This window comes from Burkholderia sp. AU33423, assembly GCF_002223135.1.
GTDB lineage: Bacteria > Pseudomonadota > Gammaproteobacteria > Burkholderiales > Burkholderiaceae > Burkholderia > Burkholderia lata_D.
In genome coordinates, this window is sequence record NZ_NKFH01000010.1 from 401372 (window position 1) to 459042 (window position 57671).

Sequence of the window (57671 nt, forward strand, 5' to 3'; positions counted from 1 at the left end):
GGCGGGGCGCAGCATTGCGCTTGGCTTCGGTCATGCGTCGGCTCCTGAATGCGGCCATTCTGCCCATGTCGATCGAAAGATGGCAACGCACGCCCCGGCGCGGCCGGCGACGCAGGCGGGCGCGGTGCCGAGCCGTGTGCCGTTCGGCGTTTTCAGGAAAATTCAGGTCGCCGCCATGACTTTCAGGCCGGCATTCCCTAGTCTTGCTCCAGAACCGCCGCACGGGCCGGGCGCCATCCTGTCGGCCGCGGCCCGCGGCGCAACCGGAACGGACCATGCCTTATCTGATCTCGCCGGGAGCCGCCGTCGCAGTCGGCTTCCTGTACCACCGCGTGCGCGTGCAATCGCCCGCGGCGCCGCTGATCGCGCTAGCGCGCCTGATCGGCCTCGTCGTCCGCGAGCACGCGATCCCGCTCGTGCACGCGCAATTGCGCGCGCTCGCCGCGCAGGTCCGCGATGCGGGCACCGCCGACACAACCACGGAAGCCACGACATGCAGCCCGCGCAAGTAACGCCAGCGGCCGCGGCGGCCCCCGATCACCTGCGCGGCGAGGATGTGTTTCTCGCATCGATCGCCGGCTACGTCGACACGCTCGGCTTCGTCGCGCTGTTCGGGCTCTTTACCGCGCACGTCACCGGCAACTTCATCCTGATCGGCTCGGGCCTCGCCGGTGTCGGCCAGGGCCTCATGATCAAGTGGCTCGCGTTTCCGGCATTCATCGCGGGCATCGTGGCCGCCCGCCTGCTCGACCACCGGATGCGCGTGCGCGGGCATGGCCCGCGGGCGTGCTCGCTGTACGCGCTGCAGACGATCCTGCTGGCCGGATTCATGCTCGCGGGCGTCGCGGCGTCGCCGATCGGCAGCGCCGATGCGCCCGCGACGATCGTCTGCGGGCTGCTCGGCGCGGCGGCAATGGGCGTGCAGAATGCGCACGGCCGGCTGACCGCACGCACCGTCGTCGCGAACACCGTGATGACCGGCAACGTTACGCAGGCGGTCATCGATGCATTCGACTGGCTCGTGCCGATCGCTGCGGCCGCCGAACGGGAGGCCGCGCGCGCGCGGCTGCGACGCACGCTGCCGCCGGTTGTCGGTTTCGCGATCGGCGCGGGCGCCGGCGCGACCGCCTACCTGTACGCCGGGTTCTGGGCACTGGCGCTGCCGCTCGCGGCGCTCGCCTTCCTCACCTGGCGCTCCGGCCGGACCGGCGAGCCGTCCGCATCGCGCTGAACGCCGATTCCGCACGTGACGTTAGCTACGTGCGTGACCGGGGCGGCGGCGAAGCCGCCCCGCGTTTCTTCATGCCTTCAACGCTGATTTCGAGAACCGCTTGATGCAGGTCGGTAAGCGCGAGACCGCTCGATCGTTCGCAGAAAGCGCAGCGTCACGCGCGCGCGGTGAACCGGTCGACGAGGTCGTGGTGACCGAGCTGTTCGACCCACCAGCGTAGCGCGCGCCCGGCTTCGTCGGCACGCCACGCGATATAGCAATGGGTCGTGTCGCGCATGCCGGTGACTTCCCGCGCGACAAGCCTGCCTTGCGCGATCGCGGGCGCCGCGATGCAGTCCGGGAGCGTACCCACCGCGAGTCCTTCGCATTGCGCGGCCAGTTTCGCAGCGAGCGTCGGCACCGCGAGATACGGTTGGCCAGCGTCAACCGCGACCGACTGCGGCTGAAGTTCGCGGGACGTGTCGGAGATCACCGCGCCGCGATACTCGACGATCGATGTCATCGACAGCGGTTCAGGCAGCGCCGCGAGCGGATGGGTCGGGGCGACCGCGAACACGTGCCGGAGCGTGCCAATTGGCTGCGCCACGATGTCCGGCAGTTCGGGCGGCTCGCCCGCCGCGCCGACGATTAGATCCGCCCGCCGCGAGATCAGCGCATCCCAGGTGCCGCCGAGCACTTCGGTGGAGAGTCGCAGTCGCGTGTCCATTTCAAGTGCGTAGAAAGCATGGACGTATGGCCACATCAAGTCGAAGGGCAGTATCTCGGCGATACAGACGCGGACCTCGGTTTCCCAACCTTGCTGCGCGCGCTGCGCCTTCCGTTCAAGCTGTTCGGCGGCATGAAGAAGACGGCGACCTTCCTCGACGACGACGCGGCCCGCGCGCGTGAGCTTCGCGCGACGGCCGCTGCGATCGAACAACGCGACGCCGAGGTCGCTTTCGAGCTTCTGTACGACGTATGTCAGTGCAGACGGCACGCGGTGCACCAGCTCTGCCGCGTCGGCAAACGTACCGGTGCGGTCGATCGCGTCCAGGGCCTCGAGTGCTTCGAAAGACAGCTTCATGGCGAATTTCGCTACGGCAAGGGCATCAGGCGGTGTCGGACCGTCGAGCGACGCTGAATCCAATCCCGTTCACAACGGTTCGTCGTCCGACGTACAAGGCACGCACGCATGCGTGCCGATGGTCAGGTCGCCGCCGTATGCGCTCGACGTCTGCCTGTCACGTCGGCGTCGATTCGCGGCGCTTCGCGGCAGCGTCGGCGTGTGCGCCGGGCAGCGCGCCGAACATGTGCTGACTGCACTTCGCTTCGCGCCATGCGGTTCCCAGTCGGATGCCGTCGAACAGCCGTCGCACCACGGGAAGAATCTGTTCACCGGCCAGAATGCCAAGCAGGCCGACCAGGGCGATGGCGGGCGGCGCCGGCGATTGCACGCCGATCAGCGCGTAAACGACGCCGGCGAGGATGCCGGCGAAAAGCGAAGCAATGTACGGTTTCATAGGTCTGGAATGGAATGACGGCCGTTGAAAATACGGATAAATACCGGGCTGGCGTCGATCCGAAAGTCTTGGGCCAGCCTATCAGGTCTGCGCGTTCGTCGTTAGCGCATTCAACGAAATTCAGATCTTTTCAGCTTGAATTTCAAGAGAGGTGAGAATCAGAACAATTAATTGGTGTGGTCGCCCATTCGCGTATTGAATGATGCAGGCCGGTTGCCGACGCTTCCGACAAGCGCATTGGACGCATCGCGGATTCGTCGGCCGGGCGAGTCTCATTTTTCTCCGCGTCAAAGGACATCACACCATGAGCAATCCGAAGCTTGAAGTACTTACCCCGCACAACAGCCAGCTGATCTTCATCGACCAGCAGCCGCAGATGGCCTTCGGCGTGCAGTCGATCGATCGCCAAGCGCTGAAGAACAACGTCGTCGGGCTCGCGAAGGCCGCGAAGGTCTTCAACATCCCGACGACGATCACGACGGTCGAAAGCGAGAGCTTCTCGGGCCACACCTATCCCGAGCTGCTCGACGTGTTCCCGAACCAGAAGACGCTCGAACGCACGTCGATGAACTCGTGGGACGACCAGAAGGTGCGCGACGCGCTGGCCGCGAACGGCCGCAAGAAGGTCGTCGTGTCGGGCCTGTGGACCGAAGTCTGCAATACGACGTTCGCGCTGTGCGCGATGCTGGAAGGCGACTACGAAATCTACATGGTCGCCGACGCATCGGGCGGCACGACGCAGGCTGCGCACGACTTCGCGATGCAGCGCATGGTGCAGGCTGGCGTGGTGCCGGTCACGTGGCAGCAGGTCCTGCTCGAATGGCAGCGCGACTGGGCGCACCGCGAGACGTACGACGCGGTGATGGCGATCGCGAAGGAGCATTCGGGCGCCTACGGGATGGGCGTGGACTACGCGTACACGATGCTCCACAAGGCGCCGCAGCGCACCGCGACGCCGCACGAGTCGATTGCGCCCGTTCCGGCGAAGTAAGCGCAGACGGCCGGCAACCGCTGATGCCGGTGCGGCGGGTTCGATGCGAACGCGTCGCATTGGCGCCATTGCCGCGGGCGGCGGACGTGACCGAAACACGCATGCCGCCCGCGGCATGCGGGTCGGAACGCTGCCGCTGCATTTGAAATTGTCCGGGAGATTTATTGCATGGAACCTTATCTGGTTTCCCTTGGTGCGGGCGTGCTGATCGGTGTGATTTACAGCGCCATCAAGGTTCGCTCTCCCGCACCGCCGTTGATTGCACTGGTCGGGTTGCTCGGCATGCTGATCGGCGTGCAAGCCTTACCTACCGTCAAACAACTCTTTGGCTTCTGATCAACAAGAGGTGATGCATATGACCGCAACCGTGACCCAACCGGATCTGATCCTGCATAACGGACGATTCACGACGCTCGACCGCGCGAACCCCGTCGCGACAGCGGTCGCGATTGCCGCCGGACGCTTCGTTGCCGTCGGCAGCGAAGCGGACGTGATGCCGCTCGCGGGCCGCGCGACGAAGGTGGTCGATCTCGGCGGCCGCGGCGTGCTGCCGGGCCTGATCGACAACCACTGCCACGTGATTCGTGGCGGCCTGAACTACAACATGGAATTGCGCTGGGACGGCGTGCCGTCGCTCGCGGTCGCGATGGAGATGCTCAAGCAGCAGGTCGCGATCACGCCGGCGCCACAGTGGGTGCGCGTGGTCGGCGGCTTCACCGAACACCAGTTCGTCGAGAAACGGCTGCCGACGATCGACGAACTCAACGCGGTCGCGCCGGACACGCCGGTGTTCATCCTGCATCTGTACGATCGCGCGCTGCTGAATGCAGCAGCGCTGCGTGTCGTCGGCTATACGAAGGACACGCCGGAGCCGCCGGGCGGCACCATCCTTCGCGATGCCGCAGGCAACCCGACGGGCCTGCTGCTCGCGAACCCGAATGCGACGATCCTCTACGCGACGCTCGCGAAGGGGCCGAAGCTGCCGTTCGAGTATCAGTACAACTCGACGCGCCATTTCATGCGCGAGCTGAACCGGCTGGGCGTGACGGGCGTGATCGACGCGGGCGGCGGTTCGCAGAATTATCCGGACGATTACGAAGTGATCCGCAAGCTGCACGACGCGGGCGAGATGACGATCCGGATCGCGTACAACCTGTTCACGCAGAAGCCGAACGCGGAGAAGGAAGACTTCGTGAACTGGACGAAGAGCGTCAAGTACCACGATGGAACCGACTACTTCCGCAACAACGGCGCCGGCGAGATGCTGGCGTTTTCCGCGGCCGACTTCGAGGACTTCCGCGTCGCGCGTCCGGACCTGCCCGCGCAGATGGAGGACGATCTCGAAGGCGTCGTACGCGTGCTCGCGGAAAACCGTTGGCCGTGGCGCATGCACGCGACCTATGACGAAACCATCAGCCGCGCGCTGGACGTGTTCGAGAAGGTCAACGAAGACATCCCGCTCGCAGGGCTGAACTGGTTCTTCGATCACGCGGAAACGATCACCGAGAAATCGATGGACCGGATCGCCGCGCTCGGCGGCGGTATCGCGGTGCAGCACCGGATGGCGTACCAGGGCGAATACTTCGTCGAGCGTTACGGTGCGCAAGCCGCCGAGGCGACGCCGCCTGTCGCGAAGATGCTCGCCAAGGGGCTCAAGGTGTCGGCCGGCACCGACGCGACGCGCGTCGCGTCGTACAACCCGTGGGTGTCGCTCGCGTGGCTCGTGGCCGGCAAGACGGTCGGCGGCATGCGCCTGTATCCGCAGCGCAACCTGCTCGATCGCGAAACCGCGCTGCGGATGTGGACCGAGTACGTGACGTGGTTCTCGAACGAGGAAGGCAAGAAAGGACGCATCGCGGTGGGGCAGCTTGCCGACCTGGTGGTCCCGGATCGCGATTTCTTCGCGTGCGCGGAGGACGATATCGCCGGCACGACCGCGTTGCTGACGGTGGTCGACGGGAAGATCGTGTGGGGCGCGGGGCCGTTCACGTCGCACGACGCGCCGATCCCGCCGGCGATGCCGGACTGGTCGCCCGTGCGCGAGTTCGGCGGCTATGGCGGCTGGGGCGCGACGCAGCGCAGCGGCGCGCCGTTGCAACGCGCGGCGGCCGCTGCGATGTGCGCCTGCGCGAATGAATGCAACGTTCACCAGCATGCGCACGCGAGCGCATGGGGAAGCACGTTGCCGACGTCCGACGCGAAGGGCTTCTGGGGCGCGTTCGGGTGCTCGTGCTGGGCGGTCTGAGATGGCGATGCATACGACTTACGACTCCCCGGCGTGGGTCCGTGCGCTGCTGTCGCAGCCATGGGTGCTGCCGGTCGCGCGTCTGATCCTGGTGTCCGCGTATCTGATCGCGGGCGTGTACAAGCTGCTGGATTTCAATGCGGCCGCCGCGGAGCAGGCGCACTTCGGCCTGCACCCCGGGTCGGTATGGGCGGCGATGGCGATCGTGGTCGAGATCGGCGGGCCACTGTGCGTGCTGTCGCGGCGTTTCACGTGGCTCGGCGCAGGCGGCCTCGGTGTGCTGACACTCGTCGCGATGCTGGTGGCCGCCGACTTCTGGAACATGACGGGCGCTGCGCGCTTCATGGCGCTTAACGCGTTTTTCGAACATCTGGGGCTGATCGGTGGGCTTGTCCTCGTCACCGTGCTCAACGATAGGCGAGACCAGGCTCGCAGCGTTCCCGCAATTGGGTGACGTTGCGACGACCGCGCTGAAACGATGCGTCTGCTCCGTCTCTCGCCGAGCGGGAAGCCGCGCGCGCCCGGTTGCGGCGCACGCTGCCGCTCGCGGTGCGCGTGTTTCTCGCGTGTCGTCCGGGCCGCCCGGACGAGTGGCCTGCATCCCGCTGAATCCGAATCCGCGCGCGGCGCCGAGCCGCGCGCATCATCATCAAGGAGAAAACCAATGAGTTCACTGAATCTGCGCAACATGCTGCGCATCACCGCCGCGTCGTCGGCCGTGCTCGCCGCGCTGCTGGTCGGCGCGCCGGCATTCGCCGACGAAACCCACCTCGACGACATCGCGTCGCCGGCCGCCGCGGCGCGCTTCCCCGCCGTTGCGGTGGGCCCGCAATACGACACGACCCACGTGTGCGTCGCACCCGAAGACTTCGACCGCTTCACCGACAGCTTCGTCGCGACGTTCGGCGGCAAGAAGTCGAAGCAGGGCGTGTTCCAGGTCACGCCGACGCCGAGCCAGACGATGTCGCAGCTCGTGCTGACGCCGGTCGGCACGATCTCGGTATTCGGTTTCAAGACGCCGATCCCGTATCCGTTCTGCGAGGAACGCACCGGCTATCTCGTCACCGACATGGACGTCGCGGTGAAGTCGGCGCGCGCGCATGGCGCGGACATCGTCGTGACGACGTTCCCCGACCCGATCGGCCGCGATGCGATCGTCCGCTGGCCGGGCGGCGTGAACATGCAGCTGTACTGGCACACGCAGGCGCCGAATTACGACCCGCTGCAGACGGTGCCGGAGAACCGCGTGTACGTGTCGCCGGAAAGCGCGAGCAAGCTGGCGCGCAACTTCGTCGCGTTCTCGCACGGCAAGATCGTGTCCGACGTGCGCCATGCGCCGGGCATCGAGATCGGCCGGCCGAACGACACGTACCGCCGCATTCGGATCGAATCGGGCTTCGGCAAGATGACCGTGCTCGCGACGGACGGCCAGCTGCCTTACCCGTTCGGGCGTGAAATGACGGGCTACGAAGTGGCCGATCTCGGCGCGACGCTGAAGCAGGCCGAAGTCGCGGGCGTGACGGTGCTCGTGCCGCCGTTCAAGTCGGACGGCCGCGACGCGGCGCTCGTGCAATTCCCGGGCGGCTACGTCGCCGAAATCCACGCGCGGTCGAAATGACGGTGCGCCGGCCGATGAAACGATCGTGGCGCGGCGCGCTGCCGTGCGTCGTGCTGGCGGGCGGCGCCGCGTTGCATGCGGGGGCGGCCGTCGGCGCCGATGCCGCTGCCGATGCCGATGCCAATGTAGCGGCGGCCGGCGCGGCCGCGTCGCCGGCTGCCGCCGCCACGGCGTCGTGCACCGCGAAACGTCCGACGGTGTCGTTCAACCGCTGGCAGGAAGACTGGTCGGTGCTCGCGAATCCGTGCGTGCCGCGCAAGCCGTTCGACGCGCTGAAATACATACGGCTCGGCGACGATCCGTCGACCTACCTGTCGCTCGGCGCGAACCTGCGCGAGCGCTTCGAACTGAACAACGCGCCGCTGTTCGGCCTCGGCTCCGCGCACGACGACAACTACGTGATCCAGCGCACGAACGTGCACGCGGACCTGCGGTATCGCGGGCACTTCCAGGCGTTCGTGCAGTTCGTCGATGCGCGGCCGTTCGGCAAGGACACCGTCGGCCCGGTCGACAAGGACCAGCTCGACCTCGAGCAGGCGTTCGTCGCGTACGTCGATCAACTGGGGGCCGGCACGTTCAAGACGCGGATCGGCCGGCAGGAGATGGCGTTCGATTTGCAGCGTTTCGTGTCGGTACGCGACGGCCCGAACGTGCGGCAGGCATACGATGGACTGTGGACCGATTACGAAATCGGCAAATGGCGCTTGATCGGCTATGTGACGCGCCCGGTGCAGTATCGCAATGCGGCCGTGTTCGACGACGTGTCGAACCGGCACCTGCGATTCGACGGCGTGCGCGTCGAGCGCAACGGCACGGGGCCCGGCGATCTGTCCGCGTACTGGTCGCGCTATACGCGCGACAACGCGCGCTATCCGGATGCGTCCGGCACCGAACGGCGCGACGTGTTCGACATGCGCTATGCGGGCAAGACTGACGGGCTCGACTGGGACGTCGAGGCGATGCTGCAGACGGGCCACGTCGGGCAGGACACGATCGGCGCGTGGGCGTTCGGCGCGCTGGGCGGCTACACGTTCGCGAAGACGGCCGGCACGCCGCGCATCGGCATCCAGGTCGACGGCGCATCGGGCGACGCGCATCCGGGCGACCGGCGCGTCGGCACGTTCAACCCGATGTTTCCGAACGGCTATTACTTCACGCTCGCCGGCTATACCGGGTACAGCAACCTGATCCACGTGAAGCCGTCGCTGACCTTCAAGCCGGCCAGCTCGGTGACGGTGCTCACCGCCGTCGGCTTCCAGTGGCGGCAGACGACGGCCGATGCGATCTACGGGCAGGGGATGTCGGCGGTGCCGGGCACGGCGGGCAAGGGTGGTGCGTGGACGGGGATGTACGCACAGGCGCGCGTCGACTGGCTCGTGAACGCGAACGTCGCACTCGCGCTCGAAGCCGTGCACTTCCAGCTCGGCTCGTCGATTCGCGCACTCGGCGCGCGCAACGCCGACTATGTCGGGATGGAAGCGAAGTTCGGCTGGTGATGTGTCGTGCCGCGCGCCGGCCGGTGCGGCGGCCGCGCTCGCGTGCCGGGTCTTCAGGACAATTCAGGCGCCGCGCAGGATTTTCGCCACCGTGCCCGATACGCTGGGCAACATCGCGTGTCGCGCGGGTCGTCCCGTTCGTGGCCGGGCGCGCGCACGGTTCATCGCGGAGAACACATGAAGAACCTGTCCCGGCACGCGTGCGTTGTGCATGCGGCCCGTTTGCTCGTCGTGGCCGGATGTGCGGGCCTGCTCGCGTCCGCGGCGTTCGCGCAGGCCGGCGTGCAGCCCGACGCCCACGCCAATGCGCAATCCGAAGCGCAATCCACAGCGCCAGCCCCTGCCGCGGGCCAGCAGCCCCCCGGCTTCTATCGGCAGAAGATCGGTGACTTCACGGTGATCGCGCTGTCCGACGGCACCCATCCGTTTCCGGTCGACACGGTGTTTCGCGACATCTCGAAGAACGAGATCCGGCGCGACCTCGACCGCGCGTTCCTGGAGCCGCCCGTGCAGGGGTCGATCAACGCGTTTCTGGTCGATACCGGATCGAAGCGGATCCTCGTCGATGCGGGTGCCGGCACGCTGTACGGTGACTGCTGCGGCAAGCTGCTCGACGACCTGCGCGCGGCCGGCTACGCGCCCGCGCAGATCGACGAAGTGCTGCTCACGCACCTGCACAAGGACCATGTCGGCGGCATTGTGTCGAACGGCGCGATGACGTTTCCGAATGCGATCGTGCGGGTGAACGAAGTGGAAGCCGCTTACTGGCTCGATCCCGCGAACAAGGCGCAAGCGCCTGCGTTCCTCTCATCGTTTTTCGATGCGGCCGCCGCCGCGGTCGCGCCTTACGTCGCGACCGGCCGCTTCAAGACGTTTCGCGGCGAAGCGACGCTCGCGCCCGGCATTCGCGCGGTGCCGATGCCCGGCCATACGCCGGGGCATACGGCTTATCTGATCGAGAGCGGCAACGCGGGCCTGCTCGCGTGGGGCGACATCGTGCACGTGGCGGCGATCCAGTTGCGCGACGTGAACGCGACGGTCCAGTACGACAGCGATGCCGGCGCCGCCCGCCGCACGCGGCGGGACACGCTGAAGCGCGTCGCCGATCGGCGCTATCTCGTCGGCGCCGCGCATATCGCGTTTCCCGGGCTCGGCCACCTGCGCCGGGACGGTGCGCAATACGACTGGGTGCCGGTCAACTACGACGCAACGCCGGTGCGGTGACGACCGTGAGGCCCATCGAACGATAGTCCTTCACAATCTCGCGCCCTCGGCTGCGGTCGAATGCACCGCAGCCTTCCGGGACCGGATGTCGACGCCTCGACCGGCGTCCTTCGTCACCGCACGCGAAGTGCCGTCACATCGCTCCTCCGAGGGACCGGCTACATCGGCGAGGCCACATCCGTGGCAGCATGCGCCTGCTGCGGCATTCTGGAGGACGACGCGCCACGATGTGAATCGCTCACGCGCGTTGCATGTCCCGGTCCGGCGTCGACGTAAGCCACGACCGTCCGGTTCCTGGTCGCGAGTCCGAGATACCGCGACGACACGTCCAGCACACATCCAGCAAAATCAACCATCATTTCGTTGTTTCCCCTGCATTCGTATAAGCACAATCTTCATCAAGCTGCGCACGGCGTGAGCGTCGCCTGCGTCGCTGCCATCCGGGCAATGTTCGGTACGGCCGCCATTGCGCCCACCTCGTCGCGCTGCTCGCCGAAGGCATCGAGCAAATACTCGGTCAATTTGCGCACCCGCGCGGGGAGATTGCGTCTGGACCGGTAAACGAGACAGGCTTCCAGTGGCGCCACCTGCCACGCATCGAGCACACGCACGAGTTCGCCGCGATCGAGCGCCGCTTGGGCGAGCTGGTTGGGCAGGATGGCTACCCCCTCGCCGTCGACGGCCGCCGCGAGAAGCGCATGAGGACAATTCGTGCGCAGCGCCGCGCGCGCGCCAAGCGAAACACACTCCCCGGATGCTTGATGGCTGACCGTCCATGCCGAATGCTGCGCGCCCGTTGCCAGGCAAGCTTCGGCAGGCACATCGAGCGGGTGAGCGAGACCGTTGGTCCGTTCGAGCCAGGCAGGACTCGCATAAAGCCCGAGCGGCACGGCCGCGAGTGATCGCGCGATGCACGACGACGGCGCCGAGCGACCGACGACGATTGCGAGGTCGGCAAGATCGCCGAGTGTGTCGGCCTGGTGATCGACGCGCCGCACGTCGACCCGTACTTTCGGCCAGGCGCGCATGAAGCGGACAAGGACGGAAGTGAGGCGGGCGGTATCGAAGATGGCCGGCACCTCGATGCGGACGTTACCCGCGCAATCGCCGGCTTCGTCGCTGCCGGTACGCGCGAGGTTTTCATAGGAGGACAGGACGCCCGTGACGCGCTCGAGCACCGCATGGCCCGCCGTGGTCAACGCGACGCGGCGCGTGGTCCGGTTGAAGAGCTGCACACCGAGCATCGTTTCAAGATCCTGCACCGCGCGGCTCACCGACGGTACGCCAATATTGGTCGCGTCCGCCGCCCGCGTGAAACTGCCGTGGTCCGCCACTGCCTTGAATACTTCCAGCGCTTTCAGACGCTCCATCTCGACCTCCGATCATTGATTGGCTTGCATGGAGCAATGTTGGCGGGCAGACGCGCATCGGGCCAGTTACGACTTGTTAAGCGTTGCTAAGTCGGCGCGCGGAGCCGTGCCAATCGTCGTCGGCTGCAGCAAAGCAGGTTTTTTTAAGATCTTTTAAGGGCGCGTACTGCGCTTTTGAGCAATGATTGGCTGTTTTTGCGTCAGTGTGCACTCCCGGCACACCGTATTGGCTGGCACTTAACCCGCGCGATGACGCTCTCGATGACCGCTCCTTACAGCCTCGCGTTCGGCCCTTTTACGCTGCAATTCCCGCAACGAATCCTGCTCAAGGACGGTGCGCCGCTGAAAATCGGCAGCCGCGCGCTCGACATTCTCGTCGTCCTTGTCGAGCATGCGGGCGCGCTGGTCTCGACGCGCAATCTGTGCGACAGCGTCTGGGTGGACAACGTCGTCGAGGAAGGCGCGCTGCGCGTGCATCTGTCGGCGCTGCGCAAGGTGCTCGGTGACGGACCGGACGGTGCGCGTTACATCGTCAACGAGACCGGACGCGGCTATCGTTTCGCGGCGCCCGTTACCCGTGTCGAAGCAGCGGACCCTGCCGCACCACGGCCTCATACGCACGCCGCCCAGCCTTCCACCGGGTCCGAAAGCGGTTCACGCGGTCTGCCGGTCACGCTCGCCCGCGTGATAGGTCGCGAGGACGTCATCGCAGGTCTGACCGACCACTTGCCCGAGCGACGCTTGCTCACGATCGCTGGCCCGGGCGGCATGGGGAAGACGACTGTGGCCGTCGCTGTCGCGCATCGCTTCACACAGCGCACCGGCATGCGCGCCGTGTTCGTCAATTTCGCGCCGGTTTCCGCGGCCGCGAGCGCGGCCAGTACGATCGCCTCGGCGCTCGGCGTTGCCGTCTCCAGCGGCGATCCGGTGCCCGACCTTATCCAGGCGCTCGAGGCGTCGCCGGCGCTGCTGGTGCTGGACAACTGCGAGCATCTGATCGATGCCGTTGCCGTGCTCGCCGAGCAACTGCTGCAAGGCGCGTCCGGCGTGCATCTGCTGGTCACGAGCCGCGAGCCGCTGCGCGCGGAAGGCGAATCCGTCCATCGCCTCGCCGCGTTGCCGTCGCCCGAAACCGACGCAGTCGTGAGCCTCGACGACGCCGTGCAGTTCCCGGCGATCGCGCTGTTTCAGGACCGCGCGCGCGCCGCCAATGACCGCTTTGCGTTGAGCGCCGCGAATCTGGGCCCCGTGATCGATATTTGCCGACGGCTCGACGGTATCCCGCTCGCGATCGAGTTTGCGGCGGCGCGCGTCGGCTTGATGGACGTGCATTCGATTGCAGCGCGGCTCGACGATCGCTTCGCGCTGCTCACGCAGGGCCGCCGCACGGCGCTCCCGCGCCAGCAGACGCTGCGCGCAACGCTCGACTGGAGCTATGAATTGCTCCGGCCGGAGGAGCGCCAGGTGCTGCGCCGCCTCTCGGTCATGCGGGCCGCCTTCGGCATGGATGCCGCCGCGGCTGTCGCGGCCGGTGGCGACGTCGATGACCTCGCCGCCTTCGACGCCGTCACTGGCCTGATCGCCAAGTCGCTGATCGCCTGCGCAATCGACGATTCGGACCATCCGTATCGACTGCTCGACACGACGCGCCACTACGCACACATGCGACTTGAAGAGACGAACGAACTCGAGGACGCGCGCCGCCGCCATGCGTTGTACTGCTGTGCGATCTTTGCCGACCCCGTGGCGGCGTGGGAAGGCAAGGCGCCGCGTCAGTGGCTCGCGATTCACAGCCAGCGAATCAACGACGTGCGAGCCGCGTTCGATTGGGCGGCCGCGCAGGATGGCGAACCGAAGCTCGCGATCGATCTGCTGATCGCGACGGCGCCGCTGTGGTTTCATCTTTCGCTCCCTCACGAGTTCCTCGGGATGGCCGAGCGCGCGATCGCCGCCGCGGAAAACTCGGATCTGGCGGGCAAGGAGCAGCATATCGAGCTGCTCGCCGCGTACGGTCACGCGCTGTGGCACACGCGTGGGCCGACGGCGGAGATGGCCCACGCGTTCGACGCCGCACAGGCCGCCGCGCAGCGCCTCGGCGACGACCGGCTCGCATTGCGCACGCTGTGGGGCGTGTGGGCGCATCGGACGCTCGCGGGCGTATACGCGGAAAGCCTCGAACATGCGCGTGCGTTTCGCGCTACCGCCGCACGGACGGGCGACTTTGCGACGACGCAAACCGGCGAGCGGATGTGCGCGCTGTCACATCACTTCCTCGGGGACCACGCTATCGCGCGCGCGTTGATCGAAGCGGTGATGGCGCGCGACAAGGACCCGGTGCGCGCGACCCACGCGAATCACGCGCAGGTCGATGCGCATATCGCTGCGCTTTCCATTCTGATGCGCATTATGTGGCTGCAGGGCGAGACCGACGCGGCGATGGCGCTCGCGCGCGACTGCGCGACGGAGGCGCTCGCGATCGATCACGATCTGACCGTCTGTTATGGGCTCGCGATCGGCTCGATCGCCGTCGCGACATGGGAAGGGGAAGTGGCGCTCGCGCGCGAATGGACCGCACGGCTTCGCGAGCGCACGCGCCGGCGCGGTCTCGCGTATTGGGACAAATGGGGAGAGGGCTTCGAGGCCATTCACGAAGGCAGACCTGTCACGCCGGCAGGCGCAACCCCGATGCAACTCGAAGTGTTCGCGTGCGCTGGCGACGCAGGGAGCGCAAACGCATTGATCGAAGCGGGACGGGCAGACACGCCGTCGTGGTTGCAGGGGCATTTGCAGGAGGCCGCGGCAACGCGCGGTGTGCAGACATGAAGCGACGGTAAATCGGCTCGACGCGCGCGTCACTCGCCGGAACGCTTTGCTGGACACGGGCTTAACGCCTCTTAGCAACGCTTAACTGTGGCTCGTGCGGGAATCCGATGAAAATTTGTTCTGTCGACGGCCAACGGTGCCGGATCGACAAGCAAGCCTCACTCATCGGAAACTGCCCCATGAACGATTTCACGTCTGCCCGTCTGCCTGAAGACGCCGCACCGGGCCTGATCAGATCCGCAAACTCGTATCCGGTCCTCGACGCGGAAACGCAATCGTTCGTCGACCATGCCACTGAGGCAGGGGTTCCGGCAGAGCGATTGCGCGAATGGGCAAACGGCGAGGCTACCGACGCGATCCACACCGAAGAAATCGCGCTGAAAGCGGGCGCCGCGGATCCGGGCTTCACGATACGGATCGTACGACCGCCGCAGGCGGCGCCGACTCCGCTGCCCGCCGTGCTCTTCCTGCCGGACGGCGCGAGTTTCGCGGGTGCCCAAAGCGATAACCGGCTCGCGCGCAGGATTGCCACCGACGCCGAGGCGGTCGTCGTACTGGTCGATTACACGCCCGCGCCCGCCGCGTGCTTTCAGACCCAAAACGAGCAGGCGTTCACCGCGCTCGTCCATCTGCACGAGCATGCACGTGCATTGAATCTCGACGGAGGCGCCCTTATCGTCGCAGGCGAAGGCACGGGCGGTCATCTCGCCGCCACCCTCGCGCCGCTCGTCAAGGCGCGCCGCGGCCCCCGTATCGCGCTTCAGATCATGCTGTGTCCGACTTTTTCTACAAGCACGGCGGGCGCCTCGGCAGCGACATACGCCGACGGTCCGAGCTTGACCACACACACCGAGCGCATGCACGCATGGACGCGCTTTCCGTCAGAAAACCGCGGCGAAATAATCGCGATGCCGCTAAACGCGAGTTACACGGATCTCGAAGACCTGCCTCCAGCGCTGATCGTCACAGCTGAAAACGATGCCGCACGTGACGACGGCGAAACCTACGCCCGCAAGCTGATGCTCGCCGGGGTGCGCGTCAGCGCGGTTCGCTGCCTCGGCACGATTCACGATTTCACGGTGCTCGACGGCCTCGCCGACACGCCGCCCACCGAGGCGGCATTGCGATTGGCATGCGGCGCGATCCGCGCGACGCTACGCGGACACTGAATATGGGATCGATATGTCAGTCGACTGCATCGACGAACGCCACAGATCAACCTTCCCATCCCGTCAGGAAATCGAGCGGCAGCGCGTTTCCGTCATAACGATTAAGTTGCCTTCGGTTGGGGCGCGTCCTCTCAGTCAGGCGTGACCGACCCGACGAGGGCTGGCTGTATCTTGCCGGGCTGAGGGATCTGTACAGCGGCGAAATTGTCTGTTACGCGATGAGCGAACGGATCTGCCAATCGCCTGTCGCGTTCACGCAGCGCTTCCATCTGAATCGGATCACTGCTTGACCCGTTGGCCTCCACGAACTCCGTCCGACCTCAACTGGATGGCCCATCCATGAACCAGGAGCGATCGAGTGTCCACAACTGTCACCGCTGCTCGAGCGGGTCGGCATCGAGCGCCGCTTCGTGCTCGCCGGTTATGCACGTCGACGCGCGTCTGCGCTACCCATGATGCGCGCGCCGAGCATCGTGCCGAGCTGTGCCAGTTGCTGGCCGATGCGCAATTCCACGGCTTCCCACTCGGACAACGCGCTGTCGATCGAGTGGCCGTGCGCCTGCAGACTGCGGGCGAGCGATACCGCGTTGGCGGCTGCCTTACCCGAGCCGGCGCCAGTATGCGGCCGCGCGACGAAGGCGGCGTCGCCAATCAAGACAACGCGTCCATAGACGAGCTGCGGCGCCTGGTAATCCTGGATGATCTGCATGAACGGTGCATCGGTTGCCTGCACGAGCGCTGCGAGCGAGGGCGCGAGTCGGCGCGATGCGTCGTCGCGCAGTCGCACGCGATACGTATCCTGCAGCGCGCCGGGGGGGATTGAATGCGTCCGCTGCCCGCCGTCACGATCCGTCAGCGCCGCGTCCAGTTCGGCGCCGGCCGGCAGCGGCCGATACCAGACCCAGTTCCAGCGTCGCTCGCCGGGCCGTGTCGAGCCGTCGTCGCCTGGAATCAGATAGGTGAGCAGCTGATGGCCGACACCATCCTGAAACGTAAACGCATCCGCCAGCTGCGCAGTAGATTGCGGGTCGAGCGTTGCTTCCGGTACGAGTCCGCGCCACGCGACATAGCCGGCATATGCGGGCTGCGCGCCGGATAGCAGAAGGGATCGGACTGTCGACTGGGGGCCATCGGCGCCTATCAATAGATCGGCTCGAATTCGGTCCCCGTTCGATAACGTCGCCTCGACGTAGTCGCCGTCCTGCGCGACGTCGGTCAGCGCGACGCCTGCATGCACCACGCCCTCCGGCAGGCTGCGCCTGAGCGTGTGGTAGAGCATGCTCCACGCGGTCTGGGTCTGCGGCATCCGCTGCCGCGCGATGACCGTGCCGCTTGCGTCGAGAAACTGCCGGTCGCGAGAAGGCACGCCGAGCGCGCCCGGATGTGCAATTCCGGCGAAGCGGAATGCATCGAGAACATCGGGTTGCAGTACGAGTCCGCCGCCACGGCTGTCGAGTTCACTCGCCGACCGCTCGAACACATCGACGTGCCAGCCGATCGCCCGCAAGGTTGTCGCGGCGAATAGACCGCCGAGCGAGCCGCCGATTACGATCGCACGACAGGAGACTGTCTGGTTCATGATCACACTCTTTCAGGTAATTGGGATTGAGGTGCGGTCAGCGCGGCGCCGCGCAGCGCGCGAGCGAAGATGCCGGGGGGTTGCGCACCGGGGATGTGCGTCGAGCCGACCAACACGGTCGGCACGACTTTGATGCCGTCTTCTCGGGCCCGTCCGCGCGCGGTCCGCACGGCATCCACGCCCGCACCGGAGGCGAGGAATTTGGCGGTCGTGTGTGGCGCCAACCCGTGTCGAGCCCCGATCTCGACGAGCACGTCGTGATCGCTGATATCGAGCGCGTGCACGAAATACGCGTCGTGAATCGACGTGGCGAGTGCCATCGCCAATTCCGTTGGGCCATCCGCGACGGCAAAATCCATCAGCCGGTGTGCGGGCAAGGTAGCGGGCAACACGGTGAGCCGATCGAAATCGAATGCGAGGCCGATGCGCCTGCCCGCCCGTTCGGCGTCGGCGTCGCGGCGTTGCGCATGCATGGCGCTGCCATGCTCGCGCGCGAGGTAAGCGGCGCGGTTGACGCCAGTCCTGGGCAAGCCGGGGTTCAGTTCGAACGGGTGATACGTGACGACGGCTGACGAGTCAAAGCCGAGGGATACGAGGGCCGTGCGAAGATTGGCTTCGGCTATCCGGGACCATGGGCACGCGAAATCGTGAAATACCTGAATATCGACGGACGACATGCCGCCTCCTGCTGAATCCGAATGTGCACAGCGTAGAGGTCGGCGGGACGATGCAGAATACCGGCTGGGCGCAATCCAGCGTTGCACAATCAGCAAAGGGAGAGGGTATGGACAAACTGCTGGCGCTACAGACGTTCGCTGTCGTCGCGGACACGGGCGGGTTTTCGAAGGCGGCGCGCCAGCTTGGCACCGTGACGTCTTCGGTTACCCGCCTGATGGATGCGCTCGAGGCGTCTCTCGGCGTGAAACTGCTGACGCGGACAACGCGGCAGGTGACGTTGACCGATGCTGGGGCGACCTATCTCGAGCAGGTGAGTCGACTGTTGTCCGAGCTGGTCGAGGCGGACGAGAGTGTCGCGGACGCCGGAAGCGAACCAGTCGGCACCTTGCGTGTGTCGGTGCCGGTGACCTACGCGCGGATCGTGCTCGGGCCACACCTGTCCGCGTTTCTCGATGCGTATCCGAACGTGTCGCTCGATCTCGTGGTGTCGGATGCCTATCTCGATCTGGCAGCCGACCGGCTCGATGTCGCGGTGCGGATCGGCGTGCCGGCGCAGGATCCGGGATTGGTCGTCCGGAAGCTGATGGACAATCATCGCGTCGTGGTCGCGAGCCATCCGTATCTGGAGCGAATGGGAATCCCGGCGATCCCTGCCGATCTGGCCGGCCATCACTGCTTGCGTTTTCCATACCGGCAAGGCCGGCAAAGCTGGACATTCACGCGCGATGGGCACACGGAAAAAGTCGAGGTGAACGGCAGGTTGACCGCAAACAGTCTCGACATACTCCGCGAAGGCGTGCTGAACGGTCAGGGAATCGCACTGGTACCGACGTGGCTCGTGCAGGGCGATATCGTCGCCGGCGAGATGCTATCGCTCTTCGACGCTTGGTCGGTGCAACCGCTGATGGGCGATGTGCAGGTCTATGCGGCATATTTGCCGAACCGACGTCATTCGCGCAAGGTGCAGGCGTTTGTCACATTTCTCGCCGAGCGGATACGACAGGCATTCGCCGGATGAGCGTCCTGTCAGGGCAGCGCTTCAATAAAATGGAACACATCCGTCGGGCTGCTGCCCGGGCGTTTGCCGCGAAACAGCGACCGCGAAATCTCCGCCCGCCCGCTGGGTCAGACAATGCCCGTTCGGTCTTTCGCTGGAACACGCCCTAGGCGGCTATTGGACTAAACGCGGGGAGCGGGGCCACTTCAGCCCTTGCTCTCGAGCTGGACCTCTCGGGCATACTTTGGGGAAGCAATACATTAATGGCTTTGTCGCTACCATATCGGGCGTGCCGTTCCACGACGCGACTCAATTCGCCAGCCTCAACAAGTTTTTCTCTGCCATAGGCTCGCGCCAGCGCCAACACTTGATACTTGACCTCGGCACTCTCAAAATAGATTTCCACTAGCGATTTGTCGACGAGTTCGCAGACACAGTTCATCACCGCGGAACGAGAAAGTGAGTGGTCTTGGGCGATAAAACACGCTGCGTCAGCGTTGAAGTGGCCGTCAATCGCGCAGAGGCGGCGAAACACCGTCTGCTCGCTGTCGCTCAACATATCGAAGCTCCAATCGAGCGAGGCTCGCACGCTCTTGTGCCTCTCGTCAGCAGTTCTGTAGCCACCGCCGAGGTAGAGCAACGGTTCTTCCAGGCCGTGCAGGATGTGCTCCAGTCCAAGAACCGCGGCGCGTCCGGCCGCCAATTCAATTGCAAGTGGGACGCCGTCCAAGCGTCGGCATATCTCCTGAACCGCCCGTAGACCGTCATGGTCCCAGTCGAGGTTATGGCCATTGGAAGACAAGCGACGAAGGAAAAGGCGAACGGAGGGGGAGCTGAGCATGGCCTCGACGTCATCCTCTCGCTCAGGCAGGGCCAGCGGACCGACACGATAGACAAATTCACAAGGTACGCGAAGCGGCGTTCTGCTGGTAACAAGCACGCGGAGTTCGGATGCGCGACTGCAGGCAAACTCAATGAGTTGTGCTACATGCTCGACGACGTGCTCGGCGTTGTCGATGATGAGCAAGCCCTTTACTTTCGTCAACATGAGCGCGAAACGTTCAAGGTCCGACTCTTGACTGTCGACGGTGACGCCACAGCCGGCGGCAACGGCTTGAATGACATCTCGGCAGGTGTTGCGGGCAGCCAGTTCGACGAAGTGAATATTCGGGGCACGTTCGTCTGAGAGCCGGCGTGCGATTTCGCGGACAATCGATGTCTTGCCGATGCCACCTGCACCCGCAAGCGTGAGAACGCGCATGGATGGCAGCCTCGATCGTATATCGGCGATGACTTGTTCCCTGCCCAGTAGCGACGCGCGCCCCGTCATCGCATCCGCTTTACCGTCAACGAGTCGGTCCAGCATCATCGGGTCAGGTTCTGGCGTCTCCGGTTGGGGGATCGTCAGTTTGTAGCCGCGTCGCGGGACCGTTACAATGAGCTTCCCGTCGGGGCCGAGTGCCTTGCGTATGGCGCAGAGGTGGACGTGGAGGTTGTTTTCTTCGACAAACGTGTCCGGCCACACTGCGTCCATCAATTCATTCTTCGAAACCAGGCGACCTGCTGCCAGAGCGATGACCGCGAGGATGTCGAAAGCGCGAGACCCAAGCTCGTGTGCCTGGCCCCGACGGCGGAACATTCGCGCACCAAGGTCGATCTCGCATTCACCCATTCGGATCCGCTGCTTACCGGAAGTGAGTGTTGGCAACGGATGTTTCGCTTGAGTCATGGCAGCTTCGTCCAATCGCGATCGAGGTGTTCCAGCGGGAAGGGAATCTATTGATAGGGTGTCGTGCCGCACTGGAGCGGTGTCAAACGGATAGTAACGGACTTGAATATATGACTTTGTTGCCACCGAATTAATTTTTTTTAATGCTTTCTATTAACCGTATTTTTTGACTGTCCCGGCGTGGGGCGTCTGATGCCGATATGGCCGGAACATGGTGGAAACATTAAAATAATTTAATTTTTCAATAAAAGGCTGGGTTTTCGAGCCGCCGGGATAATGCAAGGTTGGCCGTCGGGCCGAGAGGTTAGGTGACACTGATGAAAATCTTGGTAGTGGAAGACAACATGCAGGTGGCCGGCTTTTTGAAAAAAGGCTTGATGGAGGCAGGTCACGTCGTTGATACCGCGGATAACGGGCGCGACGGGATGTTCCTGGCGATGGGGGGTAGCGCTTACGATGCCGTCATCCTGGACCGCATGCTGCCGGGAGGCGTCGACGGGCTCAGCATCATTGCGGCAATGAGAGCAACGGGGAACAAGGTTCCGGTGCTTATCTTGAGCGCACTGGATGCTGTCGACGAACGAATTCGAGGGCTCAAGACAGGCGGTGATGACTATGTCGTCAAGCCGTTTGCTTTTGGGGAGGTACTCGCGCGACTGGAGGTGCTCCTGCGTCGGTCACAGAATGATGTGGTCGAATCGACACTCAAGTGCGCAGATCTATCCATCGACCTTTTTTCCCGGAAGGTCTCGCGCGCGGGCAAGGTCATCACGCTCAAGCCGCGCGAGTTCAAGCTGCTCGAGTACCTGATGCGGCACGCCGAACAGGTCGTGACGCGCACGATGCTCCTGGAGAACATCTGGGACTACCACTTTGATCCACAGACGAACGTGGTGGATGTGCACGTGAGCAAGCTTCGGCAGAAGATTGACACGGGGTTTGACGTATCACTCTTGAGAACCGTCCGCAACGCTGGGTACATGCTCTCGGCGAACGGATAATAGCGCGCGTCGGAGCGAAGGGAACGGACGGAGAATCATGGAATTTGAAGAATCGATGGTCCAATTGCTATGGGACGACGGCATATTCGTTTTATCGCGAATCGAGGCGGCCGATGGCGGGGCGTCGCGATTGGCTCTGAGGCCAGCCGCTAGCCAACCTCTCGGACAAACGCTGGCATTGCTCGAGAACGTCTATTCGCTTCGCGCCCACTTGGATGGTCCACGCTTCACGCTGCCTGTTGAATTCGTTCGGGACAGTTCCTCCATTTCGCTACTTCTCAAGGACCCGGGCGGCGTTCCCCTGTCCGCACTGGATACGTCCCTGCTTTCGTTCGACCAGATCCTGACGATTGCCGCGAATGCAGCGTCCGCCCTGGACGTGCTCCACCGGCGAAAAGTAATACACAATGATGTACGGCCGGCACATCTGCTTGTTCAGCCTGCCACTTGGGCGGTAGCGCTGACGGGGTTTGAAGCTGCCGCATTGGTCGGTTCTCCCGGCATCGAGGGGGATCTGTCCCGCACGCATGCGGCCACCTATCCGTATCTCGCGCCTGAGCGAACCGGGCTTGTCAATCGGCCCGTCGATCCACGCTCCGACTTGTACTCGCTAGGTATCCTCATCTATTGGATGCTGACGACGAAGTATCCGTACTCCGCGAACACCCCGGGGGAATGGCTCTACTGCCACACGGCACGCAAGCCTGCGCCGCTGCATGAGCATGTTCCTCACGTCCCCGAATCGCTCGCAGCCATTGTCGACAAGTTACTCGCCAAAGCAGCGGAGGATAGGTACCAGATGGCCCGCGGCGTCGAACATGACCTGCGCTTATGCGAAGCGCAATTCCGTGGAGGCGCGGGCTTTGCACCGTTCCTGCTCGGAACGATGGACTCGCACGAGCGGCTGTTGATTCCTGACCGACTTTACGGGCGAGAACCCGAGCTAAACGCGCTGACTGATGCCTTGGACCGGGTTGCCCGTGCCGACATCACCGAGTTTGTGTTGGTGTCCGGTTACTCGGGGATCGGGAAATCGGCGCTGGTCGAAGAATTCCACCATGTGATGGGCCGCGGGCGATTTGCGTCAGGCAAGTTCGACCAGTACAAGCGTGATATCCCGTATGCGACGATTGCGCAGAGCATGGAATCGATCGTCAAGCAGGTTCAAAAGGCGGACGAGCGGGAACTGGCAAAGTGGCGCAAGCGCATCGAACAGGCGCTGGGATCAAATGGCCGCTTGCTCACTGACCTCATCCCGGCGCTCGAGGAGATCATCGGGCCGCAACCCATGATGTCGGATGTGCCGCCTCCGGAGGCACAGAAGCGCTTCGTTACAACGTTGACACGGTTCATCGGGGCGTTCGCCACGCCCGAACAGCCGCTTGTATTGTTTCTGGACGATCTCCAGTGGCTGGACGCCGGAACTATTTCGGTACTGGAGGCGCTCGGGCAGGGGGCCGGCATTGCTCACTTATTGCTCATTGGGGCGTTCCGCGACAACGAGGTCGGTCCTAGTCATCCCCTTGCGCGCATCATCGGCGACGCACGAGAAAGTGCCGCCGTTCATGTCCAGCATCTGTTGTTGGCACCTTTGGCGGTTGGCGATATGGAACGATTCGTCCGTGACGCCACGCGCAGTGATGCGCCAGAGACGGGCAAGTTGGCGCAGTTGATGTTTGAGAAAACGGCGGGAAATCCATTCTTTGCCGTTCAGTTCCTGCGCGTGCTGGCCGACGAAGGGCATCTGACGTTCGACCGTGCCACACGAGAATGGGCGTGGAACATGCGCCACATTGCGCAGGCTGCTTTCCCGGATAGCGTCGTTGACCTGATGGTGCAGAGGATTGGGCGGCTGCCCGATCGCACACGACAATTGCTTGCTGATTTCGCTTGCGTTGGCGCCACGGTGGCCACGTCGGTCCTGGCCCAGGTGAGCGGGCAGTCGAACGGTGAAGTTGACCTTGCGCTCGCTGACGCAATAGCGCAAGGCCTCGTTTACCGCCGGTCGGATGGGTACACTTTTGTCCACGACAGGATTCAAGAGGCTGCGTACGCGCTGCTTGCCGAAGCAGAGCGTGCGCCATCGCATCTGCGGATAGGCGCTCGGTTGGATACCGGAGAGATGGACCCGAGTTTCGAGCGGAACGTCTTCGAGATCGTCAACCAGTACAACCGGGCACTCCACGCAATAAGCGAACCGCGGGTGCGCACGCGTGTCGCCCTCCTGAACCTGCGCGCGGGCCGTCGCGCGCGAGACGCGGCTGCCTATGGGACCGCGCTGACCTATCTCGAGGTTGGCGCCGAGATATTGGACGATCGAGCATGGCAGACCCATTACCGCGAAAAATTCTCCCTTGAACTATTGCTTTCAGAGTGCACGTTCCTTGCAGGGAGCCCGGTGTTGGCAGACGAGCGCTTGCGTCGCCTTGAAGCATACGCTGAAAGCGTACGTGACAAGGCAGCCGTTGCTTTCCTGCGGATTACGCTGCATACCGCTTTGGGCCAGCTGGATGAAGCGGTGGCAATTTGCCTGGGCTATCTGCGCGCGGTCGGCGTCAATTGGGTACCTCATCCTGGCCGCGGAGAAGTCGATAAAGAGTACGAAAAGCTAGTCGCCAAAATTCAGACAGGGTCGATCGCTGCTTTGCGGGATAACCGGTTGCTCGACGATGAAGTGCTGGAAGCAACGCTGGACGTTTTCACGGCAGCGTTGCCACCGGCCTTTTTCACCGACGAGAACCTGGTGTGTCTGATATTGACGACCATGGCGAATTTGAGCATCGCGAACGGCAATGCCGATGCATCGTCGCTGGGATTTGCCTACTTGGGCATGGTTGTCGGCCCGCTCTTCGGGGATTACGCCACCGCGTACGAATTTGGCAAGCTCGCGATGGCGCTCGTCGATGAGAAGGGGCTCGACCGGTTCCGTGCACGCGTCTACATGTGCTTTGCTTACCACGTCATGCCATGGACGGAGCACATACGAGCAGGGATTCCACTTTTGCGACGAGCATTCGAGGTTGCATCGCAAAGCGGTGACCTTACGTACATCGGATTCTCCAGTTGCTGCCTCGTCACGACGCTTCTTGCGGCTTCTGTTCCGCTGGCTGACGTTGAAGAACTGGCTGTCGAGCGGCTGCGAATCGTCCGTCGTGCCGGGTTCGGGCTGATCGTGGACATCATCAATTCGCAGCTCGCGCTGATTCGTGAAGTCCGAGGGACTACGCCATGGTTCGGTTCAGTCGACGCGGACTATCCGAGCGAGAGCGCCCTGGAGCAACATTTCGCAGACAACCGTGCGCTGGATATTGCCGCGTGCTGGTACTGGATCCGCAAACAAGAAGCAAAGTATTTCGCAGGCGACATTGCGGGCGCGATGGAGGCCGGGAAAAAGGCAGCGCCTTTGTTGTGGACCACATGGGGACATCAAGAGCTTGCCGTATATCACTTCTTTTCCGCGCTGACATTGCTCGCGGCAAAGGAGAACCTCTCGTCACAAGCCGACGTCGTCATGGACGCGGAACTCGCCGAGCACGTCAATAAGCTTCGGGGCTGGGCACTGGCCAATCCTGCTAACTTCGCTGCTCGTGCAGCGTTGGTCGATGCGGAAATCGCGCGTATGGACGGTAACGCTTTGGAAGCGATGCGTCTGTACGAACGGGCCATCGAGGGCGCTCGCAGCAACGGATTCCTGCATCTCGAGGGCTTGGCGTGTGAACTGGCTGGCCGGTTCTACGTGAAACGGGACTTCGCAACGATCGCGGCAGTCTATCTGCGAGGTGCTCGGTCGGCCTACCTCAACTGGGGGGCGATGGCCAAGGTCAAAATTCTGGATTCAGCCTATCCGGGCCTTGCAGCCAACGAACTCGGGCCTTCGTTGTCTGGTGTCGGCGAGAATCGGCTGGAAGTGGAAACGGTCGTCAAGGCTTCACAGGCAATTTCAAGCGAGCGGGTGCTCGAGCGCCTGATGAACACGCTGATGACCATTCTCCTTGAGCATACGGGAGCTCGACGTGCGCTGCTCATTCTTCCACACGAAGAACAGCTCTTTATCGAAGCCGAAGCCACTGAGGGCGGTGAGGTGCACGTAGAGCGGCGAGCCGCCTCGCAGAAGACCGTGCCGCTTTCGATGCTTCACTATTGCCTTCGCGCCCAACAGACATTGCTGGTTGACGACGCGACGACGGAGAACCCGTTTTCGTCAGACGAGTACTTTAGTGGAAAGGCTTCGCGCTCGGTACTATGTCTGCCGCTGGTCAAGCAGACAAGGTTGGTCGGCGCACTGTACCTCGAGAACGAGCTTGCTCCCGGAGCGTTCACGCCATCCCGGATGACCGTCCTCAAGTTGCTGGCGTCGCAGGCGGCGATTTCGATCGAGAACGCATCTCTGGAGCAGGTCGAGGCGCTGCTTGAAGAGAAGGATGCGCTCCTGCAGGAGGTACACCATCGGGTGAAGAATAACCTGCAACTCATCAGCAGTCTGCTAAGCCTCCAGGCATCACGCGTCCAGGACCAGGCGGTTTCCGAGCAGTTTCAGGAGAGTCGAAACCGCGTTCGTTCGATGGCGATGGTCCATGAAAACCTGTATCGGGCGGGCAACTTCGCACGCATCGACATGGCGCCACACATCAGGAATCTTTGCGCCCATCTTTCGCGTATCTACAAGTTGAGTCAATTGAACGTCCACCTGGACGTTGTCGTTGACGATGTACAGCTCGACATGAACCGCGCGATAGCCTGCGGCATGATCGTCAACGAACTCGTGTCGAATGCACTGAAGCACGCTTATCCAGACGGCCGAAGCGGGCGACTCCGTGTCGAGTTGGTGGCGAGTGAAGGCGACGGATATCGGCTGAGCGTCACCGACGACGGCATTGGCTTGTCGCCGGAGTTCTCGCTGGAAACTGCGGAGTCACTTGGGCTGCAGCTTGTCTTTGACCTCGCCAGGCAGATCCATGGTTCAGTGGAGATTCGTCGCTCGGGCGGGACGGCCTTCGACATTCACTTCGGACTACAACAGACAGGCGGCCTCTAACATGTCAGCCGCGCGCATATTGATAGTCGAAGACGATCGGGTCGTCGCTCGTGACATTGCCCAGCAAATGCATCGATGCGGGCATGTCGTCATAGGAAGTGTCGCGACCGGGGAAGAAGCGATAACCTTGGCGGCGAAGGAAATGCCCGACCTTGTCCTCATGGATGTGCGGCTCGAGGGAGGACTCGACGGTATCGATACGGCTCGGCATTTGCGCGAGTCGTTCAATTTGCCCATTGTTTTCCTGACAGCCTATGCCGATGAGGAAACGGTACGACGTGCCACCGTGACCGAGCCATTCGGCTACGTGTTAAAGCCCTTCGATGACGTCCAGTTGCGGACGGTCGTCGAGATGGCGCTCTATAAGCACGATGCCGAGCGTCGATTGCGCGAGAGCGAGCAGCGCTATGCCGTTACGCTGGATAGCATCGGTGATGGTGTCATCGCGACAGACTTCAAGGGCGACATTACGCTGATCAATCCCGTTGCAGAATCGTTGACGGAATGGTCGCGGGGCGACGCAATAGGGAAGCCGCTCGAAGAAGTTCTGGATTTGTTCGACGAGGATACAGCCGCGCCGCTGAACATCAACGTTGCTGCTGTTTTGCGCGAAGGCGGTGTCATCAAGTTTCCTCCGCGGACAACGCTGGTCGGAAAAGCGGGACGTTCGGTACCGGTTGAAAACCGTGGGACGCCGATCGTGAGCGACTCGGGCGGCGTGATCGGCATGGTATTTGTCATTCGCGATGCGACGGAAACGCGTAAGGCCGCCCAAGCCGAAATCCTGCGTGAGACCAATGAAAGGCTGGACGTTGCGATGCGCGGCTCGAAAGTCGGGGTGTGGGCGGCTGAGATTCCGGGTGAAGACAGACGCGAACTGTCGCTGAAGTGTTGGAACATCCTGACGTGGTTGGGTTACACCGAAGGTCATACCGCACCGGACCTCGACCACGTGATGCAGCTTGTTCATCCCGATGACCGGGAGCGCCTGCGCGAAGCGTTTTGGCGATGTAGCAGGGTACCAGAGGGTCTCTTTGGCGTTGAACACCGCTTGCTTCATCACGACGGGACTTATCGATGGGTCTTGACGCGCGGCGCATCGAGGCAGCTTTCCTCCAGGGCGGCCGCGCGCGTGTGCGGCACCATGGTCGACATTACGGAACTGAAGTACGCGGAATCTGCGCTGCGGACTAGCGAAGAGCGCTTCCGGGGAACGTTTGAAAATGCCGCGGTAGGGATAGCGCACTGCGATCCGAGCGGGCGATTCCTCCGCGTCAACCAGCGCTATTGCGATATCGTGGGTTACAGGCGCGACGAACTGCTGTCGATGACGTTTATGGATATCACCGAGCGGCGGAGTGTCCCGAACAGCGTCAATCTATTCAAGAAGCTGATCGACGATGAATTCTCTCACTATGCAGAGGAGAAAGTCCTCATGCGTGGTGACGGCTCCCCAGTGTGGGTCAGTGTTTGCGTCTCCATACAGCGTGACGCCGACCGGCAAGTTCAGCATTCGATCGGCATTCTCCAGGACATCACGGAACGCAAAGCGCTCGAGGAGACTGTGCGCATTGCGCGTGACGAGGCGGAATCTGCCAACAAGGCGAAGGATCAGTTCCTGGCCAATATCAGCCACGAACTTCGCACGCCGCTGAACTGCATTCTCGGTTACGCGCAACTTTTGCGGCGTAGTGATGAGCTAAGCACGCGTCAGAAGTCACATGTGTCGCTGATTGAGCAAAGTGGGTCGCATCTTGTCACGTTGATTAATGACTTGCTGGACTTCGTGCGTACTGGCGCTGGCCGGATTGATCTGGAAGCAATGGATCTGTTGCTTGCACCCTTTCTCAAAATGCTTGCAGAGATGGTCAGCGTGCGAGCGCGTGAAAAGGGGATTGTTCTGACCTGCACGATTGCGCCAGACCTCCCGGCGATCATTCGTGTCGATGAAAAACGATTGCGGCAGGTGCTGCTCAATTTGTTGTCCAATGCAGTGAAGTTTACGGACGTCGGAGAGGTGGCATTTTCGGTGACGATGCTTCCAGGCAGTGTCATGAGGTTCGAAGTGACAGATACCGGGCTTGGTATCAAGCCTGACGATATCGAGCGCGTGTTTCAGCCGTTTGAGCAGGCAGGTGACAGCGAACGTAGGCGTGCCGGTCTAGGCTTGGGACTTTCCATCAGCCAGCATTTGGCTCGCCTCATGGGTAGCGAAATCTTCGTCGAGAGTGAATATGGGCGGGGAAGTAAATTCGGGTTCGATTTGTTGATCGAAGATTCCTCCCGGGAATCGTCCGAACCTGACGACATGGGCTGTAGTCAATCGATGTTGGGTGGAGGCATGGTTGATGACGCACCGGACCACGTGTGCACGCCAGTGGAACTCCACTCGGATCGCTCGTGTCAGAGCGGTACAAAACTTTCCGATGTCGAAGCAACGGCGCCATTCGTCCTTCCTCCTCGGGCGAGCATGGAGGTGTTACACAACCTCGCGCTCAGAGGTTCGATGCGGGAAGTCATTCGACACATTGAGTCGCTCCGAACAAGCGACAGCCATTACGAGGATTTCGCCAACAAGGTGTGCAATCTTGCGGAGAACTTCGAGTCCCGAGAGCTAGTTGCGCTCATCGAGAAAAATCTAAATGGAAGTTAGTCCAGATGCCAGATGACTTCGGAAAAGATCCACCTGTAGTCTTGGTGGTTGATGATACGGCGGCTAACTTGGGGTTGGTGGTCGACTTCCTTGAGGGCAGCGGTCTGCAAGTCTCGATTGCGCGGGACGGTGAAGAGGCACTGAGCCGTGCGGTGCTTGTGCGCCCAGACTTGATACTGCTCGACGTGATGATGCCAGGCTTGGACGGGTTCGAGGTTTGCCAACGTTTGAAGGCCAAGCCTGAGACGAGGGATATTCCCATCATCTTCATGACGTCGCTATCGCGTACGGAAGACAAGACCGCGGGTTTCCAGGTTGGGGCAGTCGACTATGTCACCAAGCCCTTGCAAATGGAGGAATTGCTCGCACGGGTGCGCACGCACGTCAAGCTGCGGCGATTGCAAATGGCTCTCCAGGATCGCAACGCGCGTCTTCATGAAGAAGTGGAGCGGCGACAGGAAGCGCAAGAGGCGCTGCTGGAGATGATAAACAGCGTTCGAAACACATCGAATGCAATTGCTCATGATTTGCGGACGCCCCTCGCTGAACTTCGGTCGCGGATGGAGGTGATGATCTTCGATCTGAAAGACAAGCTCGATACTGACGGTCTTGAGCGACTTGAGGGTTCGCTCAATGATATCGACCGAGTGATTGGCATCTTCAATGCGCTTCTCCGTCTGGCCGAAATCGACGCAGGGGTTCGAAGGTCCGGCTTTGTTGCCAGTAATGTCGCAGAAATCGCGTCCGAGGCGGTGGACTTCTACCAGCCGTTGGCCGACCTGGGTGGGATTGCGCTTTCGCATGCTTGTCCCGCCGAACTGGACGCAGTGGTGGATCCACTACTTATTGCCCAAGCGGTTGGCAACCTGATTGACAACGGGCTGAAGTACGCGAAATCACGCGTGATTGTGTCAGTGAACGAACGTGACGACCTCATCGAGATATCGGTTGCAGACGATGGTCCTGGGGTCCCTGCTGCTGAAAAGGAAAAGGTAACGGAGCGGTTCTATCGTGGCGATGCGAGCCGGGGTACGCCTGGCGTGGGCCTGGGACTCTCGTTGGTCCAGAGCGTCGCCACGTTGCATCGAGGCACGCTAACCCTGGCCGACAATAATCCTGGGCTGGCGGTAAAGCTGACGGTTTCCCGGCGACTCGACAGTCACCGGCATCGTTCCAGTTGATGGATGCTTGTTGGGGCGCCTCGTGGGCTTCGCTACGAGACGCGTACTTCGCTGAAAGGGGGCGGGAAAAGTGCTTCGACGTCGGCTCGCTGCACACATGTCGCGACTCGGTATCGGCGCGATGCTTCTCTGATTAAGGTGCTGCAGATCCTTTAAGCGTGTGACAAAGACTCTTCAGTGACGGCTCAATTATTGTGAGCCTTGGGTCACTCGCTGTATTCCGCGGCGATTCGCGATGGCACACGAAGAACTTGCGATGCGAACGGGCCCGAAGTAACTGGACCGCTTGTCATTTGCTTGGATACTCCGCCATGAACGAGTTCAATCGCTGGGAGCGAGTGATTTCGCTGCTAAACCCACCGCTCGACGCGGATCGCTGGATGGTGCCCCGCATCCGAGGACGGAAGGACGTGCCCGTTTCGATTAGCAGCATCCCGCGGCGTCGAACCGCAATCGTTTCGGCTGAGCGGAATACCGATTCGTCGGTCTTGTTGTCATGGAGTGACCCGACTCACTGCCGCTACGATGAACAACGCTGGATCATTGCGAAGGCGCGCACGGTCGGCCGCTGCGCGCTGACGGGGCGCGTGATCCGTTGCGGGGATGCGATCTACAAGCCTCAGATCCGGTGCGCGAAACGCCCCGCGAACTCCCGCGAGATGGTACTTGCGTCAGCATTCGATGAGTTTCTGCCGCGAACGTTGCGGGGACGAAGCAAGGCGGTTTACGACTCCTCTGGCGATGTCCGTCCCCTTGGTCCGAACTAGCTTCTTCCACTATGTTCAGCAGGATTGCGAAGGAAGAGATTCTGATTCACCGTTGGCCTACGCTACTAATTCGCCTGCAACAGCAGCGCAGTTACGCATTCAGATCACTTGCAGCTAACGACAACGCAAGCAATCCAAATAGCTGAGACTGGTCACCTCGGTGTGATGCCGTGTCCGAAATCTCGCAGCCAATTCCAGCCACATGGAAGCAAGGGACTCAATGAAGCGATACGAAAAACTCGCGGACGACATCGAGCGCCTGATCCGCCACGGTGTGTATCGGCATGGCGACCGGATTCCGTCGGTGCGGCAGGCGAGCCAGCAACATCGGATCAGCATCACGACCGTGCTGCATGCGTATCTGCTGCTGGAAAGCCGCGGGTTGCTCGAAAGCCGACCGCAGTCGGGCTATTTCGTGAAGCTGCGGCGCGACGACGGCCACGCGCCGGTGCGCGAGCTGCGGCCATCGAAGCCGATCGCGATCTCGTCGTCGGTCGACGTGAGCCGGCTCGTGCTGTCGACGCTGCGCTCGGTCGGCACGGATGACGCGGTGCCGCTCGGCTCGCCGTATCCGGACCCGAGCCTGTTCCCGTTCGAGAAGCTGAACCGCTACGTATACGAGGCCGGTCGCGACAAGTCGCTGTGGGGCGTGACCGACGGGCTGCCGCCCGGCCATCCGCGGCTGATCCGTCAGATCGCGCGCCGCTACCTGGAGAACGGGATGTCGGTGGACCCGAACGAGATCATCGTGACGGTCGGCGCGACGGAGGCGATCAATCTGTGCCTGCAGGCGGTGGCAAAGCCGGGCGACACGATCGCGGTGGAATCGCCGACGTTCTATGCGATGTTGCACGCGATCGAGCGCATGGGGATGAAGGCGATCGAGGTGGCAACGCATCCGGAGTACGGGATCGACATCGCGGCGCTGGCCGCGATCGCGAAGTCGCAGCCGATCGCCGCGTGCATGGTGATGCCGAACTTCCAGAACCCGCTCGGCTTCCAGATGCCGGACGAGCGCAAGCGCGAGCTGGTCGAGTTCGCGACGAAGACCGGGATGCCGCTGATCGAGAACGGCGTGTACAACGAGCTGTATTTCGGCGATGCGCATCCGAGTTCGCTGAAGTCGTATGACCGCAGCGGGATCGTGCTGCACTGCTCGTCGTTCTCGAAGAGCCTGACGGCCGCGTACCGGATCGGCTGGGCGCTGCCGGGCCGCTACCGCGATCAGGTCGAGAAGCTGAAATTCCTGAACACGCTCGCGACGCCGTCGTTGCCGCAGCTCGCGATCGCGGAGTTTCTGGAACGGGACGGCTACGAGCATCACCTGCGGCGCCTGCGCAAGGCGTATGCGCAGCAGGCGAACCTGATGCGCGCGATGGTGTCGCGGTTCTTTCCGGAGGGCACGCGCATCTCGAGCCCGGCGGGCGGATACGTGCTGTGGGTCGAACTGCCCGCGCCGCTCGATGCGATGCGGCTGTACCAGCTCGCGCTGGAGCAGGGGATCACGATCGGCCCCGGCTACATGTTCTCGGCCACCGGGAACTACCGAAGTTTTATCCGGTTGAACTACAGTAGTCCTTGGTCCTCTGATGTTGAGCAGTCTGTCGTAACCGTCGGCCGACTCGCACAAAGCCCTGACTTTTTCTGCGTCTAGTACGAGGTTGTTCGATCAATCGGAGATCGCGTCCGACGAGTGGCACGCGACGATCCGGCGCACGCGCGCCGTGCGCCGCGACGCACGAGCGTTCAGCGCGACCGGGTGCGCCGCCACACGCCGGGCGGATGACCCACGATCCGGGCGAATACGCGGTTGAGATGGCTCTGGTCCGAGAAGCCGCACGCGACCGCGATGTCGGCCAGCGTCATGTCGGACGTCTCGATCAGTTCGCGTGCGCGTATTACGCGCTGTTCGAGCAGCCATTGGTGCGGCGTGCGGCCGGTGGTGCGCGAGAATGCGCGGATGAAATAGCCGCGCGACAGGTCGCATTCGTTCGCCACTTCCTCGATCGATACGCCGAGGTCCGCCTTTTCCATCAACAGCTCCTGGGCGCGCGCCACCTTCGCGGGAGACAGCACGCCCTTGCGTTCGAGCTCGCGCGTGCGCGCGTTGCCGTAGCGGCGCACCAGATGCGTGCCCATCGCGAGCCCGATCTGTTCGATGAACAGCGCGTTCAGCGGGCCGGGGGCGTCGAGGCTGTCGGCTACCGCGTGCGCGAGATGCCCGAGCACCGGATCGCGGACGTCGGGACGGCACGTGAGGCCGCCGATCGGCTGGCCGCCGTGCTCGGGGCCGACGCGTTCGAGATACGCATGCGGCAGCTCGACCAGCACGAAGTCGAAGTTGCCGTACAGATCCGCGTGGAAAGGGCGGGAAAAATCGCGAATGTAGATCGAGTGATGCTCGAACCGGCGTTCGCTCGCGGCGCCGCGCCCATACAGCGTCCGGCGGTGGCCGCCGTTCAGCGACACGCCGACCAGGAAGCCGCGTTCGCACGGCGGCATCTCGATGCGCTCGACGTGCGCTTCGCGCATGCATTTGCGGTGAAGCTTCAGGCCGCCGGATGTCGTCTCGACATCCTTCGCCAGCAGGCTCGACACGCAGCCGAGCGTGTCTTTCGGCAGCGGCGGAGGCGCTGTCACCGGCGCGGCGATGACGGTGTCTGACATGGAATTCCCCAGCGAGGGACTCGGTGCGTGAAATGACGAGTCCAGTTTAGATGCGCACGCGAACGTTCAAAATGAATTTGCATAAACGTACGCTCGCCATTCTGACAAATTGCTTTCAATGCGGGTGCGCGGTGGCGGCGTATTCCGGCGCAACGCCTGCACGAGCGGTCCGGCAGAATATAGCGCCCCACTTTGACACGCAAGTGATCGTGCCGGCCGCGCCCGACCGAAATCCGCGTGCCGAGCGCATTTTCCTTCAAGATTTTCAGCGGCCATCTGTCTACACTTGGTCCGGAATTCGACATTCTCCGTCCGGTGCAACGGTGCGCCGGACGCGGACTTCCTGCCGGATGAACTGCCGCGTTCATCCGGCAGCCATCCCGAGGGACCCGGAGGCGGCCATGATCCAGATCGGAACTTTGTCGGTGGATTTCGAGCAGCGCGACATTCGGCGCCACGGCTCGTCGCTGCGCATCGGCGCGCGCGCGCTCGACATTCTCGAAGTCCTGCACCGCGCGAGCGGGTCGGTCGTATCGAAAGACGACATCATGGATGCGGTCTGGCCGGGCCTGATCGTCGAGGAAAACCGGCTTCAGGTGCATGTGGCGACGCTGCGCAAGGCGCTCGGCGCGAACCGCGATCTGATCAAGACGGTGCCCGGACGCGGCTACCTGCTGGTGGCGAGCGCGTCGCCCGGCCCGGACCTCGTGCCCGTGCCCGTGGCCGTGGCCGAAGCGCCGGCCGTCGCGGTGCCGCCGGCCGTCGCCGTATCGTCCGATGCGCCCGATGCGCCCGATGCGCCCGATGCGCCCGATGCGCCCGCGTCGTCGCTGCTCGCGCCGCTCGTCGGGCGCGACGCCGAAATCGCGCAGATCGTCGACATGCTCGAACGCACGCCGGTCGTCACGCTCGTCGGCGCGGGCGGCATCGGCAAGACGAGCCTCGCCGTACGCGTGGCCCACGCGGTGCGCAGCCGCTCGCGCGAGCGCGTGCTGTTCGTGGAGCTGGCGCGCGCGGGGACGCGCGACGACATGCTGATCGCCCTCGCGGCCGAGTTCGGCCTGGACACGCAGCGCGCGCCCGCCGTCGAGGACATCGGTGCCGCGTTCGCGGCGTCGCGCTGCCTGCTCGTGCTCGACAATGCCGAACACATCGTCGATCTCGTCGCGAGCCTCGTCGAAACGCTGACGTCGAGTGCCGGCTCGCTGCGCGTGCTCGTCACGAGCCGCGAGCCGCTGCACATCTCGGCTGAAGCGGTGCTGCGCATGAGCCCGCTCGCGGTGCCGGACGGCAACGCGTCCGCCGACGAAATCGTCCGCTGTTCGGCCGTCGAGCTGTTCCTCGAACGCGTGCGCGCGGCCGCGCCGGATTGCGCGGTCGACGAGGCCGGCGTGCGGCTGATCGGCGACATCTGCCGGCGCCTCGATGGGCTGCCGCTCGCCATCGAGCTGGCCGCGGCGCGCGTGGCGACGCTCGGGCTCGCGGTCGTCGCCTCGCGTCTCGACGACCGGCTGAACCTGCTGACGGGCGGGCTGCGCTCGGCGCTGCCGCGTCATCAGACGCTGCGCGCGACGTTCGACTGGAGCTACGTGCTGCTCGATCGGGCCGCGCGCACGCTGTTTCGCCGGATGGGGTGCTTCATCGGGCCGTTTTCGTTCGATGCCGCGCAGGCGGTCGCCACCGAGCCCGGCACGTCGGCCGCCGACATGATCGCGGTGTTCGGCGAGCTGGTGGCGAAATCGCTGGTGACCGTCGAGTTCCATGGCGCGTCTGCGCGCTACCGGCTGACCGAATCGACGCGCGCATACGCGCTCGAAAAACTGCACAACGAAGGCGAGTTCGAGCGCATCGTCGCGCGCCATGCGGAGTACGAGCGCGAGCGTGCGCCCGTGCGTCTCGTGGCGCCCGTGACGCCCGCCGACGTGCCGCCCGCCGATGCGCCCGCGCTGGCCGTGGACGAACCGGCTGACGCCGCCGAGGCCGCCGAGGTCGCCGACGTGCCCGAGCCCGACCGGCTGACGCACGCGCTGCTGGAGCCGTCGCGGATGCGCGCGTGCACGGCGCGTGCGAGAGAGCTGCTCGACGGACTCGACACGGGCGCGACGGACCCGGTTGACGCCGCGCGCGAGATGCGGCTGCGGGCGGCCTGCGCGTCGGCGCTGCTGCATACCGACGGCGATGCGCTGGCCGCCGCCGCGATGTGGGATCACACGCTCGGTCTCGCCGCGCACATCGGCGACGATGCGTTCGACGCGCGCGCGCTGGTCGGACTGTGGAACACGATGCTGACGCTGTCGGACATTCACGAATCGCTGCGCTACGCGACCCGCTTCGAGCGGGCGGCCGAGCGGCGCGGCGACCGCTCGCAGCGGTTGCTGGCGAACACGATGGTCGCGACGTCGCTGCATTACTTCGGCGAGCACGCCCAGGCGCGCGAGCGGCTGGAAGCGGCGATGGCCGAGCTCGCCGATGCGGGCGAACCGCCGTGCGCGCAGGCCGCGCTGGGCGTCGACATGGCGACGCTCGGGCGCACGATGCTGATCCGTCTGCTCTGGATGCAAGGCGAGCCCGAGCACGCGATGCGGGTCGCCGCGCAGGCGGTCGAGCATGCGCATCGCAGCCCGTCGCCGCTCTCGCTGTGCATCGTGCTCGGCGCGGCCGCCGTGCCGATCGCGCTGCGCTACGGCGATCACGACATCACCTCCGACTATCTCGCGACGCTGCGCGCGACCGCCGACGCGCACGGTTTCGACATCTGGCGCAGTCACGCGGAATGCCTGACCGGCGAGTTCGACATCCAGGCCGGCCATCCCGGCGCCGGCCTCGCGCGGCTCGAACCCGCGCTGCGGCGCGTCGAGGCGAGCGGCTTCCGGCGCGTGCTCGCGCCGTTGACCGTCGCGTACGCGGAGGGCCTCGTGCGGACCGGCCGCGCGGATGAAGCGCGCACGCGGCTCGATGCGACGCTCGCGCGCTGCCGCGCGCACGGCGAGCACCTGTTCGTCCCCGAACTGCTGCGCGTGAGAGGCGTCGCGATGCTCGAACAGGCGCGCACCGTCGGCGCGGATCTCGCCGTGGCGTACGAGGCCGACGGGCATCGTCATCTGCAGATGGCGATCCAGACCGCGAACGCGCAGGGCGCCGCGATGTGGGCGCTGCGCAGCTCGCTCGATCTCGCCGATCACCTGATCGAGCGCGGGCACACCGCGCAGGCGTCGGCGCTGGTCGCCGGTGTCGCGCGGCACTTCGATCCGCATTCGCGCGCCCACGACGTGCGCCGTTTGCTGCGGGTGCAGAACTTCGTCCGTCAGGATGCGCCGCTCGCGCCGTGCCTGACGCGCGCGCGACGCGATGCCGCCGACGCGGCGCAGCAGGCGGCATGACGATGCGCGAATCCGGTACGGCAGTGCGGCCGCGCGATCGCAGCAGGCGTGCCGACGCAGGCGGTGCGGCCGCGTGCCAGTGGGCGGCGGGAAGCAGGACGTGTCGTGCGGCGTCGTGCGCCGGCGTGCACGGGAGGCCCGACGGTGCTTAGAGCGACGGAACCCGCGCGTTCGGCGGACCTCGTCGTGTTCAACGGCAAGATCGCGACCCAGGACGAACAGCGCTCGTTCGTCCGCGCGCTCGCCGTGAAGGACGGAACCATCGTCGCGACCGGCGACGATCGCGACGTGCTGCGTCATGCGCACGACGGCACGACCCGTATCGATCTGAACGGCCGTACCGTGATTCCGGGGCTGATCGACGCGCACCTGCAGGCGATCCGCGGCGGCATGAACTTCAACCTCGAGGTGCGCTGGGACGGCGTGCCGTCGCTGGCCGACGCGCTCGACCTGCTGGGCCGGCAAGTCCGCCGCACGCCCGCGCCGCACTGGGCGCGCGTGGCGGGCGGCTGGACCGCGCTGCAGTTCGCGGAAAAGCGCGGCCCTACGGCGGCCGAGCTCAACGCGATCGCACCCGACACGCCGGTATTCATCCAGCATCTCGGTGACAGCGCGTGGCTGAATGCGGCCGCGCTGCGCGCGATCGGCTACGGGCGCGACACGCCCGATCCGCCGGGCGGCGAATTGCGGCGCGATCGCCATGGGCGGCCGACCGGGCTGCTGCTCGCGCGCCCGGATCCGGCCGTGCTGGCCGCGGCGCTCGCGCGCGCGCCGGTGCTCGGCGCGGCCGACCGGGTCAACTCGACGCGGCAGTTCATGCGCGCGCTGAACCGCGTCGGCGTGACGAGCGCGATCGACGCCGGCGGCGACGGCCTCGCGTATCCGGACGACTATGCGGCGGTCGCGACGCTCGCGCGGCGCGGCGAATTGACGACGCGCATCGCCTATGCGCTGGGCGCGCGGCACGCCGGCCGGGAGCTCGACGACTTCGCGAAATGGATCGCGCTGACCGCGCCCGGCGACGGCGACGCGTTCCTGCGCGCGAACGGCGCGGGCGAGCGGCTGCTGTTCTCGGCCGTCGATCTCGGCAATTTCCTCGAACCACGCGTCGACCTGCCCGCGTCGATCGAGGTGGAGCTGGCGGCCATCGTCCGGCTGCTCGTGCACCATCGCTGGCCGTTCCGGTTGCATGCGACCTACGACGAATCGATCGGCCGTTTCCTTGACGTGTTCGAAGCGGTGCATCGCGACACGCCGTTCGACGGGCTGCGCTGGTGCTTCGACCGCTGCGAGACGATTTCGGAGGCCAATATCGCGCGTGTCGCGGCGCTGGGCGGCGGCATCACCGTGCAGCCGCGCATGGCGTTCCAGGGCGAAGCCTTCATCGCGCGCCATGGCGCGGCGGCGGCCACGCGCGCACCGCCGATCCGCGCGATGCTCGCGGCCGGGCTGCCGGTCGGCGCCGGCTCCGGCGCGACGGCCGCGGCGAGCTACAACCCGTTCGTCGCGCTGTACTGGATGGTGTCGGGGCGCAGCGTGGGCGGCACCGCGCTGTACCCGGCACGCAACCGGCTCGGCCGGATGGAGGCGCTGCGCCGCTATACGGTCGGCAGCGCGTGGTTCTCCGCGGACGAGCATCGCAAGGGCGCGCTGGTGCCCGGCCGGTACGCCGATTTCGCGGTGCTGAGCGACGACTACTTCACGGTCGACGCGCGGCGCATCCCGGCGTTGTCGTCGGTGCTGACGGTCGTCGACGGCAAGGTCGTGCACGCGGAACAGGAATTCTCGCCGCTTGCGCCGCCGCCGCCGCCCGTCAGCCCCGCCTGGTCGCCGGTCGCCGCAGGCGGCGTCGACGCCGCGGCGACCGGCGACGCGCCGCATGCATCGGCCGCGGGCGACGCGTGCGCGGCGCCCGGCATCGATGCGTGCCGTGCGCGCAGTCACGGGCGCCGCTTCGCGCGGTCGCGCTATCCGACGGCAAGTGCGGCCGCCGAACGCTGCGAAGCCTTCGGCCGCTGCTGCGTCGCGTTTTGAGCGGCGCCTGCCGGTGCGCGACGCGCTGCGCGCCGGGCGGCCGCCGTGCATTGAACGATTTTCCGCCCCGTGCACGGGGCATGAAGGAGACAGGATGAATGCTGCGCATCCGCGCGCACCGGCCACTGGCGACGAAGTGGCCGGCGTTCGCATTCCGCGCACGCCCGTTGCGGTCGAGGCAGCCGACGCGGCCCGCGCGTCGTTGCCGGCCGTGCTGGTCGATCATGCGGCGCGCGTGTTCGTGTTCGCGTCGCTCGCCGCGCGGCGTGCAGGCGACGCATGCGACGCCGACGCACTGTACGTCGCCGCGATGTACGCGAACATGGGGTTGAGCCCGGTGTACTGCCGTTCGACCGAACGCTACGAACTCGACGGGGCGGATGCCGCGCGCGCGTTGCTGCTGCGGCATCGCCGGTCGCAGCGCATGCGCGACGACGTGTGGCACGCGATCGCGCTGCATACGACGCCGGGTGTGGCCGCCCGCGCGTCGCCGCTCGCGCGCGCACTGGCGTGCGCGGTGTCGACGGACCTGATGGCGACCGACTTCGACGCCTACCGGGCCGACGAGCGTGACGCGCTCCTTGCCGCGTATCCGCGCGGCAGCGGTTTTCCCGAAACGTATCTAGACCTGGTCGCGCGCGGCGTCGCGCATCGCCCGCAGTCGACCTTCGGCACGTGGAGTGCCGACGTGCTCGAACGCGCGGATCCGGATTTTCATCGGCCGAATTTCTGCGGCCGCGTGCTGGGCGCGCGGTGGAACGACGCGTGACGGCGCCGTAGCCCCGCGCGGGAATCGGCCGCGCGAGCCGCGGTATCGCGGTGCGGTGCGCGACGACCCGTGCCGTGCGCGGCGCATCCGCCGGTTACGCGGGCGAGCCGGCCGCGTCGTGCCGCGCATAGTCGACGTATCCCGCGCGGTCGCCGCCGTACCAGCCGACGTGTTTCGGCTCCGCGAGCGGGGCGCGTGCGGCGAGGCGCTCGACGAGATCGGGGTTCGCGATATAGGCGCGTGCGAACGCGACGAGATCGGCGTCGCCTGCGTCGATCAGCGCGTTCGCCGCGTCCGGTGAAATGCCGCCGTTGACGATCAGCGTGCCGCCGAACGACCGGCGCGCGTGCTCGACGATACGCGGCAGGTCGGGCTCGCCGCTCCAGCCGTTGGTGTCGGCCGCGTGCAGGTAGGCGACACCCGCGTCGTCGAGCATCCGGCCGACGTACGCGAGCGTCGCATCCGGATCGGCATCGCGCACGTTGTTGTACTTCGCGTACGGCGAGATGCGCACACCGACACGGCTCAGCGGCATCTCGCCGCCGACCGCGTCGACGATTTCCGCGAGAAAGCGCGCGCGGTTCGCGACCGAGCCGCCGTAGCGATCGTCGCGGCGGTTCAGCGTCGACGACAGGAACTGGTGCGGCAGGTAGCCGTTCGCCGCATGGATCTCGACGCCGTCGAAGCCGGCGGCCATCGCGCGCGCGGCTGCTTGCCGGAATTCGTCGACGGCCGCGACGACTTCGTCGGTCGTCATCGCGCGCGACGGCGTCGCGTGAATCTTCGTGTAATAGCCGTTTTGCAACTGGGCCCATACCTGCAGCTGTTCGAGGTCGTCGTTCACGCCGGACGGCGACAACGGCGCGGCGCCGCCGAGCAGCGTCAGCGAGCTGACCCGGCCGCCGTGCCACAGCTGCGCGAAGATGCGGCCGCCGTTTGCGTGCACGGCATCGGTGACGACCTTCCAGCCGGCGGCTTGCGCATCGTCGACGAGCCCCGGCGTCAGCTCGAATGCGGCGGACGCCCGGCTGACGTTGGTCGCCTCGGTCACGATCAGGCCGGCCGACGCGCGCTGCGCGTAGTACTCGGCCATCAGTTCGGTGGGCAGCCCGCGCGACGGCGCGCGCGAGCGCGTCATCGGTCCCATCACGACGCGGTTCGGCAGCGCGAGGCCGCGCAGATCATAGGCACTGAGCAGGGAAGACATGATGGACTCCTTTTCTTCGACGGGGAGCGGGACGGCAACGCGCCCCGCGAACGAATCGGTTTGAAGTTTGAAGGGGGCGGCGGCGGGGGTTCAGCCGAGCGCGTGACGTTGCGCGTGCGGCCGCCCGACGAGCAGGTAGTGCGCGAGCGCGACGATCGGGAACGCACCGGCCACTGCCGCGACGAGCGACCAGCCGCCATGCTCGTACAGCGGGCTCGCGAGCGCCGAGCCCACGGCGCCGCCGACGAAGATGCTCGTCATGTACAGCGCGTTCAGCCGGTTGCGGCTTGCCGCATGCAGCGCGTAGATCTCGCGTTGGCCGAGCACCATGTTCATCTGCACCGCGAAGTCGAGCACGATGCCGGTCACGACGAGCCCGTACAGGCCGGTGCCGTGCACGAACCCGATCGCGTACGACAGCGTGCCGGCGACCAGCGCGATCAGCGTCGCGCGCACCGTATGCCCGGCGTCCGCGAGGCGTCCGGCCACCGGCGCCGACGTCGCGCCGATCGCCCCGACCAGCGCGAACAGGCCGATGGCCGATTGCGACAGTCCGTAGTGACGCGTCAGCTCGACCGGCACGGCGGTCCAGAACAGGCTGAACGACGCGAACATCAGGCCCTGGTAGAACGCGCGGTGGCGCAGTACCGGCATCGTGCGAACGAGATGCAGCAGCGAGCCGATCAGCTCGAAATAGGTCGCGCGATGGTCGGGCTGGCGCGGCGGAATCGTCAGCGCGAGCACGGCCGTGACGAGCGTCATCAGCACGGCGGCCGCCGCGAACACGAAACGCCAGCCGAACGCGTCGGCCACGACGCTCGACAGCGGGCGGGCCAGCAGGATGCCGAGCAGCAGCCCGCTCATGATCGTGCCGACCACGCGGCCGCGCGAATGATCCGGCGCGAGATGCGCGGCGAGCGGCACGAGGATCTGCACGGCCACCGAGCTGAAGCCGATCAGCAGCGAAATCGCGAGAAAGAGCCCGGGCGTACGCACGAGCGCCGCCGCGGCGAGGCTTGCAATCGACATGACGGCCGTCACGATCATCAGCTTGCGGTTCTCGAGCAGGTCGCCGAGCGGGACGATGAAGAACAGGCCGAGGGCGTAGCCGATCTGCGTCAACGACACGATCAGGCTCGCCGTGCCGCCGGACATGTGCAGGCCCGGCGCGATGAGCTCGGTGATCGGCTGCGCGTAGTACAGGTTCGCGACGATCGCGCCGCAGCTGAATGCGAACAGCAGGATCAACCCCTGCGTGAGTCGGGTGCCGTGCGCGGGCGGCGCGAGCGGCGTGGAATCTGCTGACATGGTGGGCTCCTTGAGAAGAGGGAGGCGGGGCACCGTGTCACCGCGCCTGCATGGGGTTCGCCTGGCGCGCGATGAGGTGCACCGCGTTGCCGTCCATACTATTGATCGAGCGATAAAGCCGGAAGCGAGCCGCCGCGCAATCGAGCTTTGCGCGGCACGCAAAGGTGCCGCGTCCGGTCAGCCGCGCTTGCCCTGCAGCGTCGGAATCTGCTCGAACAGGCCCGCGAGCCAGTCGACGAACACCTTCAGCTTGACCGGGATGTGGCGATTCGGCGGATACAGCACCGAGATCGGCTTGGGCGGCGCGTTGAAATCGGTCAGCACCTCGCGCAGCCGGCCCGATTTCAAATAAGGCTCGACGAGGTACAGCGACGTCTTGATCAGGCCGATGCCGGCGACGCCGCATTCGATGTAGTTGTCCGCATCGTTGACGGCCACCGTGCCGCACATCTGCACGATGCGCGGCTCGCCGTCGACGACGTAATCCCACGGGCGCGGTCGCCCGGTGTCGGCCGAGATGTGGCTGACCGCCACGTGCTGCGCGAGATCGTCGACGGTCTCGGGCTCGCCGCACCGTGCCAGGTACGCGGGCGAGCCGCACGTGCAGGTGGTCAGGCTGCCGATCCGCCGCGCGACCATCCCCGAATCGTCGAGCGCGCCGATGCGCACCACGCAGTCGACCCCTTCGCCGACGAGGTCGATCTGCCGGTCGGTCACGCCGAGTTCGATCATGATGTCCGGATGGGCGTCGAGGAAGGTGGGCAGCGCGGGCACCACGACCTGCTTGGCCATCGCCGGCGGCAGGTTCACCTTCAGCCGGCCGCGCGGCACGTTGCGCGCCTGCGAGACCGACGCTTCCATGTCGTCGATTTCGCGCAGCACCGCGACGGAACGTTCGTAGTAAGCCTGGCCGTCTTCGGTCAGCGAGATGCGGCGCGTCGTGCGGTTCAGCAGCCGGCAGCCGAGGTGCTGTTCGAGCGCGCTGAGCAGCGCGGACACGCGCGGCGTCGTGAGGCCGGTCGTGTCGGATGCGCGCGTGAAGCTGCCGGTTTCGACGATGCGCGTGAACACGCGCATCGAAAGCAAGGTATCCATCGTCGGGAGGGCTCCAGTCCTGTCGGGTCGCGGCGCCGGTGCATGCCGGCGCCGTCCGTCTTGTCGGGTATCGGTCGCGCGTATCGGGCGCGACCGAATCGCTATGCGTCGATGCGTCGTCTCAGCGCGTCGCCGGCGAACGGCATTTCGCGCATGCGCTGGCCGGTCGCGTCGAAGATCGCGTTGGCCAGCGCGCCGGCGGTCGGCCCCATCGACGCCTCGGCCGCGCCGAGGAACGGCGCGCCCGGGCGATTGATCAGGTGGACCTTCACGCTCTGCGGTGCGGCCGAGAAGCGCAGGATCGGGTAGCTGCTCCAGTCGAAGCTGCGAATCCGTTCGGTGTCGTACTTCAATGCCTCGTAGAGCGTCCAGCTTGCGGCCTGCACGATGCCGCCCTCGATCTGGTTGCGGATCCCGTCCGGCGACACGACCTGGCCCGCGTCGACGGCGGCTTCCGCGTGCTCGAGCGTCACCTGGCCGGTTTCCGGCACGACCGACACTTCGACCGCGATCGCGACGTACGCCATCAGGTTCTTGTACTTGCCGAACGCGAAGCCGACGCCGCGGTTGCGCGCGCGCGGCGGCCGCGGCCAGCCGAAGTGCGTCGCGGCGAGCTTGATCACCTGAAGCGCGCGATGATCTTCCATGTGGCGCAGCCGGAATTCGACCGGATCGACACCGGCCGCGTGCGCGAGTTCGTCCATGAAGCTTTCGATCGCCCACACGTTGGTGTGTGCGCCGAGCGAGCGCATCGCGGACGTCTGCAGCGGCATCGTCGGCGAGAAGTTGTTCACGATGTGCTGGTTCGGCAGCGCGTACAGCGGAATCGCGTTGCGATCGGCGCCGCCCTCCGGTTGCAGCATCGGCGTCGACGGCGCGGGCACGAACGGCGGCTCCAGCATCCGCGCCGGCAGCAGCCGGCCGGCGTTGACGATCCGCTCGTTGTGCGAACTGCTCCACAATGCGTACTGCCAGTCGACGATGCGGCCGTTCGCGTCGAGCGATGCGCTGACCTCGGTCACCATCGCCGGCGTGAAGTGGTCCCACGTGTGTTCCTGCTCGCGCATCCACTGCACGCGAATCGGCTTGCCGGGCATCGCGGCGGCGATCAGCGCCGCGTGCGCGGCTGCGTCGTCCGCCGCGTTGTGTCCGTAGCAGCCCGATCCTTCGGTGTGAATGCAGCGGATGCTCGCCTTCGGCATCGACAGCATCTCGGCCAGCGCGTCGCGCAGCGGATAGACGCCTTGCGAATGGGTCCACACCGTCATCGTCCCGTTCTCGAGGTGCGCGACCGCACACGACGGCCCGATCGAGCCATGCAGCAGGTAGTTCTTCAGGAACGTCGCGTTCAGCGTCTTCACGGCCGGCGCGGTGGGCGCGTGCGTGTTCGCGATCTCGATGCGCTGCGTCGAGATCCGCTTCAGGTCGGCGTGCACGGTGGCGCGATCGGGCAGCTTGCGGCCGGGCGACCAGCGGCATGCGGCGGCCAGCGCGCGTTGCGCGACCACCGCCTGCCACTCGCCCTGCGCGACCACCGCGATCATGCTGCCGTTGCGCACGATCCGCACGACGCCCGGCAGCTTCAGGATCGCCGCCTCGTCGAACGACAGCAGCTTCGCTTCGTACACCGGCGGCATCACCACGCGCGCGTGCAGCATGCCGGGCAATTCCATGTCCTGCACGTAGCTGACGCCGCCCGTCACCTTGTTCGGGATGTCGACCCGCGGCAGCGACGTGCCGATCACCGTGAACGTCGCCGGGCTCTTCAGCGGCGACGTGGGCGCGGCGCTGCGATGCAGGTCGACGGTGCGGATCGCGTCGCCGTAGGTCATCGTGCGGCCGTCGGGCGCCTTGATCACCGCGTCGGCGGTCGTCAACGTGCGCGCTTCGACGCCGAAGCGCTTTGCCGCGCCTTCCACCAGCAGCGCACGCACTTGCGCGGCCGCGTTCAGCAGCGCGGAACCGCTGTCGGCCATCGTGTGGCTGCCGGCGGTCAACCCTTCGTCGGGCGATGCGCCGGTGTCGGCCGTCAGGAACGTGATCAGCGACGGCTTCATGTCGAGCTCTTCGGCCGCCACCTGCAGCAGCGCGGTGCGCACGCCGGTGCCGAGCTCGACCTTGCCGGTGAATACGGTGACCTTGCCGTCGGGCGCGATCTTGATCCATGCGTCGAGCAGCGGATTGGTCTTCAGGCTGCCGGCGAGCGCCTGCGTGGCTTTCGCCACGTGCACGGCGGCCCCTTCGTCCGCGATCACGAGCTGTGCGGCCGCGCGCGCGGCCGGCGCGAGCGTGAACGCGACGAACAGCGCGCCGGAGACGATGAAGTGCCGGCGGCCTTCGTCGATATCGTCGTGGGAATTCATTACAGCCCCTTGCTGATCGTGACGGGAGCGGAAGCCGGTTCGGGGGCCGGCAGCCCGGCGACCGAGCGCACGGCCGCGAGGATCCGCATATGCGTGCCGCAGCGGCACAGGTTCGGTTCCATGTGCGTACGCAGCTCCTGTTCGGTCGGCTTCGGGTTGCGCTCGAGCAGGGCCTGCGCGCGCATGATCATCCCGGCGATGCAGTAGCCGCACTGCGCGGCCTGATGCTCGACGAACGCGCGCTGCAGCGGGCCCGGATGCTCGGCGGTGCCGAGGCTCTCGATGGTGCGCACGCTGCGCGTGCCGATCGCGGCCACCGGCATCAGGCACGAGAACGTCGGCTTGCCGTCGACGATCACCGTGCATGCGCCGCACTGGCCGAGGCCGCAGCCGAACTTCGCGCCGTGCAGGTGCAGGTCGTTGCGCAGCGCGTACAGCAGCGGGGTGGATGGATCGATGTCCAGCGTGTGCCGCACGCCGTTGACGGTGAGGGTAATCATCGTGCGGTGTCCTCTTTTCTGAGCTTCGCGGCCATCGCGTCGACGCCCGGCCACGCGGGACGATCGGTATAGGTCTCGCGCACGTACGCGGCGAGATCGGCGATCTGCGCGTCGTCGTACTGGTCGATGAACGACGGCATATAGTTGAGCGTGTCCTCGCCGTGCCAGCCGATCCCGTTGAACATCATCTGGATCGCGTTGCGCGGCGTATCGGCGTTGACCGCCGTGCTGAACGAAAGCGTCGGCCGCTCGCCGATCGACTGCATCGGCGCGGCCGGCCCGTGGCACTGCGCGCACGACGCCTGGAACAGCACCGCGCCGCGCTGCCCGGCCGGCGTCGTCGCGGCGCGTTCGCCAGCAGCCGTTGCTGCCGCCGCACGCGCGTTCGCCGGCTTCTGGATCGACAGGATGTACGCGGCGATCGCCTCGACGTCCTCCACCGGCACCGTCGCGAGATCGCGCGTGACCGGCAGCATCGGCCCGGCCGCCGCGCCGTGCTCGCTCGCGCGGCCGGTGCGCAGGTACGTGACGAGCTGCGCCTGCGTCCACGGCCGCGCAGCGTGGCCGAGCGTATTGAGCGGCGGGGCTTCCCAGCCGTCGACGATGCCGCCGTCGAATGCCCGGCCGCGCTGCTCGCCGCCGATCGCGTTCAGCGGCGAATGGCACGACGCGCAATGGCCGAGCCCGTCGACGAGCATCCTGCCGCGGTTCCATTGCGCGGACTGCGCGGGGTCCGGTTGATACGCGCCTTCGCGCAGGAACAGCACGTTCCAGAACGCGACCAGCGGCCGGAAGTTCAGCGGAAAGATCAGGTCGTTGGCGGGCGCCGTCGCGTGGACCGGCTCACGCGTCATCAGGTACGCATACGCGGCGGCGATGTCGTCATCCGACATCTTCGTGAAATGGACGTACGGAAACGCCGGGTACAGCGGCTGGCCGTTACGCCCGATGCCGGTGCGCAGTGCACGGGCGAATGCGTCGCGCGACCAGCGGCCGATGCCGGTTTCCGGATCCGGCGTGATGTTGGTCGCATAGATCGTGCCGAACGGCGTCGCGAGCGGCAGGCCGCCCGCGAACGGCTTGCCGTCCTTCGCCGTGTGGCACACGACGCAGTCGCCCAGCGCGACGACGCGCGCGCCGGCGCGCACCAGTTGCGGATCGAACGATGCGGCGGCGGGCGGATCGATCGGCGCGATCGACGGCCGGACCATGATGCCGATCGCGACGGCGCAGGCCGCGATCGCGATGCCGGCCGCGCCGATCCAGAGTCGTTTGTGCTTCATGCGCGCTCCATGCGACGCGATGCGGCGCAAGTGATGCGATGCGCGGCAACACCGGACGATGCGTGTCGGCCGTGCGTGGCCGTCCGATGCGGCCGCGGCCGTCTTGCGGCGCGGCGGTGATTGGCGACGGGGATCATGTTCTCACTCCAGCAGTCGATAACGGGCGCCGAGCGCCGTCCTGCGCGGCAGCTCATGAACGGCAGTCTACGCAGAGGCCGCGATCATTGCCTGAAGCGGCGCTGAAACGTTCTGAACGGTGTCCGGCCCCGGATCGGCCGGGCCGCGGCGCGCGGGCGGATGACGGGCGCGCTGTGTCGCGGCGGCCCCGCGTCACGTCATGACGGCATCTCGCCGGCGACGACTTCGTCCTCATAGCACCAGATCCAGCGTTCGCCGGGTTCGATCGAGCGGACGAGCCGGTGGCCGGTTTCACGGAAATGCCGGCTCGCGTGGCGATTCGGAGACGAGTCGCAGCAGCCGACGTGCCCGCAGATCAGGCACATCCGCAAATGCACCCAGCGGCTGCCCGATCTGATGCATTCCTCACAGTAGTCCCTGTCGGTGTCGAACACGCGTGCTTCGTCGAGATGCGTACAGGCGTTGGCCATCTTGCGCTCCGATGCCGGCGCGGGAGCGACGCTCGCGGCGCGGCCGGCACGACGCCGCAAGCGGGGGGGTACGCGGCATTGTGCAGCGTCGCGTCGCTGCCGGACCTTAATTGTCATGAAGCGGCCCGCGCGGCGCGCGGCGGCGGCGTACAGTCGCGAATGCGTCCGGCAGCGGCACCGGCCGGACCGCATCCGACATCGACATCATCGGGAGGCGCTCATGGATCAACCGCAACACGTGCGGATCGTCGGTTTGCCGCGCAGCAGGGACGCGTACGCGATCCGCGATTTCCTGCAGCGGCGCATGATTGCGTACGACTGGTGCGAGCTGACATCCGACGCCGACTGCGCACAGGTGCTCGGCATCGCGCCGCTGCGCGACATCCGGCTGCCGGTCGTGATCTTTCCGGACGGCTCGCGCCTGTACCAGCCGACCCTGGCCGAGATCGCCGCGCGGCTCGGCTGGGTCGCGCGCCCGCGCTTCGTCGAATACGACGTGTCGATCTACGGCGCGGGGCCGGCCGGGCTGTCGGCGGCGGTCTACGCGGCGTCCGAAGGGCTGCGCGCGGTCGTGATCGAGCGCGGCGCGATAGGCGGGCAGGCCGGCACGAGTTCGCTGATCGAGAACTACATGGGCTTCCCCGACGGCATCCCGGGCGCGGCGCTCGCGGAACGCGCGCGCGAGCAGGCGGTGAAGTTCGGCGTCGAGCTGCTGACGATGCGCGAGGGCGTGCATGCGACGTTCGTCGACGGCAAGATCCGCGTCGAGCTCGCCGACGGGTCGATCCTGGTCGCGCGCGCGAACATCTGCGCGACCGGCATCGAATATCGCAGCCTCGGGCTGCCGGAGGAGCCGGCGTTTCTGAATGCCGGGCTGTTCTACGGCGCCGGGTCGAGCGAAGCGCCGATGTGCGCGGGCGAGCAGGTGTTCATCGTCGGCGGCGGCAATTCGGCCGGCCAGGCCGCGATGAATTTCTCGCGGCATGCGCGTCAGGTGACCATGCTCGTGCGCGGTGCGTCGCTCGCGGACACGCTGTCGCGCTACCTGATCGACCGGATCGAGCGCACGCCGAACATCGAGGTCCGCTACCGGTCGAGCGTCGCCGCGCTGCACGGCGACGGCTGGCTCGACGCGATCGAGCTTCGCTCGGCGGATGGCACGCGCGAACGGCTGCCGGCCACGCGCCTGTTCGTGTGCATCGGCGGCGCGCCGAATACCGACTGGGCGAAGGACACCGACATCATTCGCAATCCGGACGGTTATCTGGTCACCGGCGGCGACCTGTACGACTGTCCGTCGTTCGAGCGCGTGTGGCCGCTCGAACGCCGGCCGTATCACCTGGAAACCAGCGTGCCGGGATCGTTCGCGGCCGGTGACGTGCGATCCGGATCGGTCAAGCGCGTCGCGTCGGCGGTCGGCGAAGGCGCGATGGCGGTGACCTTCGTGCACCGGTTTCTCGGCGAGGATGCGCATCGGCTCGCGGGCGCGTGACGCAGGTGCGGGCCGTTCGATGGATTCATCGCGCGTCCGCCTGCGTCGCGTCGCGCCATCCGTCCCGGCCGGCGCGTGCCGGCGGCGTCCACCCGCCGCCCAATGCGCGCACGAGGCTCACCGTCGCGACGGCCAGCGCCTGCCGGCTGTGAATCAGCTGGCGCCGCGCATTCAGCGCATCGCGATCGGCGTCGATGACTTCCAGGTAGCTGACGTACCCGTGCGCGTAACGGCTCAGCGACAGCCGCGCGGCCGCATCCGTCGCGCGCGCCGCGTCGTCGTAGCGCACGATCCGCTCCTTTTGCGCGGCGATGTCGTTGAGCGCGTCCTGCACGTCGCGCAACGCGCCGATCGCGGTCGCGCGATAGTTGGCGTCGGCTGCGTCCGTGCCGGCCCGCGCGGCCGCGACCATCGCCTCGCGCTTGCCGCCGTCGAACAGCGTCAGCGCGACGTTCGCGCCGAGGCTCCACAGTGAACTGTTGCGGTCGAGGAACGTGCGCAGGTCGCGGGTCGCGAAGCCGCCGTCGGCGGTCAGCGTCAGCGTCGGCAGCCATGCGGTGCGCGCGATGCCCAGTTCGAGCGACGCCGCATCGGCGCGGCGTGCCGCCGCGAATACGTCCGGGCGTTGGGCGAGCAGCGCGGACGGCAGCCCGGCCGGCACGTCCGGCACTTGCACGGGCACGGCGCGCGCGTCGACGTCGAACGCGGTCGGCGACACGCCGGTCAGCACCGCGATGGCGTCGACGAGGTTCTCGCGCAGCCGGCGGCTCTCCGCGAGATCGGCATGCGCGGTATCGAGGTCGGCCGACGCGCGCAGCCCGTCGAGATCGCTCGCCGCGCCGGCCCGCACGCGTGCGGCGATCACGTCGAGCGCGGTGCGCCGCAGCCCGATCGCGCGCGTGAGCGTCACGAGATCGTCGTCGACGTAACGCAGCGTCAGGTAGTCGACGGCCACTTCGGTCGCCACCCGCAGACGCACCGCATCGCGGTCGGCCGCCGCCTGTAGCACGTTCTGTTCGCCGATGTCGGCGTCGCCGCGCAAGCGGCCCCATAGATCGACTTCGTAGCTCGCGGCGACGGGAACCGACCAGTTGTGCATCGTGCGCTTCGGCAACGCGTTGTCGACCGTGCCGGATACGCGCGTGCGGCTGAACGACGGGTCGACGCGCACGGTCGGCGCCAGCGCGGCATCGCGCACGCCGAGCAGCGCCTGCGCCTGGTCGACGCGCGCGGCCGCCGCGCGGATATCGAGGTTGTGCGCGAGCGCGGCGTCGACGAGGCGGCCGAGTTGCGGGTCGCCGAACCAGGCCGGCCACACGGCGAGCGACGGCGTGCGCGTATCGGTCGACGTATTGGTCGACGGATCGGCATGGCGGAATCCGTCGTGTCCGACCGGGACGGGCGCGAGCGGCTGCGGCGCGATCGAGCACGCGGCGAGCAGGCTGGCGGCGAGTACGGCGGCTGCGTGCTTCATCGCGATTCGCCGCCGGGTTGCAGCGTGACGACGACCGACAGCCCGGGCCGGATGCGCGGCTCCGTCGCAGCCGGGCCGTCCAGCAGGATCTTCACCGGCACGCGCTGCGTGACCTTCGTGAAATTGCCGGTCGCATTGTCGGGCGGCAGCAATGCGAACTGGGCGCCCGTCGCGGGCGACAGGCTGTCGATGTGGCCGGTGAACGCACGTTGCGGCAGCGCATCGAAGCGCAATTGCACGGCATCGCCGGCACGTACGCGGCGAAGCTGCGTCTCGCGAAAATTCGCGACGATCCATGGGTGCGGCTCGACGAGCGTGAGCAGCGCCTGGCCGGGCGCGACATGTTCGCCGGTCTCGACGGTCTTCTTGCCGACGTAGCCGTCCGACGGTGCGACGACCGCCGTGTAGCCGAGCTGCAGCAGCGCGTCGCGCAACTCGGCATCGTTCTGGCTCGCCGCGGCGTCGGCGGCCTCAGCGGCGGCGACGGCGCTGCGCCGTTGCGCATCGGCCGCCGCGACGCGCGCGCGGGCCGACTTGCGGGCGGCATCGGCCGCATCGAACTCCTGCTTCGACAGCCCGCGCGGCGTCTCGCGGGTCAGTTCGCGTGCACGCGCGTAATCGAGTTCGGCTTTTTCCGCATCGGCGTGTGCGGACACGAGCGCCGCGTCCGCCTGCTCGATCAGCGCGTGTGCGCGGCTCGCATCGGCATGCGCCTGGGCGACGCGTGCGCGCTGCGCCGCGACCCGCACGTCGAAGTCGCGCCGGTCGATCTGCACGAGCGCGTCGCCGGCATGCACGAACTGGTTGTCGTCGACGAGCACGCGCTCGACCGTGCCGGCCACGCGCGGCGAGATCACGTGCAGGTGACCGGTCACGTATGCGTCGTCGGTGCCGCGATCGCGCGCGTCGAACTCGTACACGAGCAATGCGACGAGCAGCAGCGCGAGCACAGCGATCGCCACGATCGCGGGCCGGCGCGAGCGAACGGGCGCGGCGGGCGGCGGCGCCGAAGCGGCCGGCGTATCGGCGGAAGGTGAGGTCATGATCGGCAAACTCCATCGTACGGGCAGGGTTCGACGCATCGCGTTATGCTTGCGCCAGCTTGACAGCGGGGAGCCGCTTGACGATGAACACCACGTTTGCGACTGGTCGTGCCGCGCCGGCGGCGGCGCCGGACATCCCGACGTTCCGGTCGATCGCCGCGATCGCGGCCGTATTGCTCGGCGCGGTCATCGCGACGCTGACCTCGCGGATCACGTCGCTCGGGCTCGCCGACGTGCGCGGCGCGCTCGGCATCGGCGTCGACGAAGGCGCGTGGATCAACACCGCGTTTACCGCGTCGCAGATGTTCGTCGGGCCGCTGGCGATCGCCGCGGCATTCATGTTCGGCACGCGCCGCGTGCTGGTCGCGGGCGCCGTCGTGTTTCTCGGCGCCGAAACCGTGCTGCCGCTCTGCACGCAGTTCGGCGCGTTCGTCGTGTTCCAGGCGATCGCGGGGCTCGCGTCCGGCGTGTTCGTGCCGCTGACGGTCGGCTTCGTCGTCCGGACGCTGCCGCCGCGGCTCATTGCGTTCGGCATCGCCGCGTATGCGATGAATCTCGAGATGTCGCTGAACCTGTCGGCCACGCTCGAGGGCTGGTACAGCGAACACCTGAGCTGGCGCTGGCTGTTCTGGCAGAACGCGGTGCTGACGGTGCCGTTCATCGCGTGCCTGCTGCTGTCGCTGGCGGACGAGCCGGTCAAGCGCTTCGCGTCCGGCATCGATGCGCGCGGGATGCTGCTCGGCGCCGGCGGCTTCGCGTGCCTGTGCGTCGCGCTCGACCAGGGCGAACGGCTGTTCTGGCTGCAGTCGCCGCTGATCGTCGCGCTGCTCTCCGCCGGCATCCTGATGATCGCCGCCTTCTTGATTCACGAGCTCGCGTCGCCGCGCGCGGGCCTCGATCTCGGCTATCTCGCGCGGCCGAACGTCGCGCTGCTGATCGTGCTCGTCGGCCTCGTGCGCTTCACCGTGCTCAATACGAGCTTCATTCCGTCGCTGTTCCTCGCCAGCACCTACGGGCTTCGGCCGTTGCAGATCGGCGATACGCTGCGCTGGATCGCGATCCCGCAGCTGCTGTTCGCGCCCTGCGTCGCACTGCTGCTGCAGCGCGTCGATCCGCGCCGGCTGATCGTGGCCGGCTTCGTGACGGTGGCGATCGCATTCGCGCTCGGTGCACGCCTTACGTCCGCGTGGGCCGAACCCGACTTCATTCCGTCGCAACTGCTGCAGGCGCTCGGGCAGACGATGGCGCTGACGTCGGTGATCTTCTTCTTCGGCAAGCACGTGACGGCCGAACACGCGTTGACGTTCGGCGCGGTCGTGCAGACGACGCGCCTGCTGAGCGGGCAGCTCGGCACGACGTCGATCGCGGTGATTCAGCGGATCAGGGAGGGTACCCATTCGAATCTCGTCGGTCTGCATGTGTCGCTGTCGGATCCCGAGACGCTCGAGCGGCTGCGCGCCGGCGCGGCGTCGCTGGTCGCGCACGGCGCCACGGTCGCGACCGGCAACCAGGCCGCCTACGCGCTCGTCGATCGGGCGGTGCGCGTGCAGGCGACCACGCTCGCGCTGGCCGACAATTTCCGCGTGGCGATGGCCTTTGCGCTCGCCGGCGCGCTGATCGGCATTCTGCTGCGGCCGGTGCGCTCGCCGTGAGCGCGGCGCGGCTGAATTTTTCTGAAAAATCCTGAAGGGCACGTCTGCCGAAGCGGCGTGCGCGCCGCGACGGCAGACGGCACGCTTACGCCTGCAGGAACGCGAGCAGCTCGGCGTTGATGCGATCGGCGTTCACGACGCACATGCCGTGCGACCCGCCTTCGATCACCTTCAACTGCGCGTGCTTGACGATCTTCGACGACAGCCGGGCCGAATCGTCGATCGGCACGATCTGGTCGTCATCGCCGTGCAGCACGAGCGTCGGCACGTCGATCTTCTTGAGATCGTCCGTGTAGTCGACTTCGGAAAACTCCTTCACGCACAGGTACTGGCCGTGAATGCCGCCCATCATGCCCTGCGACCAGAACGCGTCGATCGTGCCCTGCGACGGTTTGGCGTTCGGGCGGTTGAACCCGAAGAACGGCACCGCGAGATCCTTGTAGAACTGCGAACGGTTCTCGGCGACGTTCTTGCGGATGCCGTCGAACACGTCCATCGGCAGGCCGCCGGGGTTGGTCGGCGACTTCACCATCTGCGGCGGCACCGCGCCGATCAGCACGGCCTTCGACACGCGCTTCGTGCCGTGGCGGCCGATGTAGCGCGCCACTTCGCCACCGCCCGTCGAGTGGCCGACGAGCGTGGCTTCGCGCACGTCCAGGGCGTCGAGCAGGGCGGCCAGATCGTCCGCGTACGTGTTCATGTCGTTGCCGCGCGACGGCTGGCTCGAACGGCCGTGGCCACGGCGGTCGTGCGCGATCACGCGATAGCCGTGCTGCACGAGGAACAGCATCTGCGCGTCCCACGCGTCCGCACACAGCGGCCAGCCGTGCGAGAACACGACCGGGCGGCCGGTGCCCCAGTCCTTGAAGTAGATCTGCGTGCCGTCCTGGGTGGTGATCGTGTTCATCGAATGGGCTCCTGGGTGGGCTGAAGAGGCGCTGCGGGCGGGGGTGCCGGCCGCGGCCGCCATCGCGGGCAGCGCGGCTGCCGCGACGGCCGTCGCGCCGGCAAGCAGCATGTCGCGGCGGCGCGCCGACGGAACGGCGTCGGTCTGTACGGGGTGCATCTGGACTCCTGAGGTGTGCGGCGCAACGATGCCGCGCGGGATGGTGGATCGGTAACGACCGGCCGCGGCCATCCCGCCGGCAGCCGGTCCGCTTGCGTCGTCGCACGCCGGTTCGTGCGGGCGCGGACGAACGAATGCCGCCGGGAGCGTATCGCGGCGCGATATGCGCCGTACTGAAATCCGGCTGAATTTTCTTGAACGCGCCGCGGAGGGAAATTGGCCGGGCTGCAGAAAAATTAAGCGCGCGACCGGGACTCTTCAGCGAACGGCGACTATCGTCGACATTGGATCATCCGCACACGTTTCGCGCCGCGCGCACGGATCCGACACCCGCACCGCCCGTCACTTGCCTGGATATGCCGCCATGGATGCCTTCAATCGCTGGGAGCACATGATCACGTCGCTCGGGCCGCCTTCCCTGGCGGGCGTCCGGTCGATGCCGGCGCCGCGCACGCGACAGGCGGACGGCCCGCGCCGCGGCCATCGCGGCGACGCGCCGACGCCGTCGAGCGGCGACATACGCCGCCGCAGCGCGATCGTCACCGCCGAGCGGCAGACCGATTCGTCGATGCTGGTGTCATGGAGCGACCCGACGCACTGCCGCTACGACGAGCAGCGCTGGATCAGCGCGAAGGCGCGCGGGAGCGGGCGGTGCGCGCTCACCGGCGGGCCGATCCGGGTCGGCGATGCCATCTACAAGCCCCAGTGGCGCGGCGCGAAACGGCCGGCGAACTGCCGCGAGATGATTCTGGCGTCGGCGCTCGACGTGTTCGCCGCGCGGCAGTCCCGGCCATGACGCCCGGCAGCGCGGCGTGGCATCGGTTGCGACCGGCGCGGTACGTCGTGACGCCATCAATCTCGGAACGGAGGCGGCGGCGACACGCTTGCCGATACCGCGCGACGAATGGCCGCGGTTTGCACAGGCCCGATCGCACGGCTGCTCGAAACGGGAATCGTTCCGCTATCGGCACGGAGCGACGATCTACCGGCGCTATATGCGGCGCCCGCGCGCATTCGATCGACCGGCCGAATCAAACGGAAAATACGTCGAATTTTCCCGAACCGGCAAGCATATCGTCTGATATATGTAAATCATATTTACGAGCGAATCGGCAATTCGCACATGAATCGTGCGCCGCCGTGCTTCTCTTGCCGCATTCGGGTGCATATGGTCACACGCGTGCCACACCACGTCGCCGCGGTATTTTTCGTCATTTCAAAAAATTCGATCGCTTCATTCTGATAATTTGAATCATTCTGCTACGTAAATACCGTAGCATTGACGCGAAACCGGCGCCGGGTTTAAACCGTGCGCCGTTGAATGTCACCATCAAGAAATTGCGATGATCCGAATTGGAACACTTCACGTTTTTCTCGACAGACGTGAAATTCGTTCGAACGGCAAGCTGTTGCGCATCGGTAGCCGCGCATTCGAGATTCTCGAGCTGTTGATTCGGGCGAACGGCGCACTGGTATCGAAAGACGAAATCATGCAGCGCGTGTGGCCGCACACCGTGGTGGAAGAAAACAACCTGCAGGTGCACATCGCGTCGCTGCGCAAGGCGCTGGCCGACGACCGGAACCTGATCGTGACGGTGCCGGGCCGCGGCTATCGGCTCGTCATCGAGCAACATGACGACGGCGGCGCGCCCGTGCGCCCGGCGATGTCGCGGCCGTCCGCCGCGCCCGGCGCGCTGTTCGGCCGCGAACGCATGGTCGGCGAGGTGCTGGCCGCATTGCAGGACGCACGCATCGTGACCCTGGTCGGCGCGGGCGGCATCGGCAAGACGCGAATCGCGATCGAAGCGGCCGCGCGCGCGGACGCGCGTTTTCCCGAAGGCACCGTGTTCGTGTCGCTCGCGACGGTCGCGTGCCCGCGCTTCGTGCCGGATGCGCTCGCGGGTGCGTTCGGCATCGCGCAGCCGACCGGCGCGCTGACCCTCGAAGCCGTGCTCGCCGCGGTCGCACGCCGCCGGATGCTGCTCGTGCTCGACAATTGCGAGCATCTGCTCGATGCCGCGGCGCGGATCGCGAGCGCGCTGACCGACGCGGACGACGGGCTGTGCGTGCTCGCGACGAGCCGGGAATCGCTGCGCATCCACGGCGAGCGCGTGTGCCCGGTGCTGCCGCTCGACGTGCCCGATGAAGGCGCGGCCGATCACGATGCGATGCGCGCGGGCGCCGTGCAGTTGTTCGCCGCACGCGCCCGCGCGGCCGATCCGCGTTTTCCGCTCGATGCGCGCAGCCTGTCGCTGATGGCGTCGGTCTGCCGCCGGCTCGACGGTCTGCCGCTCGCGATCGAACTGGCCGCGGCGCGTGCCGCCGTGCTCGGCATCGACGTGCTGGCGGCCCATCTCGACGATCATTTCCGGCTGCTGACGGGCGGTTTCCGCACCGCGCTTCCGCGCCATCAGACGCTGCAGGCGATGTACGACTGGAGCGAC

General features: G+C 66.0%; 44 protein-coding genes (2 of these 44 running past the window's edge). 26 read left to right on the forward strand and 18 right to left on the reverse strand.

From position 1 onward, the window contains the following. A protein-coding gene (locus CFB50_RS37075) for a TetR/AcrR family transcriptional regulator (RefSeq protein ID WP_089449335.1) crosses the window boundary here: on the reverse strand, nucleotides 1–34 show its 5' end (the start). The gene continues 692 nt to the left of window position 1, outside the view; 34 of the gene's 726 nt are visible here — the first part of the coding sequence; it begins with the start codon at nucleotides 32–34; its stop codon lies beyond the left edge, outside the window. Nucleotides 35–275: 241 nt separating this feature from the next. Between CFB50_RS37075 and CFB50_RS37080 the strand changes: the two genes are divergently transcribed. Together CFB50_RS37080 and CFB50_RS37085 are read left to right on the forward strand one after the other, a co-directional pair. Continuing rightward, nucleotides 276–512, forward strand: a complete 237-nt coding sequence (locus CFB50_RS37080) for a DUF1427 family protein (RefSeq protein ID WP_089449336.1) — start codon at nucleotides 276–278, stop codon at nucleotides 510–512. Further along, nucleotides 494–1231: a YoaK family protein gene (locus CFB50_RS37085; protein ID WP_089449337.1), complete on the forward strand. Its 738-nt coding sequence runs from the start codon at nucleotides 494–496 to the stop codon at nucleotides 1229–1231. The genes CFB50_RS37080 and CFB50_RS37085 overlap by 19 nt, the downstream gene beginning before the upstream one ends. A 154-nt stretch (nucleotides 1232–1385) precedes the next feature. Here the strand turns inward: CFB50_RS37085 and CFB50_RS37090 are convergent, their stop codons facing one another. Both CFB50_RS37090 and CFB50_RS37095 read right to left on the reverse strand, forming a co-directional pair. Further along, nucleotides 1386–2294 carry a LysR family transcriptional regulator gene (locus tag CFB50_RS37090; protein WP_089449338.1) on the reverse strand — a complete coding sequence of 303 codons (909 nt, stop codon included), beginning with the start codon at nucleotides 2292–2294 and terminating at the stop codon, nucleotides 1386–1388. A gap of 157 nt (nucleotides 2295–2451) precedes the next feature. Continuing rightward, nucleotides 2452–2730, reverse strand: a complete 279-nt coding sequence (locus CFB50_RS37095) for a XapX domain-containing protein (protein WP_089449339.1) — start codon at nucleotides 2728–2730, stop codon at nucleotides 2452–2454. A gap of 304 nt (nucleotides 2731–3034) precedes the next feature. Between CFB50_RS37095 and CFB50_RS37100 the strand changes: the two genes are divergently transcribed. From CFB50_RS37100 to CFB50_RS37130, 7 genes are all read left to right on the forward strand, one after another. After that, entirely contained in the window at nucleotides 3035–3721 is a 687-nt protein-coding gene (locus CFB50_RS37100) for a hydrolase (RefSeq protein ID WP_089449340.1), read from the forward strand. Nucleotides 3722–3889: 168 nt separating this feature from the next. After that, nucleotides 3890–4057 (forward strand): DUF1427 family protein, encoded by a 168-nt coding sequence (locus CFB50_RS37105; protein WP_034185508.1) that lies wholly within the window; start codon nucleotides 3890–3892, stop codon nucleotides 4055–4057. A gap of 19 nt (nucleotides 4058–4076) precedes the next feature. Next, nucleotides 4077–5966 (forward strand): amidohydrolase, encoded by a 1890-nt coding sequence (locus CFB50_RS37110; RefSeq protein WP_089449561.1) that lies wholly within the window; start codon nucleotides 4077–4079, stop codon nucleotides 5964–5966. 1 nt (nucleotide 5967) lies between these two features. After that, a complete protein-coding gene (locus CFB50_RS37115; protein WP_089449341.1) occupies nucleotides 5968–6420 on the forward strand; it encodes a DoxX family protein in 453 nt (150 codons plus the stop codon). A gap of 210 nt (nucleotides 6421–6630) precedes the next feature. Continuing rightward, nucleotides 6631–7584, forward strand: a complete 954-nt coding sequence (locus CFB50_RS37120) for a glyoxalase (protein WP_089449342.1) — start codon at nucleotides 6631–6633, stop codon at nucleotides 7582–7584. Nucleotides 7585–7598: 14 nt separating this feature from the next. Further along, nucleotides 7599–9080: an alginate export family protein gene (locus CFB50_RS37125; RefSeq protein WP_089449562.1), complete on the forward strand. Its 1482-nt coding sequence runs from the start codon at nucleotides 7599–7601 to the stop codon at nucleotides 9078–9080. A 177-nt stretch (nucleotides 9081–9257) separates the two neighbouring features. Continuing rightward, nucleotides 9258–10304 (forward strand): MBL fold metallo-hydrolase, encoded by a 1047-nt coding sequence (locus tag CFB50_RS37130; RefSeq protein WP_089449343.1) that lies wholly within the window; start codon nucleotides 9258–9260, stop codon nucleotides 10302–10304. 398 nt (nucleotides 10305–10702) lie between these two features. Here CFB50_RS37130 and CFB50_RS37135 read toward each other — a convergent pair whose 3' ends face one another. Continuing rightward, nucleotides 10703–11674 (reverse strand): LysR family transcriptional regulator, encoded by a 972-nt coding sequence (locus tag CFB50_RS37135; RefSeq protein WP_089449344.1) that lies wholly within the window; start codon nucleotides 11672–11674, stop codon nucleotides 10703–10705. Nucleotides 11675–11848: 174 nt separating this feature from the next. Between CFB50_RS37135 and CFB50_RS37140 the strand changes: the two genes are divergently transcribed. Both CFB50_RS37140 and CFB50_RS37145 read left to right on the forward strand, forming a co-directional pair. Then, a complete protein-coding gene (locus tag CFB50_RS37140; RefSeq protein WP_089449345.1) occupies nucleotides 11849–14497 on the forward strand; it encodes an ATP-binding protein in 2649 nt (882 codons plus the stop codon). A gap of 179 nt (nucleotides 14498–14676) precedes the next feature. Next, nucleotides 14677–15666, forward strand: a complete 990-nt coding sequence (locus CFB50_RS37145; RefSeq protein WP_089449346.1) for an alpha/beta hydrolase fold domain-containing protein — start codon at nucleotides 14677–14679, stop codon at nucleotides 15664–15666. Nucleotides 15667–16087: 421 nt separating this feature from the next. Here CFB50_RS37145 and CFB50_RS37150 read toward each other — a convergent pair whose 3' ends face one another. Together CFB50_RS37150 and CFB50_RS37155 are read right to left on the reverse strand one after the other, a co-directional pair. Then, nucleotides 16088–17245: an FAD binding domain-containing protein gene (locus CFB50_RS37150; protein WP_089449347.1), complete on the reverse strand. Its 1158-nt coding sequence runs from the start codon at nucleotides 17243–17245 to the stop codon at nucleotides 16088–16090. Between the two features lie 2 nt (nucleotides 17246–17247). After that, nucleotides 17248–17922: a DsbA family oxidoreductase gene (locus CFB50_RS37155; protein ID WP_089449348.1), complete on the reverse strand. Its 675-nt coding sequence runs from the start codon at nucleotides 17920–17922 to the stop codon at nucleotides 17248–17250. 107 nt (nucleotides 17923–18029) lie between these two features. Here CFB50_RS37155 and CFB50_RS37160 point away from each other — a divergent pair, with 107 nt between their 5' ends. Continuing rightward, complete coding sequence (locus CFB50_RS37160; RefSeq protein WP_089449349.1) at nucleotides 18030–18941, forward strand: LysR family transcriptional regulator; 912 nt, start codon at nucleotides 18030–18032, stop codon at nucleotides 18939–18941. Between the two features lie 145 nt (nucleotides 18942–19086). Here CFB50_RS37160 and CFB50_RS37165 read toward each other — a convergent pair whose 3' ends face one another. After that, the gene (locus CFB50_RS37165) at nucleotides 19087–20649 is read right to left on the reverse strand and encodes an ATP-binding protein (protein ID WP_089449350.1); all 1563 of its coding nucleotides are present in this window, start codon (nucleotides 20647–20649) and stop codon (nucleotides 19087–19089) included. A 317-nt stretch (nucleotides 20650–20966) separates the two neighbouring features. On the opposite strand from CFB50_RS37165, the gene CFB50_RS37170 reads away from it, so the two are divergent. The 6 genes from CFB50_RS37170 to CFB50_RS37195 all read left to right on the forward strand — a co-directional run bounded on the left by CFB50_RS37170 (nucleotide 20967) and on the right by CFB50_RS37195 (nucleotide 32940). Beyond that, nucleotides 20967–21650, forward strand: coding sequence for a response regulator transcription factor (locus tag CFB50_RS37170; RefSeq protein WP_089449351.1), 684 nt, complete (start codon nucleotides 20967–20969; stop codon nucleotides 21648–21650). Between the two features lie 37 nt (nucleotides 21651–21687). Further along, nucleotides 21688–26685 (forward strand): AAA family ATPase, encoded by a 4998-nt coding sequence (locus tag CFB50_RS37175; RefSeq protein ID WP_256979417.1) that lies wholly within the window; start codon nucleotides 21688–21690, stop codon nucleotides 26683–26685. A gap of 1 nt (nucleotide 26686) precedes the next feature. Then, nucleotides 26687–29338, forward strand: a complete 2652-nt coding sequence (locus tag CFB50_RS37180; RefSeq protein ID WP_179254275.1) for a hybrid sensor histidine kinase/response regulator — start codon at nucleotides 26687–26689, stop codon at nucleotides 29336–29338. Nucleotides 29339–29343: 5 nt separating this feature from the next. Next, nucleotides 29344–30519, forward strand: a complete 1176-nt coding sequence (locus tag CFB50_RS37185; RefSeq protein WP_089449353.1) for an ATP-binding response regulator — start codon at nucleotides 29344–29346, stop codon at nucleotides 30517–30519. Between the two features lie 311 nt (nucleotides 30520–30830). Next, nucleotides 30831–31286, forward strand: coding sequence for a DUF3331 domain-containing protein (locus CFB50_RS37190; RefSeq protein WP_089449354.1), 456 nt, complete (start codon nucleotides 30831–30833; stop codon nucleotides 31284–31286). Nucleotides 31287–31506: 220 nt separating this feature from the next. Further along, nucleotides 31507–32940: an aminotransferase-like domain-containing protein gene (locus tag CFB50_RS37195; protein WP_089449355.1), complete on the forward strand. Its 1434-nt coding sequence runs from the start codon at nucleotides 31507–31509 to the stop codon at nucleotides 32938–32940. 92 nt (nucleotides 32941–33032) lie between these two features. Here the strand turns inward: CFB50_RS37195 and CFB50_RS37200 are convergent, their stop codons facing one another. After that, complete coding sequence (locus tag CFB50_RS37200) at nucleotides 33033–33953, reverse strand: AraC family transcriptional regulator (protein WP_089449356.1); 921 nt, start codon at nucleotides 33951–33953, stop codon at nucleotides 33033–33035. A 401-nt stretch (nucleotides 33954–34354) separates the two neighbouring features. On the opposite strand from CFB50_RS37200, the gene CFB50_RS37205 reads away from it, so the two are divergent. The 3 genes from CFB50_RS37205 to CFB50_RS37215 all read left to right on the forward strand — a co-directional run bounded on the left by CFB50_RS37205 (nucleotide 34355) and on the right by CFB50_RS37215 (nucleotide 40136). After that, nucleotides 34355–37333: an ATP-binding protein gene (locus CFB50_RS37205; protein ID WP_089449357.1), complete on the forward strand. Its 2979-nt coding sequence runs from the start codon at nucleotides 34355–34357 to the stop codon at nucleotides 37331–37333. Nucleotides 37334–37477: 144 nt separating this feature from the next. After that, nucleotides 37478–39367 (forward strand): amidohydrolase, encoded by a 1890-nt coding sequence (locus CFB50_RS37210; protein WP_089449564.1) that lies wholly within the window; start codon nucleotides 37478–37480, stop codon nucleotides 39365–39367. A gap of 94 nt (nucleotides 39368–39461) precedes the next feature. Next, the gene (locus CFB50_RS37215; RefSeq protein ID WP_089449358.1) at nucleotides 39462–40136 is read left to right on the forward strand and encodes a phosphohydrolase; all 675 of its coding nucleotides are present in this window, start codon (nucleotides 39462–39464) and stop codon (nucleotides 40134–40136) included. A gap of 94 nt (nucleotides 40137–40230) precedes the next feature. On the opposite strand, the gene CFB50_RS37220 is transcribed toward CFB50_RS37215, so the two are convergent. From CFB50_RS37220 to CFB50_RS37250, 7 genes are all read right to left on the reverse strand, one after another. After that, on the reverse strand, nucleotides 40231–41343 hold the full coding sequence (locus CFB50_RS37220) for an alkene reductase (RefSeq protein ID WP_089449359.1): 1113 nt from the start codon (nucleotides 41341–41343) through the stop codon (nucleotides 40231–40233). Nucleotides 41344–41433: 90 nt separating this feature from the next. Further along, on the reverse strand, nucleotides 41434–42651 hold the full coding sequence (locus CFB50_RS37225; RefSeq protein WP_089449360.1) for an MFS transporter: 1218 nt from the start codon (nucleotides 42649–42651) through the stop codon (nucleotides 41434–41436). A 177-nt stretch (nucleotides 42652–42828) separates the two neighbouring features. Beyond that, complete coding sequence (locus CFB50_RS37230) at nucleotides 42829–43746, reverse strand: LysR family transcriptional regulator (RefSeq protein WP_089449361.1); 918 nt, start codon at nucleotides 43744–43746, stop codon at nucleotides 42829–42831. Between the two features lie 101 nt (nucleotides 43747–43847). Continuing rightward, nucleotides 43848–46109 (reverse strand): xanthine dehydrogenase family protein molybdopterin-binding subunit, encoded by a 2262-nt coding sequence (locus tag CFB50_RS37235; protein ID WP_089449362.1) that lies wholly within the window; start codon nucleotides 46107–46109, stop codon nucleotides 43848–43850. Continuing rightward, nucleotides 46109–46609 (reverse strand): (2Fe-2S)-binding protein, encoded by a 501-nt coding sequence (locus tag CFB50_RS37240; RefSeq protein ID WP_089449363.1) that lies wholly within the window; start codon nucleotides 46607–46609, stop codon nucleotides 46109–46111. Before CFB50_RS37240 ends, CFB50_RS37235 begins: the two co-directional genes overlap by 1 nt. After that, nucleotides 46606–47892: a c-type cytochrome gene (locus tag CFB50_RS37245; RefSeq protein WP_089449364.1), complete on the reverse strand. Its 1287-nt coding sequence runs from the start codon at nucleotides 47890–47892 to the stop codon at nucleotides 46606–46608. The genes CFB50_RS37240 and CFB50_RS37245 overlap by 4 nt, the downstream gene beginning before the upstream one ends. A 335-nt stretch (nucleotides 47893–48227) precedes the next feature. Then, a complete protein-coding gene (locus CFB50_RS37250; RefSeq protein WP_089449365.1) occupies nucleotides 48228–48500 on the reverse strand; it encodes a UBP-type zinc finger domain-containing protein in 273 nt (90 codons plus the stop codon). A gap of 220 nt (nucleotides 48501–48720) precedes the next feature. Here CFB50_RS37250 and CFB50_RS37255 point away from each other — a divergent pair, with 220 nt between their 5' ends. Continuing rightward, entirely contained in the window at nucleotides 48721–49992 is a 1272-nt protein-coding gene (locus CFB50_RS37255) for an NAD(P)/FAD-dependent oxidoreductase (protein WP_089449366.1), read from the forward strand. A gap of 25 nt (nucleotides 49993–50017) precedes the next feature. On the opposite strand, the gene CFB50_RS37260 is transcribed toward CFB50_RS37255, so the two are convergent. Together CFB50_RS37260 and CFB50_RS37265 are read right to left on the reverse strand one after the other, a co-directional pair. After that, complete coding sequence (locus CFB50_RS37260) at nucleotides 50018–51466, reverse strand: efflux transporter outer membrane subunit (RefSeq protein ID WP_089449367.1); 1449 nt, start codon at nucleotides 51464–51466, stop codon at nucleotides 50018–50020. Beyond that, nucleotides 51463–52509, reverse strand: coding sequence for an HlyD family secretion protein (locus CFB50_RS37265; protein ID WP_089449368.1), 1047 nt, complete (start codon nucleotides 52507–52509; stop codon nucleotides 51463–51465). Before CFB50_RS37265 ends, CFB50_RS37260 begins: the two co-directional genes overlap by 4 nt. A gap of 83 nt (nucleotides 52510–52592) precedes the next feature. Between CFB50_RS37265 and CFB50_RS37270 the strand changes: the two genes are divergently transcribed. Beyond that, entirely contained in the window at nucleotides 52593–54161 is a 1569-nt protein-coding gene (locus tag CFB50_RS37270) for an MFS transporter (RefSeq protein ID WP_089449565.1), read from the forward strand. Nucleotides 54162–54246: 85 nt separating this feature from the next. Here the strand turns inward: CFB50_RS37270 and CFB50_RS37275 are convergent, their stop codons facing one another. Beyond that, nucleotides 54247–55227: an alpha/beta fold hydrolase gene (locus CFB50_RS37275; RefSeq protein WP_089449369.1), complete on the reverse strand. Its 981-nt coding sequence runs from the start codon at nucleotides 55225–55227 to the stop codon at nucleotides 54247–54249. 364 nt (nucleotides 55228–55591) lie between these two features. Here CFB50_RS37275 and CFB50_RS37280 point away from each other — a divergent pair, with 364 nt between their 5' ends. From CFB50_RS37280 to CFB50_RS37285, 3 genes are all read left to right on the forward strand, one after another. Beyond that, nucleotides 55592–56023 (forward strand): DUF3331 domain-containing protein, encoded by a 432-nt coding sequence (locus CFB50_RS37280; protein WP_089449370.1) that lies wholly within the window; start codon nucleotides 55592–55594, stop codon nucleotides 56021–56023. A gap of 16 nt (nucleotides 56024–56039) precedes the next feature. Further along, nucleotides 56040–56309: a hypothetical protein gene (locus tag CFB50_RS39350; protein WP_144020761.1), complete on the forward strand. Its 270-nt coding sequence runs from the start codon at nucleotides 56040–56042 to the stop codon at nucleotides 56307–56309. 261 nt (nucleotides 56310–56570) lie between these two features. Continuing rightward, on the forward strand, nucleotides 56571–57671 hold the 5' portion of the coding sequence (locus CFB50_RS37285; RefSeq protein ID WP_089449371.1) for a winged helix-turn-helix domain-containing protein. The gene runs 708 nt beyond the window's last position; the window shows 1101 of its 1809 coding nt (coding positions 1–1101); it begins with the start codon at nucleotides 56571–56573; the stop codon falls past the right edge of the window.

Bases quoted from the DNA above. Each gene is read 5' to 3' on its own strand.
- CFB50_RS37080 (WP_089449336.1), top strand. From the start codon at position 276: ATGCCTTATCTGATCTCGCCGGGAGCCGCCGTCGCAGTCGGCTTCCTG.
- CFB50_RS37085 (WP_089449337.1), top strand. From the start codon at position 494: ATGCAGCCCGCGCAAGTAACGCCAGCGGCCGCGGCGGCCCCCGATCAC.
- CFB50_RS37090 (WP_089449338.1), bottom strand. From the start codon at position 2,294: ATGAAGCTGTCTTTCGAAGCACTCGAGGCCCTGGACGCGATCGACCGC.
- CFB50_RS37095 (WP_089449339.1), bottom strand. From the start codon at position 2,730: ATGAAACCGTACATTGCTTCGCTTTTCGCCGGCATCCTCGCCGGCGTC.
- CFB50_RS37100 (WP_089449340.1), top strand. From the start codon at position 3,035: ATGAGCAATCCGAAGCTTGAAGTACTTACCCCGCACAACAGCCAGCTG.
- CFB50_RS37105 (WP_034185508.1), top strand. From the start codon at position 3,890: ATGGAACCTTATCTGGTTTCCCTTGGTGCGGGCGTGCTGATCGGTGTG.
- CFB50_RS37110 (WP_089449561.1), top strand. From the start codon at position 4,077: ATGACCGCAACCGTGACCCAACCGGATCTGATCCTGCATAACGGACGA.
- CFB50_RS37115 (WP_089449341.1), top strand. From the start codon at position 5,968: ATGGCGATGCATACGACTTACGACTCCCCGGCGTGGGTCCGTGCGCTG.
- CFB50_RS37120 (WP_089449342.1), top strand. From the start codon at position 6,631: ATGAGTTCACTGAATCTGCGCAACATGCTGCGCATCACCGCCGCGTCG.
- CFB50_RS37125 (WP_089449562.1), top strand. From the start codon at position 7,599: ATGAAACGATCGTGGCGCGGCGCGCTGCCGTGCGTCGTGCTGGCGGGC.
- CFB50_RS37130 (WP_089449343.1), top strand. From the start codon at position 9,258: ATGAAGAACCTGTCCCGGCACGCGTGCGTTGTGCATGCGGCCCGTTTG.
- CFB50_RS37135 (WP_089449344.1), bottom strand. From the start codon at position 11,674: ATGGAGCGTCTGAAAGCGCTGGAAGTATTCAAGGCAGTGGCGGACCAC.
- CFB50_RS37145 (WP_089449346.1), top strand. From the start codon at position 14,677: ATGAACGATTTCACGTCTGCCCGTCTGCCTGAAGACGCCGCACCGGGC.
- CFB50_RS37150 (WP_089449347.1), bottom strand. From the start codon at position 17,245: ATGAACCAGACAGTCTCCTGTCGTGCGATCGTAATCGGCGGCTCGCTC.
- CFB50_RS37155 (WP_089449348.1), bottom strand. From the start codon at position 17,922: ATGTCGTCCGTCGATATTCAGGTATTTCACGATTTCGCGTGCCCATGG.
- CFB50_RS37160 (WP_089449349.1), top strand. From the start codon at position 18,030: ATGGACAAACTGCTGGCGCTACAGACGTTCGCTGTCGTCGCGGACACG.
- CFB50_RS37165 (WP_089449350.1), bottom strand. From the start codon at position 20,649: ATGACTCAAGCGAAACATCCGTTGCCAACACTCACTTCCGGTAAGCAG.
- CFB50_RS37170 (WP_089449351.1), top strand. From the start codon at position 20,967: ATGAAAATCTTGGTAGTGGAAGACAACATGCAGGTGGCCGGCTTTTTG.
- CFB50_RS37175 (WP_256979417.1), top strand. From the start codon at position 21,688: ATGGAATTTGAAGAATCGATGGTCCAATTGCTATGGGACGACGGCATA.
- CFB50_RS37180 (WP_179254275.1), top strand. From the start codon at position 26,687: ATGTCAGCCGCGCGCATATTGATAGTCGAAGACGATCGGGTCGTCGCT.
- CFB50_RS37185 (WP_089449353.1), top strand. From the start codon at position 29,344: ATGCCAGATGACTTCGGAAAAGATCCACCTGTAGTCTTGGTGGTTGAT.
- CFB50_RS37190 (WP_089449354.1), top strand. From the start codon at position 30,831: ATGAACGAGTTCAATCGCTGGGAGCGAGTGATTTCGCTGCTAAACCCA.
- CFB50_RS37195 (WP_089449355.1), top strand. From the start codon at position 31,507: ATGAAGCGATACGAAAAACTCGCGGACGACATCGAGCGCCTGATCCGC.
- CFB50_RS37200 (WP_089449356.1), bottom strand. From the start codon at position 33,953: ATGTCAGACACCGTCATCGCCGCGCCGGTGACAGCGCCTCCGCCGCTG.
- CFB50_RS37205 (WP_089449357.1), top strand. From the start codon at position 34,355: ATGATCCAGATCGGAACTTTGTCGGTGGATTTCGAGCAGCGCGACATT.
- CFB50_RS37215 (WP_089449358.1), top strand. From the start codon at position 39,462: ATGAATGCTGCGCATCCGCGCGCACCGGCCACTGGCGACGAAGTGGCC.
- CFB50_RS37220 (WP_089449359.1), bottom strand. From the start codon at position 41,343: ATGTCTTCCCTGCTCAGTGCCTATGATCTGCGCGGCCTCGCGCTGCCG.
- CFB50_RS37225 (WP_089449360.1), bottom strand. From the start codon at position 42,651: ATGTCAGCAGATTCCACGCCGCTCGCGCCGCCCGCGCACGGCACCCGA.
- CFB50_RS37230 (WP_089449361.1), bottom strand. From the start codon at position 43,746: ATGGATACCTTGCTTTCGATGCGCGTGTTCACGCGCATCGTCGAAACC.
- CFB50_RS37235 (WP_089449362.1), bottom strand. From the start codon at position 46,109: ATGAATTCCCACGACGATATCGACGAAGGCCGCCGGCACTTCATCGTC.
- CFB50_RS37240 (WP_089449363.1), bottom strand. From the start codon at position 46,609: ATGATTACCCTCACCGTCAACGGCGTGCGGCACACGCTGGACATCGAT.
- CFB50_RS37245 (WP_089449364.1), bottom strand. From the start codon at position 47,892: ATGAAGCACAAACGACTCTGGATCGGCGCGGCCGGCATCGCGATCGCG.
- CFB50_RS37250 (WP_089449365.1), bottom strand. From the start codon at position 48,500: ATGGCCAACGCCTGTACGCATCTCGACGAAGCACGCGTGTTCGACACC.
- CFB50_RS37255 (WP_089449366.1), top strand. From the start codon at position 48,721: ATGGATCAACCGCAACACGTGCGGATCGTCGGTTTGCCGCGCAGCAGG.
- CFB50_RS37260 (WP_089449367.1), bottom strand. From the start codon at position 51,466: ATGAAGCACGCAGCCGCCGTACTCGCCGCCAGCCTGCTCGCCGCGTGC.
- CFB50_RS37265 (WP_089449368.1), bottom strand. From the start codon at position 52,509: ATGACCTCACCTTCCGCCGATACGCCGGCCGCTTCGGCGCCGCCGCCC.
- CFB50_RS37270 (WP_089449565.1), top strand. From the start codon at position 52,593: ATGAACACCACGTTTGCGACTGGTCGTGCCGCGCCGGCGGCGGCGCCG.
- CFB50_RS37275 (WP_089449369.1), bottom strand. From the start codon at position 55,227: ATGCACCCCGTACAGACCGACGCCGTTCCGTCGGCGCGCCGCCGCGAC.
- CFB50_RS37280 (WP_089449370.1), top strand. From the start codon at position 55,592: ATGGATGCCTTCAATCGCTGGGAGCACATGATCACGTCGCTCGGGCCG.